This window comes from Kribbella sp. NPDC003557 (assembly GCF_040610805.1).
GTDB lineage: Bacteria > Actinomycetota > Actinomycetes > Propionibacteriales > Kribbellaceae > Kribbella.
This window is the reverse complement of sequence record NZ_JBEXMY010000005.1, coordinates 1-56,041: the sequence shown is the minus strand read 5'-3', so window position 1 is coordinate 56,041 and position 56,041 is coordinate 1. Positions and strand designations below refer to the sequence as shown.

Sequence of the window (56,041 nt, the reverse complement as noted above, 5' to 3'; positions counted from 1 at the left end):
CCACCGGGACGGTGCTGGACTTCAACGGCGGCTCGTACCTGCGGATGTAAATCCGCTCGCCGTTCGGGCGGGGGACTGGCTAAGGTCCTTGCTCGTGCATCGCATCATCACACCGCCGACCGCCGCCTAGGCGGACGGCTTCCTTCCCGGCTCAGGCTTTCTTGGTCCTGAGCTCCTCCGGGCTGTTCGCAGACGCCCCCATCCTTCGTTGCGAACACCTTCCCGGAGCCTTCGATGCACCACCGTCCCTCGACGAGGCATGCCCTCGTCTCTGTTGTCATCGCCGCCATCGCCTGGGGCACAGGCGGCCCCACCGGAGCCTTGCTGTCGCACCAGGGCCTCACCCCACTAGCCACCTCCTTCTGGCGCCTGGCATCAGCCGCAGCCTGGCTGGCTCTCGCCCGTCTACTAACCACCCACACCGCACGCCGCGCAACAGTTGCCGGAAGTCGTGCGGCCGCGAGGCCGTGCTGTTGGCCTCTTGGCCCCCGTCGTGGGGGTGCAGCCTCGCGCCTTGGTGTGCCGCGGGGTGCGTCGATGCGGTCGCTGCTCGCGGCCCGCCCGTCGCGGCACGTGGCGAGTGGCTTGGGGCTGGCTGTCTGTCAGCTTGGCTACTTCATGGCGATTCCACGCGTGGGCGTCGGCATAGCTACCGTGATCGCGCTCGGCGCTGCGCCCATCCTCATCAGCGTCGCCGCCCGCGAACGGTTAACCCCAGCACTCTTCACAGCCGTCGCCGGCCTGACCCTGCTGTCGGTCACCAGCGGCACAGCAAGCCTCCCGGGCGTAGCAGCCGCCGTCCTCTCCGCAGCCGGCTACTCCCTGACAACCCTCCTGAACCGCAACACCCCAGACCCGCTCACCGCCGCCCTCCTGGGCTTCACCAGCGGCGCGCTGTTCCTGGCCCCGTTCGCAGCCCTTCCCACGACGCTCACAGGCTGGCTACTGATCGCGTACTTCGGCCTGATCCCCACAGCTCTCGCCTACACCCTGTTCTACGCAGGCTTGAGAACCCTCAGAGCATCAACAGCCGCCGTGATCGCCCTGCTGGAACCCGTAGTAGCCACAGCAATCGGAATCCTCGCGTTCCAGGAACACCTCACCGCACCAGCCGCACTGGGCGCCGCAGTCCTCCTGCTGGCCATCGCGGCCCAGACGCGGGCCCTGAAATGACAACAGGCGGTGTGTGCATTCCGCACACACCGCCTGTTTCGCGTGGACGATACTGGGATCGAACCAGTGACCTCTTCCGTGTCAGGGAAGCGCGCTACCGCTGCGCCAATCGTCCAGTGGAACCTGATTGAGGTTCTCGAGGTGGAGACGGGATTCGAACCCGTGTACACGGCTTTGCAGGCCGTTGCCTCGCCTCTCGGCCACTCCACCACTGAGGCCTTTTCCCTTGTGAGGACGGTGGCCTGCCGAACCCTCTCCGAGCGGACGACCGGGTTCGAACCGGCGACCTCAACCTTGGCAAGGTTGCGCTCTACCAACTGAGCTACGTCCGCGCTTCGCTCCGGGGCGTTTCCGCTCGGTGCGAGAGCAGAACAGTAGCGCACTTTCCGCCCGGACAAAAACCGGATTCCACTACCTCGCGACGAGCGTGATCAGCACCCCATCCGTCACACGAGTCCCACCTGTTCTGTCCACTCGCCACGCCGCCGAACTAGCCCTTCACTGTCACCAGATCGACGTTTTCCAGGTACTCGGTGTCGCCCCGGAGATCGATCGCCGCGACACGCCCGTCGACCACGGTGAAAGAGAACACAATCAGCGGTTCGCCGCGACGCATCCACACCAGCCCGGGCATTCCGTCGACGAGAACCAGCTTCGCCGCGGCCGCGCGCCCGGAGAAGACCTGCGCAACGCGTGCCGCGCCCTCGAGCACCTCCGCCGCCGGGCCGCCGTACGCCGCGGCTCCCGCGTCCGCCCGGACGACGACTTCCGGATCCAGCACCTCGAGCAACGCCGAGAAGTCCGCCTCCCGAGCCGCGGTGAGGAACGCGGTCACGACCTGCTTCTGGCGCGCCACGTCGACGCCGGCCGGTTCCGGCGTACCGCGGATCCGCCGTCGCGCCCGGCTGGCGATCTGCCGGGCCGCGGCCGGGGACTTGCCGATGATCGGCGCGATGTCCTCGAACGGCACCGCGAACAGGTCGTGCAGCACGAACGCGAGCCGCTCCGCCGGCGACAGGGTCTCGAGGACGACGAGCAACGCCAGCCCGACGGAATCCGCTTGGATCGCTTCGAGTTCAGGATCCGGTACGACGTCGTCGGCGAGCACCGGCGAATGGTCCGCGACCGGGAGCTCGGGCCGCCCGCGCCGCGCCCGCAACATGTCGAGACAGATCCGCCCGACCACGGTGGTCAGCCATCCGCCCAGGTTGTCGATCGTGGCCGTGTCGCTGCGACTGAGCCGGATCCAGGTCTCCTGGACCGCGTCCTCGGCCTCCGGTTCGGATCCCAGGATCCGGTACGCGACGGCCCGCAGCCGGTCCCGGTTCTGCTCGAACCGCGTCGCGAGCCAGTCGTCCCCGCCCATCACGACCACATCCTTCACCTGTCACACTGACCGGCCGAGCGCCGTCAGATGATTGACGGACCACGCGGAGCACATGTGACAGAGGAGTGAGCGATGACGGCAGCAGCCCGCCCGTTGGACGTGCGCAAGAAGGACACCCTGACCCGTCTCGCGCAGGACGTCGACGCCTGGGTGTCCACGGCCTCGCCGGACGGTACGCCGTACCTGATGCCGCTCTCGTTCCTGTGGACCGACGGGACACTGCTGCTGTCGACCGCGCGAACCAACCCGACCGGTCGCAACCTGCTGGCGAATCCGGTCGTCCAGTTGACGCTCGGCGAGGTACGCGACGTGATCCATGTGGCCGGCACGGTCGAGGTCGTCGAGCCGACCGACACCGAGGGCGAGGCGTTCGCAGCCAAGGCCGGCTTCGACCCACGCCCCCTGGCCAACTACCCGTTCTTCCGCGTCACCCCGACGAAGATCCAGGCCTGGCGCGAGGTCAACGAACTCAAGAACCGCGTGCTGTTCGAGAACGGCCGCTGGCTGGACTGACGCTTGACGTCGCCGTCCCGCGGCAGCTGATCGAGCAGCCGCCCCGCCTGACCACCCGGCGCGACCACCGCGCCTGAGTCGTCCAGCAACCCCAACCACCACAGGTGAGTCGACTGCTCAACCCAGCCACCGGAGCCGAGCTGACTGCCCTACCCAGCCACGGCAGGTGAGCCGACTGCCCAACCCAACCACCGCAGGTGAGCTGACTGCCCAACCCAACCACCGGAGCCGAGCGAAGCGATGGCGCAGGGGGTGCGGGTGGCGGAGCCCCCGCCGGCGGCAAGCGAAGCGCAGCCGCACAAAATGACGAAGGCGACGCGGCTCGCGCTTTCCGCGAGCACACGCCGCCTATCGACTTCGTGGGCGATACTGGGTTCGAACCAGTGACCTCTTCGGTGTGAACGAAGCGCGCTACCACTGCGCCAATCGCCCGGGGTGGTGCTGATGTTTCCTGTGTGGTGTTGCGGGTGAAACCATAGCGCATGATGAAGCGACGATCTAATCGGGCCGGGCTACTCTTGCTGCAGGACGGAGATCCCGTCGCGTTGGAGACGTGATTGTGACTTTCTCGCACGACACCGAGCAGGCGCTCGGGACGCTGGTCCGGCTCGTCAACACCATGCCCGGACCGAACAGTCAGGTCGACTCACTGGAGACCCTGGAGGAACTGGAGAAGTTCGTCCAGGAACGGGAGTTCAGCGCGGTCGACATGCTGACGGACAAGGACCTGACCGAGGTCCGGGACCTGCGCCCGTTGTTCGCGCCGGTGTTCACCACGGACTCCGACGCGTCCGCGGCGTCGATGATCAACGCGATCATCGCCCGCGGTACGTCGACTCCGCGGCTGACCAACCACGACGGGCACCCGTGGCACATCCACTACTCCCGCGACGGCGCGTCGCTGGCCTGCCGGATCACCGTGGAGTGCGGGATCGCGCTCGCCCAGGTGATCTCCGCCGGCGAACGAGAACGGCTGCGCCGGTGCGAGGCGCCGGACTGTGACGACGCCTTGATCGATCTGTCGCGGAACCGTTCCAAGCGGTACTGCGATGCGCGGACGTGTGGCAATCGCTTGCATGTCGCGGCGTACCGGGAGCGTCGCAAGGCGTCCGGAGAGTAGGACCGATTTCCAGCCCGCGGGACCACAGGTTCCGCGGGCTGTCCGGTTCTGCGACCGACCGACCGACCCGGTTCCGGCGGTTCAGGGGTTGGGGTTCTCGGCGGAGCGTTCCGCGAAGATCTTCGCGACCTGGCCGGTGATCGTGCCGGGCACCGGCAGGTCGCGGTCGTCGACACGCTGGATGCCCTGCACGTCACGGGTTGTCGATGTGAGGAAGATCTCCTCCGCCTCGAACAGCCGCTCCAGCGGTACGTCGCGCTCGACGCCGCCGAACCACTTTAGGACGAGCGCACGCGTCACCCCGGCCAGCGCGCCCGACGCGAGCGTCGGCGTGACCAGCTCCCCGTCGTACACGCAGAAGATGTTCGAGCCGGTGCCCTCGCTGAGGTTGCCGATCGTGTTCGCGAAGATCGCCTCGCTGCCGCCGCGCTCCTTCGCGTAGGCGAGCGCACGGACGTTCTCGGCGTACGACGTCGTCTTGAGGCCGGCGACCGCGCTGCGTTCGTTGCGTACCCACGGCACGGTGACGATCGCCGACACCGGCGCCGGGCGCTTGATCTCCTGCGTCGCGACCAGGACCGTCGGGCCCGACGTACCGCGGTCCGACGACAGCGGCGAGACCCCGCCGGTGTACGTGATCCGCAGCCGGCCGAACGGGATCCCCGGATCCGCCTCGACCACCGCGTCGATCCCCGCCTCGATCGCGGCGACGTCCGGCGCCGGGAGGCCGAGCCCGACCGCCGAACGGACCAGCCGGTCGAGATGCCGCCGGACCGCGAACGGGCGGCCGCTCTCGATCTTGATCGTCTCGAAGACGCCGTCACCGGTGGTCAGCCCGTGGTCCAGCGGCGAGACCGTCGCCTCGTCGTCCAGCAGGGCGCCGTTGAGCCAGATACGCATGTGGTGCTCCTTCCGGGAATCACCTTAGTAGGCAGGTGATCCGGGGTTGCGCGGCAGTCCGAAGGTGAGCAGCCGATGACGGTACGTCGACCGGCAGGGGACCCCGGTTTTTGAACTGGGGCGGAGATGGGCTAGTGTTCTTCTCGCGCCGGGGACACCGAAACCGGGCGCGATGCGGACGTAGCTCAGTTGGTAGAGCGCAACCTTGCCAAGGTTGAGGTCGCCGGTTCGAACCCGGTCGTCCGCTCGGAGAGGGTTCGGCAGGCCAGCTTTCTCAGTGGTGGAGTGGCCGAGAGGCGAGGCAACGGCCTGCAAAGCCGTGTACACGGGTTCGAATCCCGTCTCCACCTCGAGAACCTCAATCAGGTTCCACTGGACGATTGGCGCAGCGGTAGCGCGCTTCCCTGACACGGAAGAGGTCACTGGTTCGATCCCAGTATCGTCCACCAAGTCGACAGGCGACTCGTGTCCGCGCAGACCGCGGACCGGGTCGCCTTCGTCGTGTTACACGGCGGTGGCGGTGGTTGGCTTGGCGCGGTCAGGTCAGCCACGGGGGTTGGGTAGGCGGGGTGCTCGGTAGCGGTGGCTGCCTTGGGTGGAGCAGCTCACCTGCGGGAATCACCTGCTGAGGTTGGCATTCGCCGCGCGCGTGTTGGGTTGGGCGGCTGGTGAGCGTCCCCCGTGGGTTGGGTGGGCGGTTAGCACGGTGCGTGGGTCTCAGTGGGCGGTTAGTTCGCCCGCGGGCCTTCGGCGGGCGGTTCGTTCACCCGCGGGTCTTGGGGTGGCTTGTGAACTGATGTGCCCGGGTCTGCCTGAGGCTACTGTCCCCGCGCGCGGACACCAATCACCCCGCCCGAGCCAGCCCACCCGCCCAGCCTCAGCACGCAAGCCGGCCACAAACCTCGGGCGCCACGGCTGACCTGACAGCAGGCGCCGCCAGGCGATCTAGTCGCGCCCCGCCCGGGACATGAGGTAACCGCTCAAGCCCAACCTGGGTCTGCAGGTGGACAGTACGTATGCGTCCACTGCGGGTGGCTTCGGGGTTTGCTGAGCGTGGGATCGGCTGATGGTGGGGGACTTGTCCTGTCGAGGTGCTGATGTGGCCGCTGCGGGCGGGATCAGTTTGATGTGGGGCGAACAGATGTACGATCTTGGTCAAACAGATCGAGATGGGGTGGGGCGTGCGGGCGTTGGTGCAGCCGTCGGTGGGTGGGCCTGGGGTTATGGGGGTCGGGGATGTGGCGGTGCCCGTGGCCGGGGTGGGGGAGGTGCTGGTCAAGGTTGGTGCTGCGGGGGTGAACTTTGCTGATGTGATGCAGACGCGGGGCACGTACGACGGTGGGCCCACGCCGCCGTACGTCGCGGGGTTCGAGGCGGCTGGTGAAGTGGTTGCGCTGGGGGAGGGCGTGACGGGCGTGGCCGTGGGGGAGCATGTGATCGGCACGGGGGCCGGGGCGTTCGCGGAGTATGTGGTGATGCCCGCCGATGCTGCCGTACCTGTGCCGGCCGGCTGGAGTGACGAGGAAGCGCTCGGGCTGGTGCTCAACTGGGCCACCGCGCTCGTCTCCCTCCGGCCCCTCGGGCAACTCAAGGCGGGCGACGCGGTGCTGATCCACGCGGCCGCGGGTGGTGTCGGGCAGGCCGCGGTGCAGATCGCCAAGCATTACGGCGCGACCGTCATCGGGACCGCGTCCGCCGCCAAGCACGACGTGGTACGGCGACTTGGCGCGGACCACGTCGTCGACTACCGAACCGCCGATCTGGTCGCCGAGGTGCGCCGGTTGACGAACGGCCGTGGCGCAGACATCGTGCTCGAATCCGTCGGCGGCGACACGTTCCGCCGGAGCGTGGAGGTCGCGCGCCGGGTGACCGGCAAGGTCGTCGTGATCGGCGCCGCGGCCGGCGAGGCGTCCATCACCAACTGGGAGCTCAACTTCAAGCACCCGGTGCACGTGATCGGCCAGCACCTGACGACCACGATCCAGCAGGCACCGGAGCTGTTCGCGCAAGTACTCGCGGAGCTGAACGAACTCATCACGGCCGGCGTCTACCCGCCCGGGCGTCCGACCGTCTACGACCTCGCCGACGGCCCCAAGGCCCTCCAGGAACTCGAGGCCCGCGCCACCGTCGGCAAGATCGCGCTCAAGCCCTAGCCGACGATCGACTGCGCGACCCGGAACCCCAGATCCTCGATCGCGAACGTCGGATGCGACCGCCGCCGCACAGTGGACCCCACCGAGCGCTCCTCATCGGCGAACCCACCCCCGCGAAAGATCCTGTACGACCCGTAGGTCTCCGGGTCGTACAGGTCCCAGCACCACTCCCACACGTTGCCGAGCATGTCGTGGAACCCCCACGCATTAGGCGCCCGCAGGCCGACCGGATGTGCACGCCCGCCGGAGTTCCCGACGTACCAGGCGATCTCGTCCAGTGGCCCGTAGCGATACCCGGCCGACCCGGCGGTGCACGCGTACTGCCACTCAGCCTCGGTCGGTAGCCGGTACCCGGGCGAAGACCGGTCCCAGCTCACCTCCGGGCCGTCGATCGAATAGGCGACCGGCAGCCCCGCCGACACCGACATCTCGTTGCACAAGGCAACAGCGTCGTACCAGCTGACGCCACACAGCGGCAGCCCGTCCCGCGCGACCGGGTACTGCGCCAGCCGGAACGCGGGCAGGTCCACGTGCCACCGCCTGCCCACCCGGTCGTCACGCAGGAACAGCAATCCGGCCGGTACGTCGAGCATCGTCCAACCGTACGGCGATCAGTAGAACTGCCGGACCTTCGGCCACAGCGTGGACCACGCCTCGCTCGGCCCGGCGCACAGGACGAGCGCCGTCCCGTCCTCGTCGTTGGAGACGATGCTGTCGATCGTGCCGACCTGCTCACAGTCGCGGAAGTACGACTCGAAGATCGGCGTCCGTTCGAGCTCGACGAGGAGGACCGGGCCGGTGTTGGTGTCGGGTGGCCGCGCCCAGTCCCAGAAGCTCATGTGCGCGGAGTACGGCGCGGGCAGGCCGTGCGCGGGCCCGTACCGGACGAGTGCGCCGGCTTCGCCGTAGTTCCCGGTGAAGAGCGTCGCGGTCGATCGCTCGTCGGCCGGAATCCGGTCCCACGCAGCGGCGACGGACGCGGTGAAAGCCGGCCAGCCGATCTGCTCGCCCTGCTCCTTGTTCACGGGGATGACGAAGTCCGCGGCCGACGCCGGTAGCACGGGGAGTGTGAAGACGGCGGACGTCAGCGCGGTCAGGACCAGACCGACGACAGCCGCTGCGCGATGCCGGTCGATCCATCGCAGCGTCGGCTCACAACCAGCCGCGACAAGGACGAGCAGCAGCGGCAGTGCGTAGTACGACTTGCCGCCGGCCGCGAGGACGATGACGCACAGCACCGGGTAGGCGAGTGCGACGGCTCGCGCCCACGGCAGCCCGACCCAGATCCGGCGGAACCCGGCGATCCAGACCGGCACCAGGAACGGGGACAGTTGCAGGATCTGGAGTGGGACGAACATGATCCGGTTCTCGGTGCCGTCGTCCTCGCTGATGCCGCCCGCGACCTTCAGCTGGGGCCAGTCGTGCTGGAACTGCCACAGCACGTTCGGCAGGGCGATCAGGCCCGCGACGGCCACGCCGGCCAGCAGCCACCAGGACCTGAGTACGCCGCGCGGACCGACGATCAGCAGCGCCACGAGCAGGGCGCCGATCGGCAGTACGACGAGGTACTTGTTCTCCAGCGCGATCCCGGCCGTCAGGCCGAGCGCGAGCCACCAGCGGCCGTCGCCGGTCCGCAGCAGCTTCACGGCGAACAGACCGATCAGCATCCAGGCGAGCAGGTCGTACGTCGCTGTGGAGACGAGATGCCCGACGCCGAGGACGAACCCGGACACCGCGGCGCAGATCGCGGCCAGGATCTGCCCGCGTCGCTCGCTGCCGAACTCGCGGGCGATCAGCGCGACGACGACGATCGTCGCGACCGTGCTCAGCGTGGACAGCACCCGCAGTCCCATCACGGTGTCGCCGAAGACCGCGGTCGAGACGCGCGCGATGAACGGGGTCAGCGGCGGCTGGTCGACGTACCCCCAGCTGAGGTGCCGGCCGGCGACCATGAAGTACAGCTCGTCCCGGTGGTAGCCGTAGCGCCCGGACAGCGCGGTCAGCACCGCACCGACGACGAGCGCGACAGTCATGACCGGTCGGACCGCGAAGGCGGCCACCGCTGGGCGCGTCATGACGGAATGGTGCCAGCCGCCGGGGTCTGCCACCACCTAGTTCAGCCAGCGCGGTTCCGCCTCGCGTTCCAGCAGTACGACGCGCCCGGTGAGCGACTCGTCGGTGAGGAAACCGACCACCGCGTCGGTGACCGCTTCCAGCGGGACCAGGGCCGGCCCGCGCTCGGCCGGTGGGAGTGCCGCGCGCTCGCGGATCCCGCGCGGCGTGGCGACCCAGTCGGGGACCACGCAGTTCACCCGGACGCCGTCGAGGTCGCGCAACGTCGTGGTGAAGCGGATCAGGGCCGCCTTCGCCGCGCTGTACTCCGGGGACACGTGCGACCCGGAGCCGACCCCGGCCGTGGAGCCGATGTTCACGACGGCACCACCGCCCGCGGCCCGCATCCCCGGGATCGCCAGGTGGGTGGCGAGCATCGGGGCGCGCAGATTCACCTCCAGGGACGCCGTCCAGCGCTCGACCGAGGCATCCGGGAAGCAGGGGCGCAGCACCGCGCCGCCGCCGGCGTTGTTGACCAGGATCTGTGGCTGACATGCCATCAGCGCGCGCACCGCCTCGTCGTCGCGCATGTCGACCCGGACGAAGCGCGCCGTCGGCCCGATCAGCCTGCGGGTCTGCTCGCCTCCGGCCGCGTCGAGGTCGGCGACGACCACCATCGCGCCGGCGGCGCCCAGGCGGACGGCGATCGCCCGGCCGATGCCGACGGCCGCTCCGGTGACCACTGCGGTCTTGCCTGCGATGTCCATGGTCAGCACGCTCCCACCGTCCGCCGACAATTGCGGTGGATGATTGGATATGTCAACCGGACAAGTCATGAGGGGTAGGCGCTGTGGCACTGCTGTACGAGCGGATCTGTGCTCACGTGCTGGAGCAGCTCCGCCGCGGCACACTGCGGCCGGGGGACCGGGTGCCGTCGGAGATGGAGCTGGCCACGCAGTTCGCGGTCAGCCGGATCACCTCCAAGCGCGCCCTGGAGGTGCTGCGGGAGGCCGGTCTGGTCGAGCGTGTCCGGGGCAAGGGCACGTTCGTCGTCCCCCGCCTGCCCGACCTCACCGAGCTGACCGTCCCGCTCCGGTCGAACCCGCGGCGCGAGACGCTCTCGATCGCCTACATCGTGCCGTCGATGTCGGAGGCGTTCGGACTGGACCTCCTCAACACCATCGAGGAGCGCTGCGCGGAGCACGGCGCTCATCTGGTGGTCCGGCGCACCCACGGGCGTCAGACCGACGAGGAGAAGGCTGTCGACTCGCTGGTGTCCACCGTGGACGGCCTGATCGTGTTCCCGGTGTACGGCGACTTCTACAACGCCAGCCTGCTGCGACAGGTGCTGGACGGCTTCCCGGTGGTGCTGGTCGACCGCCAGCTGTCCGGTATCCCGGTGTCCGCCGTACTGACCGACAATGTGGCCGCCGCCCGGGCCCTGACGCAGCGGCTGCTGGTGCAGGGGCATGAGCACATCGCCTTCGTCTCGCCGCCGCCGGTGAACACGTCCTCGATCGAGGAGCGGCTGGAAGGCTTCCGGTCTGCCTTCGTCGACCTCGGCCGGCCGTACGAGCTGACCGACCTGCGCAGCACGCTGCCCGGTTCGACGACCACGGAGAGTGTCCGGGCGGACATGGACACCATCCGCGCGTTCCGCGAGCAGCGGCCGGAGGTCACGGCGTATTTCGCCTGTGAGTACAACCTGGCTCGCATGGTCGACAGGGCGCTGGGCGGCGAGCGCGGCGATCGCGTGGTCGCCTGCTTCGACTCGCCGGGCGACTCCATCGGCGGACCGCCGTACCTGCATGTCCGCCAGAACCAGACGGAGATGGGCCGGCTCGCCGTCGACCTCCTGCTCGCGCAGCTGCGCGGCGAACCCGTGCCGAACCTGTCCTACGTACCGTTCGAGCTGATCGACGCGGAGACCTGACTTTCGGCAGTACGGCGGACGTGCTGCGACTGTGTAGCGTCTACGCCATGAAGTGGCGGCGCCTGGGGGACGCGGGTCTGTGGGCCGCGCTGAGCCTTCTCGTGCTCGCGGAAAGCGGTGCACGTCACGACCCGTACTGGTTTCGCGCCGTCTGCCTCGCCGTACTGGCGTTCGCCGTCCTCGGCCGCCGGAGGTGGCCGCTGGTCGCCCTGTGTGTCGTGGCGTGGACGGAGATCGTCGTTCTCGCCTTCGCGCTTGGTACGACGAACGGCGTGCAGATCGCGCTGGTACCGGCGATCAGCCTGTTGAGCTACCTGGCCGGCCGGCGGGAGACGCAGCTCAAGCACTTCGTCCTGCTCTGCAGTTGGTCGCTGATCGGGATGCTGGGCCTCGCCCTGACCATGCGCAGGGGAGCACAGGCAACAGAGGCCGTCCTGACGTGGCTCATGCTGCTCCTGCTCGCACTGCTCCTGGTCGTGCTGCCCTGGTTGATGGGCCGCTACCGAGCGCAACAGGCGCTGCTGGCCTCGGCCGGCTGGGAGCGGGCCGAGCGGATCGAGCGCGAACAGCAGATGGAGATCGACCAGGAGCGCCTGCGCGAGCGGTCCCGGATCGCCGAGGACATGCACGACTCGGTCGGTCACGAGCTCAGCCTGATCGCACTGCGCGCGGCAGCCCTCGAGCTCGACCCGTCGCTGCCGGAGCAGCATCGGCGGGCCGCCGGTGAGCTCCGGGAGTCGGCGGCGACCGCCACGGAGCGGCTGGGCGAGATCGTCGGCGTACTGCGGGACCAGGACGCACCGACCGTGCCGCACGACGAAACGGTGCGCGCGCTGGTGGACCGGGCCGCAGCGTCCGGTCTGGCGGTGCAACTGACGGAGGAGGTCGACGGCGTACTGGCGCCGATGGTGGATCGCGCCGTGCACCGCGTGGTGCAGGAGTCGCTGACGAACGCCAGCAAGCACGCACCCGGCGCGACCGTGACCGTCAGCGTCACGACGCACGAGGACGACGTACGGGTGAAGGTTCTGGACACTGGCGCGACCCAAGCTGTGGCTGCGCCGTCAGGCGGACGCGGGCTCGACGGGCTGCGTGAGCGAGTCCGGCTGGCCGGGGGCTCGCTCATCGCGGGTCCGCGTCCGGGTGGTGGGTTCGAGGTCAGTGCCACGATGCCCCGCGCCGGCGGCCGACCAGAGCCACCCACGGCGGCGGTGGAGCGTGCCACGGTACGACGCAGCGCCCGGCGCGGTCTCATCACGGCCATTGCCGCTCCCGTACTGCTGGGTGCCGTTGTCGGCGCGGTTGCCCTTGGCTACTACCTCGTCGCGGGCTACAGCGCGATCCTGCGCCCAGCGCAGTACGACGCACTCGCCATCGGCCAGTCCGAGGGGGACGTCGCGAAGGTGCTGCCACGGATGCAGATGATCGACCCGCCGGGAGAGGGCTACCGCCCGCCGGCCGGGTGGAGCTGCAGGTACTACCGTCCGGCGGCCCCGTTCTCCTCCAACTACGTCTACCGCCTGTGCTTCGCCGGCGGCGCACTCGTCGCCAAGGCCGTCGTCCAGAGCGGGTCCGTTCCACCGACACCGGAAGGCAACCGATGATCAGGGTGATGCTCGCCGACGACGAGGCGATGGTGCGGGCCGGGGTCCGCGCGATCCTCGGCACCGACGACGAGATCGAGGTCGTGGCCGAAGCGGCCGACGGCGTCGAGGCCGTCGAAGCGGTCCGGCGGCACCGGCCGGACGTCGCCGTGCTGGACATCCGGATGCCGAGGATGGACGGACTCGCCGCCGGGGCGGAGATCCGGCGGACCGTGCCGGAGACGGCGGTCGTCGTCCTCACCACCTTCTCGGAGGACGCCTACATCGCCCGGGCGCTCGGCGACGGCGCGAGCGGCTTCCTGCTCAAGTCGGGCGATCCGCGGGAGCTCATCGCCGGGCTGAAAGCCGTCGCCGACGGCGCGGCGTATCTGTCTCCCAAGGTCGCGCAGCGGGTGATCGCCGAGCTGGGCGCCGGCTCCGGCGGCGGCGCGATGGCGCGGGCGGCCGCCGCCAAGGAGCAGGTCGGCGCACTGACCCCGCGCGAGCTAGAGGTGCTCGGACTGGTCGGAGCCGGACTGTCCAACGCCGAGATCGCGGCCCGGCTGTTTCTGGTCGAAGGGACCGTGAAGGCGTACGTCAGCGCGATCCTGCTGCGGCTCCGGGTCAAGAACCGGGTCCAGGCGGCGATCGTGGCGTACGAAGCCGGGCTGGTCACGGGCTGACGCATCGGTGACGCACCGGTGGGGCACTGGTGCGGAACCGTCACCGGACGCTCCGGGTGGTGACGTGGTGAGGACACCCGGTCATGGGATAGTGGACCCTCCTGGGGGCCTCACTTCCCCCCGGGGCACCCAGCAAGCCTCAGGGGCCACCCGCCCCCTCTCACAGAATCGGGGATCCAGGTCGTGACCGACTCGCACAACTCCGGACAGCACAAGGACCGGGAAGCGGCGGCGGCCGAGGTCCGGAGAATGTGGCAGCCGACCCCCTCCTGGACCCAGCCGGACCCGAACCAGTCGCCCGACGCCGAGCCCGTCGAGGAGACCGACGAGCAGGAGGACGCCCTCTCGCGGACCGACTCGTGGGGAGTGGCCCCGAAGCCTGTCGACCAGCCGGCGCCGTGGACGCAGCCGCAGAGCCAGCCGGCGCCGTCCTGGACGCAGCCGGCCGCGGAGTCGAGCTCCGCGTCGTGGAGCCAGCCTGAGGAGCAGGACGACGAGCTCGGCGCGGACACTGAGGCCGCCGCGTCCGCCGACAGCACTACGCCGGACGCGGGTCCGAGTACGCCGGTTTTCGGCGGCTCCTCGTTCCACGGCTCCGGACACGACCAGGGCGGCCAGCCGCAGGGCGCTCAGTCGCAGGGCGGTCAGCCGCAGGGTGGTCAGTTCCCGCAGGGCCAGTCCGGTGCCGCGCCGCAGGCTGCCGGTCAGCCTGCGCAGCCCGGGCCTGCTGGTCAGAGCGGTCAGCCGCTGTCGCAGGCCGCTCAGCACTTCTTCCCGCAGGGCGTTCCGGGGCAGCAGGGTCAGCAGCCGCCGCAGAACCTGTCGTACCGTGCCGACGAGCTGATCCAGGCGCTGCCGCTGCCGCGGGAGGCTCCGGCCGAGCGCGGTGTGCGGAGCGTGCTGAAGCTGCGTCCGGGGAGCTCGGAGCGTTCCGAGCGGATCGCGCGCGCGACCGCGGCGACGGCCTTCCGGCGTCCGGTGACGATCGTCGTGGCGAACCCGAAGGGCGGCTCGGGCAAGACCCCGACCACGCTGCTGCTGTCCGGCGCGCTCGGGCAGGCCCGCGGCGGCGGGGTCGTGGCCTGGGACAACAACGAGCTGCGCGGCAACATGCACCTGCGCACCCACGACACGAACTCGCGGTCCACCGTCACGGACATGCTGCAGGCCATGCCGATGCTGACCCAGCCGGACGCGCGGCTCGGTGACGTCGCGGCGTACCTGCGCCACCAGGTCGCCGGTCAGTACGACGTGCTCACGTCCGCGACCACGACGTACGCACAGATCGAGGCCAAGGACTTCGACCAGATCCACCGCCTGCTGAGCCGGTTCTACAAGGTGCTGGTGATCGACACCGGCAACAACGAGGGCTCCAGCAACTGGCGCGAGGCGATGAAGGCGGCCGACGCCCTCGTCATCCCGATCAAGTGGAAGAGCCTGTCCTGCGCGGCCGCCGTGCAGATGCTGGAGGAGCTCGACAACCAGGGCCCGGAGGCGCAGCGGCTGATCCGCCGCGCGATCATCGCGGTCTCGAACGGCCCCGGCGACGTGAACAAGGAGGTCGAGAAGCAGCTCCGCCCGTACTTCGAGTCCCGCGCGGCCGCCGTCGTCGACATCCCGACCGACATGCACATCGCCGCCGAGGGTCCCCTCGACCACTCAGCACTGCAGCCCGCCACCCGCCGCGCAGCCCTGGATCTGGCCGCCAAGGTCGCCGAACAGATCACCGTCGCTCTCAACACCCCGCGCTGAGCGCGATCAGCAACTGCTGGACGTGGTCGTCGGTCAACTGTCGATCAGTTCGGGTTCACGGTCGACCTGAGGTTGAGGTTTGCGGAGGCGGTGGCGGATGAGTTCGACGATCAGGGTGACTGCCAGGGCGAGGCCGATGCCGAGGATGACGCCCTTGAGGGGGTTGTCCTCGAAGGCCTTGCCGCCGATGTAGCCGACGAGGGTGCAGTACAGGCCCCAGCTGACGGCGGCCAGGGCCGCGTACGGGGTGAAGCTGCGCAGTGGGTAGCGCACGGAGCCCATGGTCAGGGTGACCGCGGTACGGCCGCCGGGAACGTAGCGGGCGACCACCAGGACCAGTCCGCCGCGCTCGGCCAGTGCGCGGCGGGCCCACAGGACGGCCGCTTCCCGTTTGGTGCCTGGCTTGACCCGGTCGAGCAACCGCCCGCCGGCGCCGCGCCCGAGGGCGTACGACACGTGGTCGCCCACGAAGGCGCCGATCGCGGAGACCACGATCACGGCGTACAGGTTCGGCTCGCCGGTGGCCGCGGCGAACACGCCGGCGGTGACGACCAGGGTCTCGCTCGGGATCGCCGGGAAGAACCCGTCGAGCGCGGCGAAACCCCACAGCGCGAGGTAGATCCACCACGAGGACATCAGTTGATCGGCGAAGTGCAGGAGGGCGTCACTCATAGGTACGAACCTAGAAATCCGCGCGCCGCGGCACATCTGACTACCGGCTGGTCCGACCCCCTACTTTCGTTGTCGATACCATCTGCTCGTGAACGAAGGAGTGAACGTGTCGGAAGTCAAGGTCCATCTGATCGGCGTCGAGGGCGAGGCTGAGCGGAGTGTGACCGAGACGACGACGATCGGGGAGCTGTTCGCCGGGATCTTCGGCCAGGACCGCTCCGCCATCGCCGCCCGGGTCAACGGTGAGCTGCGGGACCTGTCCCGGGTGGTCGCCGACGGCGACGAGATCGAGCCGGTGAAGGCATCGTCCGAGGACGGCCGGGCGATCATCCGGCACTCGACCGCGCACGTCCTCGCGCAGGCGGTCCAGGACCTGTTCCCGGAGGCCAAGCTCGGCATCGGCCCGCCGGTGGAGAACGGGTTCTACTACGACTTCGACGTGCCGACGCCGTTCACGCCGGAGGACCTGACCAAGCTCGAGAAGAAGATGCAGCAGATCATCAAGGAGCGGCAGCGGTTCAGCCGCCGGGTGGTCAGCGACGACGACGCGCGCGCCGAGCTGGCCGCGGAGCCGTACAAGCTCGAGCTGATCGGCATCAAGGGCTCCGCGGCGGACGCGGCCGAGGGCGCGAGCGTCGAGGTCGGCGGCGGCGAGCTGACGATCTACGACAACGTCCGGCGTGACGACAGCGTCGCCTGGAAGGACCTGTGCCGCGGGCCGCACGTCCCGGCCACGGGGTACCTCGGCAACTTCAAGCTGATGCGCACCGCGGCGGCGTACTGGCGGGGGAGCGAGAAGAACCCGCAGCTGCAGCGGATCTACGGCACCGCCTGGGAGTCCCGCGACGAGCTGAAGGCGCACCTGACCCGGCTCGAGGAGGCCGCCAAGCGCGACCACCGCAAGCTGGGCACCGAGCTGGACCTGTTCAGCTTCCCGGACGAGATCGGCTCCGGCCTGGCCGTCTTCCACCCGAAGGGCGGTGTGCTGCGCAAGGTGATGGAGGACTACTCCCGCCAGCGGCACGTCGAGGACGACTACGAGTTCGTCTACTCGCCGCACATCACCAAGGGCCAGCTGTTCGAGACCTCCGGGCACCTCGACTGGTACGCCGACGGCATGTACCCGCCCATGCACCTGGACGAGGAGCGCGGCGCGGACGGGCAGATCCGCAAGCAGGGCCAGGACTACTACCTGAAGCCGATGAACTGCCCGATGCACAACCTGATCTTCGCCGCCCGCGGCCGGTCGTACCGGGAGCTGCCGCTGCGGCTGTTCGAGTTCGGCACGGTGTACCGGCTGGAGAAGTCCGGCGTCGTGCACGGCATGACCCGGGCCCGCGGCTTCACCCAGGACGACGCCCACATCTACTGCACCCGGGAGCAGATGCGCGACGAGCTGCGCAACCTGCTCACCTTCGTGCTCGGCCTGCTCGCCGACTACGGCCTGGACGACTTCTACCTGGAGCTGTCCACCAAGAACCCGGACAAGTTCGTCGGCTCCGACGAGGTCTGGGAGGAGGCCACCGCGACGCTGCGCGAGGTCGCCGAGGGCTCCGGTCTGGAGCTGGTCCCGGACCCGGGCGGCGCCGCGTTCTACGGCCCGAAGATCTCCGTCCAGGCCAAGGACGCGATCGGCCGGACCTGGCAGATGTCGACGATCCAGCTGGACTTCAACCTGCCGGAGCGGTTCGAGCTGGAGTACACCGCGCCGGACGGCTCCCGGCAGCGGCCGGTGATGATCCACCGCGCGCTGTTCGGCTCGATCGAGCGGTTCGTCGCGGTGCTGACCGAGCACTACGCGGGCGCCTTCCCGCCCTGGCTGGCCCCGATCCAGGTGGTCGGCATCCCGGTGACCGACGGGCACGTGGACTACCTGTTCGACGTCGCGAAGCAGCTGAAGGCGGAGGGGATCCGGGTCGAGGTCGACGCCTCCGACGACCGGATGCAGAAGAAGATCCGGAACGCCCAGAAGGCGAAGACGCCGTACATGCTGATCGCCGGTGACGAGGACATGGCGGCCGGCTCGGTCTCCTTCCGGTACCGCGACGGCACGCAGAAGAACGGCGTACCGATCGCGGACGCGGTCGCGGAGATCGTCGAGTCGGTCAAGAACCGCGTGCAGGTATGACGGGGCAGGTATGACCGGGCACCCCGAATCGCCGTACGAGCCGGAGGAGCTGGTGCGGCAGGACGGCGTCGGGGTGCCGGACCCGTTCATGCGGCTGTGGACGCCGCACCGGATGGCCTACATCGAGGGCGAGAACAAGCCGACCAGCTCGGAGGCCGGCTCGGGCTGCCCGTTCTGCCGGCTCCCGGGCCTGCCGGACACGGACGCGCTGATCGTGCACCGCGGCGAGGCGGCGTACGCCGTCCTCAACCTGTACCCGTACAACCCGGGTCACCTGATGGTCGTGCCCTACCGGCACGTCGCGGACTACACCGAGCTGACCGACGCCGAGGTCGCGGACGTCGCAACGCTGACCCGGCAGGCGATGCAGGCGGTTCGCACGGTGTCGGCGGCGCACGGCTTCAACATCGGCATGAACCAGGGCGAGATCGCCGGCGCCGGCATCGCCGGGCACCTGCACCAGCACGTCGTACCGCGCTGGTCGGGGGACACCAACTTCATGCCCGCGATCGCGCACACGAAGGTCCTGCCGCAACTATTGGCCGACACCCGCGCCCTGCTCGCGAAGTCCTGGCCATGAAGTCCTGGCCATAAGGAAACGCCCCACCCGCGGGCCGCGGGTGGGGCGCTGTCACAGGGTCACTCGCCGGCGAGGTCCTGGCCGGTGAAGTTCTTCCAGAGGAAGTAGACCGGGTCGTTGAAGGTGCCCGCGGCCTTGCCGAGCGACTCGATCGTCGTGGCGGTGCCGTTGGCGTGACCCACGCGGTACAGGTAGCCGGAGCCGCTGTCCTTGTCGATGCCCAGCAGCAGCGTGCCGTTACCGCACGGCGCCGCGACCAGCGACTCGAAGCCCTGCCAGGTCGAGCTCCGGACCTCCTTCACCACCCCCGGGATGACCTGCCCGCCGGCGAGCGGCAGGTGCGCGGTGTAGAGCTTGCCGCTGGTCAGCGTCATCAGGAACGTGTCGTACGTCGCGGTCTGGCTGATCAGCGTCATCGCCTTCACGCCGCTGTAGCCGGACTGGTAGCCGGTGACCTGCCGGCTCGGTACGCCATTGATGTACGCCACGTTGCGGCGGTACAGCGTGCCGTCGTTGTGCAGCGAGTACTCCGTGTCCCGCTGCGAGGTCGCGGTGACGACGGTCGAACGGTCGAGCGACCGGTACACGTCCCAGCCGCCACCCACGCGGGTGACCTGCTTCTGCGAGACGGTGCCCCCACCGGCCGGCGTCAGGTACGACGTGTCGTACAGACTCGACCCCATGATGACCGGGCCGGTGTGCGCGTCACCGCCGACCTCGGTCGCGCCGAACCGCATCGTCGCGCTCAGCCGGACCTGCCCGTCCGGGTAGATGTCCTTGGCAACGATCTTGTCCTCGATCAACGCGGCGTCGGTCCCGAAGGTCTGCAGCCGGTGGTCGCCCCCCGCGGTCACCGAACCGACCTTGATGCTGCACGTGGCGCCCGTCGTGCTCGCGCCACCGGTGGGCTGCGCCGCGGCGAAACCGCTGGTCAGCAAGCCCATCCCGACCGCCCCGGCAGCAACGACTCCGGCGTACCTGGCCCACTTGATCATTTCTTTCCCCCTGCTTCTCGGTATCGGACGGCAGGTTGGATGCGGCCATGACCGGAAAAGTTCGGCCGGCTGTGAAAAGCCGGACGGTCAGCGCAGGAACAGCGGCAGCATCGGGTCGACCAGGTTGGTCAGGGTGTCGAGGGTGACCTCGCGCGGCGGGTTGGTGAGGGCGGTGACACGGACGACGCGGCGGCCCTGGCGGAAGACGAGTTCGCCGGCCTCGGGAAGGTAGTAGCCGGGCTGGCCGATCGGCGCGAACCGGGGCGGCGGCACCTGCTGCGCCTCCGGGATCGACGCCTGGTCGAACGCCTCGACGATCGACACGGTCGCGTCGTACGTCCCCCAGATGCACGTCAGCGCACCCTTCACCCGGTAGTCCCGGCGCAGCTGCACCCGCAGCTGGATGAACCGCTCCGCGGCCGAGGTCGACAGCTGACAGGTCTCGTCCGCCTGCCGGGCCGGCCGCAGGGTCCGCGGTACGGCGTCCCGTGCGGCCGTCGCGATCGCGACCGCGCGCGCCTTCTCGATCCCGTCGGCGGGGTCGCGGTCGATGCCGCCGGCCGGCGTGATCCGCACCGCGCGGTCGCCGGCCCGGAAGACGATCCGGGACTCACTGATGGTGGCCTCCGGGCCGAGCTCCGGCAGCGGGTCGACCGAGCCGGGGTTCTCCACGAGCCGGCTGAGCGTGTCCGGCTGGATCGGCAGCGCGCTGACGCCGATCGTGACCGGCAGGTCCCCGAGCAGCAGGGTGCACAGATCCATCGCCGGGAGTCCGCCGTCGTTCCAGGCGTTCGGCTTCGCCGTGACCGGGCCGCGGAACCTGGCCGTCAGTGTGCGCGTGATCGCCGTACAGACCTGCGGCCCGGGCGCGCCCGACGTACCGTCCAGGCCCTCGGCCTGCGGGGGAGCGATCACGGTCGGGACGACTACCGTGGGTGGCACCGGGTTCGGCGCGGTGCCGTTCGCCCGCTGGGCGACCGTGCACCCGGCGGCGCCACCACTCGCGACGAGCAGGAGGACGAGCGCGCCCACGAGCTGCCTGCGACCCATGGCGCTCACCTCCTCACCCCCCAGCATCCCCTGCCCCAAGGCTCCGCGCAGGCCGAAACCCGTGCCGAGGCCCTGTCTGGTGACCCATCGCCTACTGCGGGGCACTCGGCACGGCACCTCGCCGCACGGGTGCAAAGGCCACGATGCTCCGCATCGAGACCTTCGCCCCCGCACGCCGATGCACCGCACCGAGCACCTCCTCGCGACGGCGCTGGATCACCAGACAGGGCCTTGTCACCCGATGGTGACCCCGGTGAACTACGATCGCGTCGCCATGCTTAACAGATTCCGGCAGTTCTGGACCAAGGTGATCACGCCGATCGCCACCCTCCTGCTCAAGCTCGGCGTGAGCGCCGACATGGTCACGCTGGTGGGCACCATCGGTGTGTCCGCGGGGGCGCTGATCTTCTTCCCGCGCGGCCAGCTGTGGATCGGTGTCCTGGTGATCACGGCGTTCGTGTTCTCGGACCTGATCGACGGCTACATGGCCCGGACGTCGGGAACGTCGTCGAAGTGGGGCTCGTTCCTCGACTCGACACTGGACCGGATCGCCGACGGCGCCGTCTACGGCGGCCTGGTGATGTTCTACGCGAACTCGCGGGCCGGCGACTCGACGCTGATGGCGGCTGTGACGCTGTGGGCGCTGGTGATGGGCGCGGTCACCTCGTACGCGCGGGCCAAGGCGGAGAGCCTCGGGCTGAAGGCGAGCGGCGGTCTCGCCGAGCGCGCCGACCGGCTGGTGTTCACGCTGGTCCTGGCGTTCTTCTCCGACCTCTTCGACCTGCCGATCCTGCTCGAGATCGTGATCTGGTACGTCGCCGCGGCCAGCACCATCACTGTCATCCAGCGCTCGCTCTCGGTCCGTCAGCAGGTGCTGGCCGACCCGTCCAACTCGGGCCTCGACACCCCGCCGCCGGACCCCAAGGCCTGATGGAGGGCGTCCGGCAGCGGGCCGTCGACCTGGCCTTCGCGCTCGCCTGGACCCTGGTCCGGCGCCTGCCCGAGCGGACCGTCACCTGGCTGTTCCGGCAGGCCGCCGACCGCACCTTCCGCCGGAACGGCCGCGGTGTACGGCGGTTGCGCGGCAACCTGGCCGCAGTACGCCCGGAGGCCACCGAGGCCGAGCTCGACGAACTGACCCGCGCCGGCCTGCGCTCGTACCTGCGCTACTGGCAGGAGGCGTTCCGCCTGCCCGAGTGGAGCCGCGACGAGATCGTCGGCCGGGTGCGGACGGTCAACGAGAAGCTGCTGCGGGACGCGTACGCCGCCGGGCAGGGCGTGATCTGCGCGCTGCCGCACCTGGCGAACTACGACCACGCGGGCGCCTGGGCCGGACTGACCGGCATGCCGGTGTCGACCGTGGCCGAACGCCTGCAGCCGGAGTCGCTGTTCGACCGCTTCATCGCGTACCGCAAGAAGCTCGGCATGGAGGTGCTCCCGCTGACGGGCGGTGACGAGGACGTCACCGGCGTGCTCGCGGACCGGCTCCGGGCCGGGGGATTCGTCTGCCTGGTCGCCGACCGGGACCTGTCCGAGCGGGGTGTGCCGGTCACGTTCTTCGGCCGCCCGTCCCGGATGCCCGTCGGGCCTGCCGCGCTGAGCCTGAAGACAGGCGCGCCGTTGATCCCGGCGACGCTGCACTACGAAGGCCGCGACCTGGTGATCACGTTCCACGACACCGTCGACACGGAAGGCGGTGTGGCGGCGATGACCCAACGGTGTGCGGACGCGTTCGCCGTCGGGATCGCCGAACACCCGCAGGACTGGCACATGCTGCAGCGGATTTTCCTGGAGGAGTAACAATCCTGCTGTGAGGATCGGCGTGGTGTGCCCGTACTCGCTGGGCACGCCCGGCGGGGTACAGAACCACGTCCGCGACCTGGCCGAGGCGCTGCTGGCGCTCGGCCACGAGGTCTCGGTCCTCGCCCCGGTGGACGCCGCGGACGCGGTCCCGCCGTACGTCGTCTCGTCCGGCCGGGCCGTCGGCGTGCCGTACAACGGGTCCGTGGCCCGGGTGACGTTCGGTCCGCGGACGGCGGCCCGGGTGAAGAGCTGGCTTGCCGAGGGGAACTTCGACGTCGTCCATGTCCACGAGCCGACCACGCCGAGTGCGTCGATCATCGCGCTGTGGTCGGCCGACGGGCCGTTCGTCGCCACGTTCCACACCTGGCAGGTGCGGTCCCGCGCGATGAGTGTGGCCGCGGGCCTGCTCCGGCCGGCGCTGGAGAAGATCGACGCCCGGATCGCGGTGTCCGAGAACGCCCGCTCGATGATGGTCCAGCACATCGGCGGCGAGGCCGTGGTGATCCCGAACGGGCTGTACACCGCCCGGTTCAAGGGCAGTCCACGGCCGGAGTGGATGGGCGCGGACGGCACGATCAGCTTCCTCGGCCGGCTGGACGAGCCGCGCAAGGGCCTCGGCGTGCTGCTGGCCGCCGTCCCCGCATTGCTCGCCGAGCGGCCGCGGCTGAAGATCCTCGTCGCCGGCTCGGGACAGGCCGAGGAGACGCTGCCGCCGCGGTACCGCGAGAACGTGTTGTTCCTGGGCGCGGTCGACGACGAGGCCCGCGCCGACATGCTGGCCGGCTCGGACGTGTACGTCGCCCCGCATCTCGGCGGCGAGAGCTTCGGCATCGTCCTGCTGGAGGCGATGGCCGCGGGCGCCCCGGTGCTGGCGAGTGACCTGCCCGCGTTCCGTCAGGTGCTGGAAGGCGGACATCTGGGGGAGCTGTTCGAGCCGGGGAACTCCGGCGAACTCGCCGCCCGCGCCCTCCGGCTCCTGCGCAGACCCGAGGAGCGCGAGCAACTGCGCGCCGTCGGGCTGGCCACCGTGCCGAAGTACGACTGGTCCGTCCTGCTCCCGGAGCTGCTCTCCGTCTACGAGCTCGTCGCCCGGCGATAGCGCTCGGCCAGCCGGTCGAGGTACGCCGTCAGCTCGGGCGGGCCGTCCTGGATCACGAAATCCGCATCCAGCAGGGCGAGGTGTACGGCGAGGCTCTGCACCGTGTCGGAGCCCGTCTGCAGCAGGCAGCTGTCGTCGTCGAGCGGCTCGATCGTCCCGACGGCAGGCGTCAACTGCTCAGCAAGGACCGCCGCTGGTACGGCGACCACCACCGAAGCTCGATAGCGCCACGCGGCGGCCGACACGCGGCGCGACACGTACGCCGCCACGTCGCCGCCCTCGGGCAGCTCCCGCGGACCGAAGCGCGGGCCGGTCGGGATCCGCGGCCGCACCCGGTCCACCCTGAAGGTCCGCCAGTCCTGCTTCTCGAGGTCGAAGGCGACCAGGTACCAGCGTCGCCCCCAGTTGACCAGCCGATGCGGCTCCGCCCGCCGAAGCGTCGCGGTGCCGGAGTGCGACAGGTAGTCGAAGCGCAGCTGCTCACGGTCGCGGCACAGCGCCGCCAGCTGGGTCAGCAGTTCAGGGTCGAGCTGCGGTCCGGGCTCGTCCGGCGGGACCTGCACACTGAAGCTCGCGAGCGTGTTGACCCGGCGCCGCAGCCGCGAGGGCAGGACTTGTTCCAGCTTGGTCAGCGCCCGCAGCGACATCTCCTCGACGCCGGCGACAGCAGCCGCCTTCCGTAGACCGATGACCACCGCCACGGCCTCGTCGTCGTCCAGCAGCAACGGCGGCAACGCGGCGCCGGCCCCCAGCCGGTAACCGCCCACGGACCCACGGGTGGCGTCCACGGGGTAACCGAGCGACCGGAGCCGCTCGACGTCGCTGCGCACGGTCCGGGGGCTGACCTGCAGTTTCTCGGCCAGCTCGGCACCGGTCCAGTCGCGCGGCGACTGCAACAACGTGAGCAGCTTCAGCAGCCGCGCCGAGGTCTCGATCATGTCCGAAAGTCTCTCAGGTCATTAGGAAGCTATCTCGCCTAATGGCCTCCTAGTTTGACGACATGACGAACGAAACCGAGATCAGGCCCTTCCGCATCGACATCCCGCAGGCCGACCTGGACGACCTGCGCGACCGCCTCGCCCGCACCCGGTGGGCGAACGAGCTCGACATCGACTACACCGGCGCGGTGCAGACCGGGCCGCTGCCGCCCGAGTGGGAGTACGGCGTACCGCTGTCCTACGTGCGGCGCCTGACCGAGCAGTGGCTCACGTCGTACGACTGGCGGAAGTGGGAGGAGCGGCTGAACTCCTACCCGCAGTTCGTCACCGAGATCGACGGTCAGAACGTGCACTTCTTCCACGTCCGCTCGGCCGACCCGGACGCGATCCCGCTGGTCCTGACGCACGGCTGGCCGAACACGTCGCTGGAGTACGTCGACCTGATCGAGCCGCTGACCAACCCGCGGAACGGCGAGCAGGCGTTCCACCTGGTCATCCCGTCCGTCCCCGGCTTCGGCTTCTCCGGCCCCACCAAGGACCGCGGCTGGAACAGGTACCGCGTGGCCGCCGCTTGGGCCGAGCTGATGCGCCGGCTCGGCTACGAGCGGTACGGCGCCCACGGCAACGACGGCGGGTCCTACGTGTCCCCGGAGGTCGGACGGGTCGACCCGGAGCACGTGATCGGCGTTCACGTGACGCAGCTGTTCTCGTTCCCGAGCGGGGACCCGGCGGAGCTGGAGAACCTCACCGACGAGGAGCAGGGCTATCTGCAGTTCCTGCAGTACTTCAACGAGAACCTGGGCGCCTACGCGAAGCTGCAGGAGCAGGCGCCGCAGAACATCGCGCACGCGCTGGCGGACTCCCCGACCGGGCAGCTCTCGTGGATCGCCCAGTTGCTCAGCTCCTGCTCCGAGGAGCACGTGCTGACCAACGCGACCATCTACTGGCTGACGAACACCGGCGCGTCGTCAGCGCGGTTCTACTTCGAGGACAAGCACGCCGAGCACCCGAAGGAGCCGACCACCGCCCCGACCGGGCTGGCCGGCTTCGCGTTCGACTTCCGCCCGCTCCGCCGGTTCGCCGAGCGGGACCACGCGAACATCGTGTCCTGGCGCGAGTTCGACCGCGGCAGCCACTGGGCGACCCAGGACGCGCCGGACCTGCTGCTCCAGGACCTCCGCGAGTTCTTCTCCGAGCTGTCCAGGCTCAGCTGAGCTTGGCGGCCGTCGCGTTGATCTCTTCCAGGTCTCCCGGGGTCGGGTGCCACGGGAGCTGGAGCGGGTCGTCCTTGTAGCGGGGGATCACGTGCAGGTGGGTGTGGAACACCGACTGCCACGCAACGGCGCCGATGCAGCTGAGCAGGTTGGCGCCGTCGGCGTCCAGGCGGTCGATGACCCGGGAGACGAGCGACTGGGCGAGCAGGGTCGCGGCGGTGAGGTCCTCGGGGGCGGCCTCACGCAGATCCGTCGAGTGCGCCCGCGGCACCACCAGCAGGTGACCGCGGGTGCCGGGGTTGATGTCCATGAAGGCGATCGCCCGGTCGGTCTCGGCGACCTGCGTGGAGGGGATGCGGCCGGCCACGATCCCGCAGAAGATGCAGTTCTCGCTCATCCGGACAGGCTATACACTGCGCGAGCCGAACCCCTGCCCATCTGTGCCGTACTAGGAGCCCGATGCCGGACGAACTCCTGCGCCCGACCGTCGGTGCCGGCGTGGACATGTCCGCGCGCCCGTGGCGGCTGATGTCCCAGACGTACGTCGCGTTCTTCGGCGGTGTGCTGGCGTCCACGGCGGTGGCCTTCCTGAACGCCGGCCGGCTCGGCGTCGACGCCACGAAGCGCCGGCTGATCCTGCTCAGCGGCCTGGTCGGCCTGCTGGCCGTGATCGGCGTGTTCCTGCTGCTGTACGGCGACACCGGCGTCACGTCCGGTCTCCGGGTCGGCACCCGCGTCGTCGCCGTCCTGTGCTGCCTGGCCCAGCTCCGGCTCCAGCGTCCGATGGACCGCGCGTTCCAGCTGCGCGGCCAGGACTACGGATCGCTGTGGGGCGTGGGGATCGCGGTGACGATCGGAGGCGCGATCGCCGAGGCCTTGATCCTCTACCTGGTGACGGTGGTGCTGTGAACGACCCGAGTGAGGCCCGCCTGCGGATGGCCGCGCACTGGCTGCAGATCGGCCGGCCCGAGCGCGTGCTCGACGAGCTGCAGGGGCTGTCCGGCGACGCCGCGGTGGACTACCGCGCGTACCTGTTCCGTGGTGCGGCCCTGCATGCGCTCGACCGGAACGCCGAGGCGATCGACGTACTGCGCGACGGCCTCACCCTGCACGGCCCGTTTCCGGCGATGCTGCACATCCTCGGGTCGTCGCTGCGGTCCGAGGGACGCCTGCCCGAGGCGGAGGCCGCGTTCCTGCAGGGTCTGAGCCTCGACCCGAACGACCCCGACCTCCTGATCGGTTACGCGCACGTCTGTCTCACGGCCGGACAGGCCGAGAAGGCGAGCGCCCTGGTCGAGCGGGCCGCGTCCCACGCACCGGAGAGCGTCGCGGTCTCGGCGGCGCGTGCCCAGGTGGCGTTCGCGCTCGGCAAGGACCGGGACATGCACCGGCACAGCACCGAGGCGTTGTCGTACGACCCGGAGGACCCGAACGCCCGGGCCCTGCACGGCACGGCGTCGATGCTCACCGGCGACGCCCGGTCCGGGTACAACTCGCTCGCCTCCGCCGCCGCGGCGCAGCCCGGTGACGCCGACCTGCGTGCCGCGGCCCGCGAGGCGAGGATGTTCAACCACCCGCTGATGCTGCCGCTGCGGCCCTTCGCCCGGTTCAACCCGCTGGTCGTCTGGGTGGCCGCGGTCGCGGTCATCTACGGCCTCCGCGCCGCCGGTCTGGCCCCGCTGTCGTTCGCGTTCGCGATGTTCTGGCTGGGCTTCTGCGTCTACTCCTGGGTGGTCCCGCCGCTGGTCCGCCGCTGGATCAACCGAAAGTGGGGTTCATGAGCAACGACCGGATCGACGCGCTGCGCAAGGCCGTCGACGCCAACCCGGACGACGTCCTGCTGCGGCTCGTGCTCGCGGAGTCGCTGGTTGCCTCCGGCGACACCGAGGAGGCCCTCGACCAGTACGTCGTCCTCCTGGACCAGCACGGGCTGCCGGACGACCAGTTCGTACCGGTCGGCGAGCTGGCCGCGGCGAACGGGCGGCTGGCCCTGCTGCGGAACCTGCTCGAAGCCGCTCGCCAGCAGGGCGTGGTTGAAGGGACGGGCCGCCTCCAGCAGCTCGTCGACGGGATGATCTCCGAGCGCAGCGGCGTCCGGATCAAGGTCGGCCCGGAGGACGAGCAGGACCCGCTGGTCCTGGACACGCCGAAGGAGACCACCACCTTCGACCAGGTCGGCGGGATGGAGGAGATCAAGCGGGTCATCCACCGGATGGTGATCCTCCCGCTGAGCCGCCCGGAGCTGTACGAGAAGTACGGGCGGAAGTCCGGCGGCGGCGTGATGCTCTACGGACCGCCCGGCTGCGGCAAGACGCTGCTGGCCCGGGCGACCGCCGGGGAGTGCGGGCTGCCGTTCGTCAACGTCCGCATCGAGGACGTGATGGACCCGTACCTCGGCGTGTCCGAGCGAAACCTGCACGCCGCGTTCGAGCGTGCCCGCGCCAACGCACCGTGTGTGCTGTTCCTCGACGAGCTGGACGCGCTCGCGTTCGCGCGGCACAAGCACGGCGGGTCCGAGGCGCGCCGGCTGGTCGACGTCCTGCTGCAGGAGCTCGACGCCATCGGCTCGGAGAACGAGGGCCTCCTGGTGCTCGCCGCCACCAACGCGCCGTGGGACGTCGACGAGGCGATGCTCCGCCCCGGCCGGTTCGACCGGGTGATCTTCGTGCCGCCGCCGGACGAGCCGGCCCGCGCCGACATCCTGTCCGTGCTGACCAAGGAGGTCCCGGCCGACGGCCTCGACCTGAAGGCGCTCGCCGGGCACACGGCGATGTTCAGCGGCGCGGACCTGCGCGCGCTGATCGAGCGCGGCGTCGACAAGGTGATCGACGAGGCGCTCTCGACCGGTGGCGAGCCGCCGCTGGCGATGCGGCACCTCACCGACGCGCTGACCGCGGTGAAGCCGTCGACCCTCGACTGGCTGCACCGCGTCCGCTCGTACATCGAGTTCGCCAACCAGAGCGAGCGGTACGACGACGTGGCGGCGTACCTCAAGTCCCGCGACGTACGCCGCCGCCTCAGCTAGCTCTTCAGTTTCGCCGCCGCCGACTCGGGCATCGCCTCGTAACGGGAGAACTCCCGGGTGAACGTCGCCGACCCGTGGGACAGCGAACGGAGGTCGATGGTGTAGCGGGTGATCTCCACCTGCGGCACCTCGGCCTTCACCAGCGTCCTGTTCTCGCCGATCTTGTCGGTGCCGAGCAGCCGCCCGCGGCGCCCGGACAGGTCGCTCATCACGGTGCCGACCAGTTCGTCCGGCACCAGCACCGAGACCAGGTCCACGGGCTCGAGCATCGCGACCCGGGACGCGGCCGCCGCCTCCCGCAGCGCGAGTCCGCCGGCCATCTGGAACGCCATGTCCGACGAGTCGACGCTGTGCGCCTTGCCGTCGAGCAGCGTGACCCGGATGTCGACCATCGGGTACCCGGCCGCGACGCCCTTCTCCATCTGTGCCCGGACGCCCTTCTCCACGCTCGGGATGAACTGCCGCGGCACCGCCCCGCCGACCACCTTGTCGACGAACTCGAACCCGCTGCCCTCCGGCATCGGCTCGACCTCGATGTCGCAGACGGCGTACTGACCGTGGCCGCCGGACTGCTTCACGTGCCGGCCGTGGCCCTTCGCGGACCCGCCGAACGTCTCCCGGAGCGGGACCCGCAGCTCCACGGTGTCCACGGTCACGCCGTACCGGTTCGCGAGCGCGTCCAGGACGACGTCCGCGTGCGCCTCGCCCATGCACCACAGCACGATCTGGTGGGTCTCCGGGTTCTGCTCGATCCGGAGCGTCGGATCCTCGGCGGCCAGCCGCTGCAACCCGACCCCGAGCTTGTCCTCGTCGGTCTTCGCGTGCGCCTGGACGGCGATCGGCAGCAGCGGTTCGGGCATCGTCCACGGTTTCAGCAGCAGCGGGTCCGCCTTGTCGGACAGCGTGTCACCGGTCTCGGCCCGGGTGAGCCGGCCGATCGCGCACATGTCCCCGGCGATCACCTGTCCCGCGGGCCGCTGGGTCTTGCCGAGCGGGAACGACAGCGAGCCGATCCGCTCGTCCTCGTCGTGGTCCTCGTGCCCGTGCGACGAACCGTTCTGCGCGCTCTTCCGGCTACCGCTCGGGGCACCGAAGAACGACGTGAAATGGCCCGACACGTGAACCGTCGCGTCGGGCCTGATGGTGCCGGAGAACACCCGGACCAGGCTGACCCTCCCGACGTACGGGTCCGACGTCGTCTTCACCACCTCGGCCAGCAGCGGACCGGCGGGGTCGCAGGTGAGGCCCGGGCGGGCGACGCCGTGCGGCGTGAAGACGTCCGGGATCGTGTGCTCGGGCGGCGACGGGAAGCCGCTGGTGATCACCTCGAGCAGCTCGAGCGTGCCGACACCCGAGGCGCTGCAGACCGGGACGACCGGGAAGAACGAGCCGCGCGCGACGGCGCGCTCGAGATCCTCGATCAGGACCTTCTGGTCGATCTCCTCGCCGCCGAGGTAGCGGTCCATCAGCGACTCGTCCTCGGACTCCTCGATGATGCCCTCGATCAGCGAGCCGCGCAGTTCCTCGATCTGGTCGCCGTACGACGCGTCGGGCGCGGACGTCGAGCGCTTGCCGCCGGCGTACTCGTAGTACGTCTGGGACAGCAGCCCGATCAGCCCGTCACCAGCGGGCAGGTAGAGCGGCAGCACCTTGTCGCCGAACGCGTCCTGCGCGGTGCCGAGCGCGTTCTGGTAGTTCGCCCGGGCGTGGTCGAGCTTGGTGATCACGACCGCGCGCGGCATCCCGACCTGGTCGCACTCCTGCCAGACCGTCCGGGTCGGCTCGTCGACGCCCTCGCTCGCCGAGACCACGAACAGCGCACAGTCCGCCGCGCGCAGGCCGGCCCGCAGCTCGCCGACGAAATCGGCGTACCCGGGCGTGTCGATCAGGTTCACCTTCACGCCGTCGTGGGGGAGCGAGGCGAGCGACAGGCCGACCGAGCGCTGCTGCCGGATCTCGGCGTCGTCGAAGTCGCACACCGTGGTTCCGTCCAGGACGGTGCCGGGTCTGTTCAGGACTCCGGAGGCCACCAGCAGGGCCTCGACGAGGGTGGTCTTGCCGGCGCCCGACGGGCCGACCAGGACCACGTTGCGGATGGCGGCCGGGCTGTCCACAGCGGGCGCGGCTCCGGTGCCTTGGGAAGTGTTCGTCTTGTCTGCCATGACGTTCCTCCTGGTCCACCCACGATTCCGCTAACCGTCACTTCGCACAAGGCCCATCAGGTCCCGGATTCGTGACCGCCCGCGCCGCCCGGACCCCGGCCGTCGATAGGGTCACGGACATGCGTAGGGCACTCGGGGTAGTCGTCAGCACGTTGTTCGCCGTTCTCGCGCTGGCCGGTTCCGCCGTGCCGGCGAGTGCGGCGACCGCGGAGGCCGGCGACGAGATCACGAACTTCAGGATCGAGTACGAGGTGTCCGCCGACGGCGTACTGCACGTCACCGAGACGATCGACTACCACTTCGCCGACAGCGGCCGGCACGGCATCTACCGCGACCTGGTGACCCGTGAGCCCTACAAGGACGACGACTCCAAGGACCAGGAGTACCAGGTCTCCGGCATCAAGGTGACCTCACCCACCGGCGCCTCGGCGAAGTTCACCGAGGACACGTACACGGGGAACCAGGGCCGGTACGAGGAGCTGCAGATCAAGATCGGTTCGGCCGACGAGACCATCTCCGGCACCGAGGCGACGTACGTCATCAAGTACGACGTGCGCGGTGCGCTGCGGCACTTCGACGACCACAGCGAGCTGTACTGGGACGCGACCGGTACCGCCTGGAGCGCCGACATCAAGAACGTCGACATCGGCGTGACCGTGCCGGGCGGCGTGCAGAAGACGTCGTGCTTCCAGGGCCAGATCGGCTCGACCGAGGAGTGCACGAGCAGCGTCAGCGGTGAGCAGGGCGTCTTCGGCGCGACCGGCCTCACCCGCGGCGAGGGCGTCACGATCGTCGCCGGGATCCCCGCGGGCGCCGTCCAGAACGACGCCCCGATCCTGGTCGACCCGCCGAGCTGGCTGGAGCGCAACGGGTTGTCCTGGCTCTCGCTGATCGGCTCCGGCATCGTGACCGCGGCCGCGATCGTGCTCGCCGCGCTCTACTCCAAGTTCGGCAACAAGGACCAGCGGTACGCCGGGATGCCGCCGGGCACGTTCCCGCCGGACGGTGTGACCGCGCAGCCGGTGAAGGACGACCTGAGCGAGGACCAGATCCCGGTGGCGTTCGCGCCGCCGAGGATCCCGGTCGCCGAGGGCGGCCTGCTGATCGACGCGAAGGCGACCACGGTCGAGACCGCCGCGACGCTGATCGACATGGCGGTCCGCGGCGGCGTCCGGATCGACAACGACGGCGACTCGCAGAAGGCGGTGCTGCTCAACCCGGCGGCCGCGACCGCGCCGCACGAGCAGGCGCTGATGCTCGGCCTGTTCCCGGGCCTGCAGCCGGGCACCGAGGTGCTGCTGCGCCGCGGTGCGGTCGGTGACAACACCATGCGGAACGCCCACAACGCGATGATCAAGGCGCTCCGCGACCAGGTGAAGGCCCGCGAGTGGTACCTGCGGATGCCGCGGGCCGGCGGTGGCTCGGCGTTCAAGAACGGCTTCGGCTGCGCGTGTATGGCGATGATCGGCATCTGGGTGGTCGGCGGCGGGATCTTCGGGACCATCGCCAGCGCCGCGACCGGCGGACTCGGCCGCGCGGTCGTGGTGGCGGTCCCGGTGCTCGCCGTGATCGTTGCCATCGGCATCTGGATCGCGATCCGGGGCCGCGGGCAACGGAACCCGGCCGGCCGGGCGGTCGCCGACCAGCTGATCGGCTTCCGGAAGTACCTGGCCACCGCCGAAGCGGACCAGCTGCGCTTCGAGGAGGGCGAGGACATCTTCTCCAAATACCTGCCCTGGGCGATCGCCTTCGGCCTCGCCGACCGCTGGCAGAAGGTGTGCGAGCAGCTCGTCGCCGCCGGCCGCATCCCGCAGGACCCGTACTGGTACTCGGGCCCGTCCTACTACACCTCCGGCTGGACCGCCGGCGCCGTCGGGGCCAGCGTCGCCAGCAGCTTCGACCCGCCGCCCACGCCGTCCAGCTCCGGCGGTGGCGGCGGTAGCTCGTCAGGCTTCAGCGGCGGGTCGTCCGGCGGCGGTGGCGGCGGCGGAGGCGGCGGCAGCTGGTAGCCCAGCCGCTGCTCCGACCGAGCCACGGCCGGCTCAGGCCGGCTCAGGCCGGCTCAGCCTGTGCTCAGCCTGTGCTCAGCCTGTGCTCAGACGGTGCCGCCGGCGGCGGCCGGGGCGGTCGGGTCCGGGGCGGCCTCGCCGACGGCCTCGCGGGCCAGGAAGTCCTCGAGGTGGAAGAGGTTGTCGCCGGCCCGCTTGGCGACGTTCACCAGCGTCTTCATCGCGGACACCTCCTCGACCTGCTCCTTGAGGAACCACTGCATGAACTGCTCACCGATGTAGTCGCTCTCGTCACGCGCGGTCCGCGCCAGCGTCTCGATCTGCTTGGTGACGGTGATCTCCTGCGCGAGCGCGAGCTCGAGCGGTGCGAGCGCGTCCTTGAACTCGGACTCGACCTCGCCGACCGACGGGATCTGCGGCCGGATGTCCTTGTCCAGCAGGTACTGCACCATCATCATCGCGTGGTTGCGCTCTTCCAGGGACTGCTTGTAGAAGTGCGCGGCCAGCCGGGGCAGATCCTGCTCGTCGTACCAGACAGCGACCGCCACGTACTGCTGGGAGGCGGTGAATTCGTTCCGGATCTGTTCCTGCAGGAGTTTCTCGTACGTGCTCATGCCGTCAATCTAACGGCCATCCGGCGAATACACACGCTTGGCGAGCCTGACCTAACCGGCTCGGTGGCGTCCCAGCTCGACCACCTCGACGTCACCGCCGGGCAGGCCGATCCGCACCGTCGTACCGTCCACGCTCACGTCGATGCCCTCGGCAAGCGCTTCCGGCCGTAGCGCGTCCCGGGTGAGCAGCACGGCGTTCACCAGCACCAACGGCTCGCCCTGATGCGGTGCGGTCAGGTACGGCGTCGCGGAGTGCGCGCCGAACGGGTTGACCCCGAGACCGCGGTGCACGCCCGCCTCGTCGTACCCGTGCAGGCCGACCACCGCCGACACCAGGCCGTCCGCGTTCCGCGCGGCCGCGGCCACCTCGCCGACCGTTGCTGCAGGCAAAGATTCGCCGGCCACCGCGAAGCCGCCGCTGCGGACGAGCGCCCCGGCCGGGCCCTCGACCAGCGCGCACCGGATCTCCCAGCCGCTGCGCACCACCGAGGTGATCTCGATCGCCCACGGTCCCTCGGACCCGAGCCAGGCGTTGTGCCACGACGACGCCGTCCGACCGTCGACGCCGAGCCGGCGGATCCGGCCGCGCCCGCTGGCCGGTCCGTCGGGGGAGACGAGCGAGATCAGGTTGTCGACGTGCGGCTCGTGGTCGGACAGGTCCGGCCCGGCGTGGTTCGCGTACGCCAGCCGGTTGTAGTGCGGATCGCCCGCCGGCTCCACGCCTTCAGGCTCGGCCACGGGCGCGTGGTCGGCGCCGTGGTTGACCAGCTGGACGACCTGGTCGTGACGGCTGCCGTGCAGGATCCATCCCGGCTCCGGCATCGCCTTCAGCTGGTCCGCGTCGTCGAGCGGGATCGAGTCCTCCGGGTCCGACCAGACCGGGTGCTCGGGCGGCAGGATCAGCCCCACGAACCCCTTCGAGGCCCAGTACGGCGATCCCGGCCCGGAGTACTGCTGCGTGGTCGGCAGGAACGTGTCGTACCACCCGAGGGTCAGCACGCCGCGCTCGTCCGGCACACCGTGCTGGACGAAGTGCCGGGCGATCCCCGAGCACAGCCGGCGCGTCTCGCCCGGCGTCAACGGCGTCGAGTCGAGCAGCGCGCCCATCCAGTACGGCGCCGCAGCCGCCATCCGGTAGGTCAGCGACCGGCCCTGGTAGAGCGGGGCGCCGTCGTTCCCGACGAGGTGGACGGCGTCCTCGAGGAAGCGCCTGATCCGCTCCTTGTACAGCTTCAGCCGGTCCTCGTACTGCGCTCCCGGCGTCGCGGCGGCCATCCGCGCCCACAGGCCCGGGTACAGGTGCATCGCCCAGCCGATGTAGTTGTCGAAGTTCTGCCCGTCGCCGTCGGAGTACCACCCGTTGCCGACGTACCAGTCCTCGATCCGGTCGAGGCCTCCGTCGATGTCCTCCTGCGAGTACGGCGCGCCGACCGAGGCGAGGAACTGCTCGCTGACGACCTGGAACAGCCGCCAGTTGTTGTCGTGCGTCGTCGAGCCGATGAAGCCGCCGAGCCACTCCGCGACGTGTTCCTGCGCCCGGGTGTCGAGCCGGTCCCAGATCCACTCGCGGGTCTCGTGCAGCGACACCGCGATCGCCGCCGCCTCGACCATCTGCTGCGACCGCGGGGTCAGCCGCAGCCACGCCTCGGGGTGGTCCGGGTTCGCGCCGTTGGCGACGCCGCGCGCGTACCGCTCGATCAGGTCCTCGCAGCCCTTGCCCTGGACGCCGGCGATCCGGAACGCGGCGAGCATGAACGACCTCGCGAAGCCCTCCAGCGCGTCCGACGCCGTCCCCGAGCGGCTCGGCCGGCCCGGCAGCTCGACCAGCGAGGCGCCGGGGGAGAAGTACGGGACGAGCGAGTCGAGCAGGTGGTCGGCGAGCGCCTCCCAGTGCGCCCGCACCCACCCGGTCTGGCGGGACAGCTCGCGGTCGGTGTCCGGCAGGATCAGGCGGGTCATGCGAGTCTCCCGAGTTCGGAGGGGCTGATGGCGTGGTCGAGGGGCCGGCCGGCCGCGAGGCGTTCGAGTTCGCTGACCGCGAGCTCGCCGAGCCGGGCGATCTCGTTGCCGACGGCACCGGCGACGTGCGGGGTGACGAAGACGTTCGGGAGGTCGAGCAGCGGCGAGTCCGGCGGCAGCGGCTCGGGGTCGGTGACGTCGAGGATCGCGTCGATCCGGCCGGTCACGCACTCGCGGATCAGCGCGTCGGAGTCGATGATCTTGCCGCGCGCGGTGTTGATCAGCGAGGAGCCGTCCTTCAGCAGGCCGAGCAGCCGCGCGTCCACCAGGCCCTCGGTCTCGGGGAGCAGCGGCGCGTGCACGCTGAGGATGTCGCTGCGCCGGAAGAGCGTGTCGTTGTCGACCAGTTCCGCGCCCAGCGCCGCGGCCTCGGCGGCGGTCAGGTACGGGTCGCTGATCAGCACCTCCAGGTCGAACCCGCGCAGCCGCTCCGCGACCATCCTCGCGATCCGGGACGCGCCGAGCAGGCCGACCGTCGTCCCGTAGCTGCCCGGCATCCCGTGCGGGTCGGCCTTGCGCCGCTCCAGCCGGTACTGCGCCGCGAGCCGGAACGCCCGCTTCCCGGCCAGCACGATCGCCGCGACGGTGAACTCGGCGACCGGCTGCGCGTTCGCGGTGGCCGCCGACGAGACCTGGACGCCGCGCTCGAACGCGACCGGGTCGACGATCGCCTTGACCGAGCCGGCCGCGTGCAGGATGGCCTGCAGCTTCGGCGCCGCGTCGAGCACCTCCGGGCCGATCCGCGGGCAGCCCCAGCCGGTGAGCAGCACGTCGACGTCCGGGAGCGCCGCCCGGACGTCGGGGTCGGCGAGGAAGCTGGTCCCGGGGCCGACCGGCAGCACGGTGGCGATCGCGTCGAGGCGCTGCCGGACCCGCGGCACGAGGACGCGGTCCCGGCTGGCGTCGTTCATCGCCAGCATGACGGTCAGGGCGGAATCTGGTTCGCGGCTCACGACGACCAACCTAGCAAGCGCTTTCCGCAACTGTCTCGCCGACCGCCGAGTCTTGGAACATCCTGAAACTTTTCCCCGAGTTCCGCCGAGCAGGAATTACCGCGCGACGTCGCGGCGTTGGTCACGGTAGAACTACCTCTCGGCCATCACGAAGGAGACGACGATGCTGCGACCGGACGACCTCTACGAGATCGTCGACGAGTCGGTGGCGACCGGCCCGGCGGCGGCGCCGAAGGTGCTGGTGCACTCGCTGGACGGGTTCATGGACGCGGGCCAGGCCGGCCGCGTGACCGCGGACCACCTGCTCGAGGTGCTGGACCACCGGTTGCTGGCGCGGTTCGACGTCGACCTCCTGCACGACTACCGGGCCCGGCGGCCCGAGGTGACGTTCGCCGAGGACCGGTTCACCGACTACGATCCGCCGCACCTCTCGCTGCACCTGGTGACGGACGACGCGGGGGTCGACTTCCTGCTGCTCGAGGGCGTCGAGCCGGACAATCACTGGGACCGGTTCGCCGGCGCGATGCGCCAGCTCATCGAGCGGTACAACGTGACGCTCACGATCGGTGTCCACGGCATCCCGATGGGCGTGCCGCACACCCGGCCGCTGGGCCTGACCGCGCACGCGACGCGGCCCGAGCTGGTCACCCGGTCGAACATCTGGGACGGCGAGATGCGGCTGCCCGCGAGCGCCGGGACGATGCTGCAGGTCCGCCTCGGCGAGGCCGGCAAGGACGCGATGGGCTTCGCGGTGCACGTGCCGCACTACCTCGCGGAGAACCGCTTCCCGGGCGCCGCGCTGGCGCTCGTGCACGCGATCTCGGCCGCGACCGGCCTGCTGCTCCCCAGCAAGGCCCTGCTCGACGAGGCCGCCGTCACCGGCCGGCTGGTCGACGAGCAGGTCGAGGCCTCCGAGGACGCCAGCTCGGTCGTCAAGGCGCTCGAGACGCAGTACGACGCGGCCGAGGGCTCGGTCAGCCGGAAGAGCCTGCTCGCCGACTCCACGCCGTCGGCCGACGAGCTCGGCGCCGAGGTCGAGCAGTTCCTCGCCGAGCTGAACCGCGAGGACAACGACTGACGGCGCAACCTGAGACCGCTTGTCGCAACCGGGGACCTGGTATATCAGGTCCCCGGTTGCCATTTGCCGTCTCAGGCTCTGTCAGGATGAGGCATGCCTGAGTCGCTGGAGGACTTGGTCGAGCTGCTCGACCTGGAGAAGATCGACGTCGACCTGTTCCGTGGTCGTCAGCCGCAGACCTCGATGCAACGGGTGTTCGGCGGTCAGGTGCTCGGCCAGGCGCTCGCGGCGGCCGGGCGCTCAGTCGACCCCGAGCGCGTCGTGCACTCGCTGCACGGATACTTCCTGCGCGCCGGTGACACATCGGTACCTATCGTGTACCGAGCGGAGCCGACGCGCGACGGCGGGTCGTTCAGCAGCCGCCGGGTGGTGGCGTCGCAGCACGGGAAGCCGATCTTCTACATGTCCGCGTCGTTCCAGCGTCCGGAGCCCGGCCTGGATCACCAGGACCCGATGCCCGACGACGCCGTGCCGCCGGACGAAGCGCCGCGGCTGGCGACGGTGCTGGAAGCCCAGTCCGGGCGACCGGCCGCGGACTGGGATCGCGAGTGGGCGGCGCTCGACGTACGGCTGGCAGGTGTCACCGGACGGCAGTTCTGGATCCGTGCCGCCGGCAAGCTTCCCGACGATCCGGCGCTGCACGCGTGCGTGCTGGCCTACGCCAGTGACCTGACCCTGCTCGGGGCCAGCCTGCTCCCGCACGGCATCGTGATCGGCGACCGCCGCATCCAGCCCGCGTCGCTGGATCATGCGCTCTGGTTCCACCGGGCGTTCCGCGCGGACGAGTGGCTTTTGTACGACCAGGCGTCGCCGTCAGCCTCCGGGGCCCGCGGCTTCGCGACCGGCCGGCTCTACACCGAGCACGGCAACCTCGTCGCCTCCGTCGCGCAGGAGGGACTCATTCGTCCCGTCGGACTCGACTCCGATCTGCTAACGTAGACACGTGATCAAGCGCGCAGTAGTGACGACGACGCCGGAGTTTGTCCCGGCGCGCTGACACCTGACTGTCGATCGAAGCCCCGGGGCGAGTGCCCCGGGGCTTCGACGTTCCCGTGGTTCCTCGCCCCCTCTCACCGAGGAGCCACACCATGTACGACCACCGCAAAGTCGGCCGTGAACTCGGCCTGTTCGACTCCGACCCGCTGATCGGTGCGGGCCTGCCCTACTGGTTGCCCGCGGGCGCCGCGGTCCGCCGCGCGCTCGAGAGCTACATCGCCGAGGTCGAGCGAAGAGCCGGCTACCAGCAGGTGTACTCGCCCGTGCTCGCCAAGAAGGAGCTGTACGAGATCTCCGGGCACTGGGCGAAGTACCACGACGACATGTACCCGCCGATGGAGATCGGCGGCGAGGAGCTCGTCCTGCGGCCGAGCATCTGCCCGCACCACGCCCTGATGTTCCGCTCCCGCTCGCACAGCTATCGCGAACTCCCGCTGCGCATCTCGGAGCTGGGCGGTCAGTACCGCGCCGAGCTGTCGGGCGCGATCGGCGGCCTCAGCCGGGTCCGCGCGATGCAGCTGAACGATGCGCACATCTTCTGCCGTCTCGACCAGGTCGCCGCCGAGGCGGCTGATGCGTTGCGGCTGATCAACCAGGCGTACGCCGACATGGGGATCGCCGCCTCCCGCTACGTCCTGGCGCTGCCGTCTCCCGATGCGGAGTTCAACAGCCCGTCGAGCAAGTACGTCGGTGATGCGGCGAGCTGGGCGCAGGCCGCGGACATCCTTCGGGAGGTGCTGAAGGACGCGGGGGTCGACTTCGAGGACGCGCCGGGCGACGCGGCGTTCTACGGGCCGAAGATCGACGTCCAGATGGAGGATTCGGCCGGCCGCGAGTTCAGCCTGTCGACCGTCCAGATCGACTTCCACCAGCCGGCCGCGTTCGGGCTCGAGTACATCGGTGCCGACGGCAACAAGCACCGGCCGGTGATGGTGCACCGGGCGATCGTCGGGAGCATCGAGCGCGCGATGGCACAGCTGATCGAGGTGCACGGCGGCGCCTTCCCGGCCTGGCTGGCGCCGGTGCAGCTCGTCGTCCTGCCGATCTCCGACGACGAGGAGAAGCTCGCCGTCGAGGTCGCCCGCCGGGCGTCGGACCGGGGACTGCGGGTCGAGGTCGCGCACGCGGACGAGGGCAGTCTCGGCGCCCGCATCCGGGAGAACCGGCTCGCGCCGTACGCCGCGGTCATCGGCGCCCGCGAAGCCGCGGCGGGCGAACTCGCGGTCCGCGAACGCGACGGGAAGCGCTGGGACCCGGCGCCGATCGGCGAGGTGCTCGACCGGATCGCCGGGCTCAGTGTCCCTGCAGCTGTCCGATCAGGTGGGTGAGGTCGTGTGACTCGTCGTACAGCGCGAAGTCGACCGTCTTCCCGCTCTGCTGGTGGCCGAAGCCGACGCGGGACGGGAGCAGCAACGGCTTACGGAAGTCCACGCGGACCGTGAAGGCGTCCGGCAGGTCGCCGGCCCGCTGGAGCGATGCCAGCGCGGCAGCCTTGGCCCACATCCCGTGCGCGATCTGGCGCGGGAACCCGAACGCCTGAGCGGTCAGCTTGAACAGGTGGATCGGGTTCCGGTCGCCGGACGCCGCGGCGTACCGGCGGCCGAGGTTGCCGCGCAGGTCCCACCACGCGGTCGGGCTGAGCACCGGGTCGGGCAGCAGGTCGGCGCGCGCGTCGGGCGTCCCGGAGGAGCGGCTGAGCAGGGTGGTGAGATCGGTCCACACCAGCTCCTTGCCGACGAAGACCTCGCTGATCACGTCGAAGACGGTGCCCTTCGGGTGCGGGCGTTCCGGCGTACTGTGCACGCGGATCGCCGGCTCGGCGTGCAGTGGGATCGGCTGCTTCTGCGTGATCGTGTTGGACAGGTGCACGATCCCCATCGGCTTGTACGGGAACGAGGGGTCGGACATCAGGTCCAGGTGCAGCGGGAACGCGAGCACGTGCGGGTACGTCGGGGGCAACGCCGGCCCCGCCTGGAAGCCCGTGACCTCCCGGTAGGCCTGCAGGTGGTCCTGGTCGATCGCCGACCGGGGCAGCTCGAGCGTCAGCCCGTCCTCGTCGGGCTCGTAGTCGGCGCGGCGCAGGGTGGCTTTGACGGTCCGCGCGTACAGCGAGCCGAGGCCGGGGGAGTCGTCGTACCGTCGGGTCGGCATGTCAGGCGCCCAGCATGCTCTGGCCGCAGACCCGGACGACGTTGCCGGTCACGCCGGCCGAGGCCGGATCCGCGAACCAGGCGATCGTCTCGGCCACGTCGATCGGCAGGCCCGCCTGCTGCAGCGAGTTGATCCGCCGCCCGACCTCGCGGATCGCGAACGGGATCTTCGCGGTCATCTCGGTCTCGATGAACCCGGGCGCTACCGCGTTGATCCGGATCTGCCGCTCCGCGAGCACCGGCGCCAGCGCCTGGACGAGACCGATCACGCCGGCCTTGGAGGTCGCGTAGTTGGTCTGGCCGTTGTTGCCGGCGATGCCGGCCATCGACGAGACCCCGATGATCGAGCCGCCGTCACGGAGCGCGCCGGAGTCCACGAGGTGCTTGGTGATCCGCTCCGGCGCCCGGAGGTTGACGTCGAGGACGGCGTCCCAGGCGTCGGTGCGCATGTTGACGAGCCGCCGGTCACGGGTGATACCGGCGTTGTGGACGACGATGTCGAGGCCGCCGTGCTGCTCCTGCGCGTGCGCCGCGATCCGCTGCGCCGCGTCGACCGCGGTGACGTCGAGCAGCAGCTCGGTGCCGCCGATGCGGGAGATCACCTTGCGCAGCGGGTCCGCGTTCTGCGGGACGTCGACGCCGATCACGGTGGCGCCGTCGCGGGCCAGGGTGTCGGCGATACTCGCACCGATGCCCCGAGCCGCGCCGGTGACGAGGGCGATCTTGCCGCTCAGCGGCCGGTCCGGGTCGTTGCTGACCAGGGGACCGGTGCCGATCCGCGCGACCTGGCCGTCGACGTACGCCGACTTGGGGGAGAGGAAGAAGCGGAGCGTCGAGTCGAGCTGCTCGTGCGCGTCCGGGGCGACGTACACGAGGTTGACCGTGGCGCCGCGCTTCACCTCCTTGCCCAGACTCCGCGTGAAGCCTTCCAGCGCGCGCTGCGCGACGTGCTGGTCTGGGGAGCCGGCGAGTTCCGGCGTACGGCCGACGACGATCACGCGCCCGGCCGGGGCCAGTTGGCGCACGAGCGGGGAGAAGAAGCGCTGCAGGCTGGTCAGGTCCGCGGTCGACGTGGCGCCGGTCGCGTCGAAGACGATCGCCTTCGGCCGGATCGTGCTCGACGCGACTCCTTCGGTCACGGTGCTGAACGCGGCGCCGATGTCGCGCAGCAGCGCCTGGACCGCCTTGCCGGCGTCGGTCTCGCCGATCGCGCCGAACACGACCGGCCCGTCGATCACCGGTGCACCCTCGGTCCAGCGGGGCAGCGGCGCCGGGTCGGGCAGACCCAGGTTCTTCACCAGCGTCTTGCCGAGCGGCGTCGTGGTGAAGGTCTGGTAGCGATCCGTCATCTCAGCTCCTACTTCTCGAGGATGGCGACGACACCCTGGCCGCCCGCGGCGCAGATCGAGATCAACCCCCGGCCGCCACCGTTCTCGTCCAGTTGCTTGGCCAGCGCGGCGACGATCCGCCCGCCGGTCGCCGCGAACGGGTGGCCCGCGGCGAGCGAGCTGCCGTTCACGTTCAGCTTGTCCCGGTCGATCTCCCCGAGCGGCGCGTCCAGGCCGAGCCGCTCCTTGCAGAAGATCGGATCCTCCCACGCCTTCAGGGTGGACAGCACCTGTGACGCGAACGCCTCGTGGATCTCGTAGTAGTCGAAGTCCTGGAGGCTCAGTCCCGCTCTGGCCAGCATCCGCGGCACGGCGTACGCGGGGGCCATGAGCAGGCCCTCGGCACCCTTCACGTAGTCGACCGCGGCGGTCTGGGAGTGAGTCAGGTACGCGAGGGGCCTGAGCCCGTGCTGCTCGGCCCACTCGTCGGTGCTCAGCAGGACCGTCGACGCGCCGTCGGTCAGCGGGGTCGAGTTGCCGGCCGTCATCGTCGCGGTCTCGCCCTTGCCGAAGACCGGCTTCAGCTTGGCCAGCTTCTCCAGCGTCGTGTCGGGCCGCAGGTTCTGGTCCTTCTCGAGGCCCAGGTACGGCGTGATCAGGTCGTCCTGGAAGCCGCGGTCGTACGACTTCGCCAGATTGACGTGGGAGCGGTAGGCCAGCTCGTCCTGCGCCTCGCGGGTGATGCCCCACTCCAGCGCGGTCAGCGCGGCGTGCTCGCCCATCGACTTGCGCGTGCGCGGCTCGGCGTTGCGGGGGATCTCCGGTACGACGTCCTTCGGGCGGACGCGGGCGAGCACCTTCAGGCGGTCCGGGTACGTCTTGGCGCGGTTCAGGTCGAGCAGGATGTTCCGCAGCCGGTCGTTGACCGCGATCGGCGCGTCGGACGCGGTGTCGACACCGCCCGCGATCCCCGCGTCGATCTGGCCGAGCGCGATCTTGTTGCCGACCAGGATCGCCGCCTCCAGCCCGGTGCCGCAGGCCTGCTGGATGTCGTACGCCGGGGTGGTCGGCGCGAGCTTGGACCCCAGCACCACCTCGCGCACCATGTTCCAGTCGCGGGCGTGCTTGAGGACCGCGCCGGCGACGACCTCACCCACTTCCTGGCCGCCGAGGCCGGCGCGGTCGACGAGACCGTTCAGCGCGGCGGTGAGCATGTCGGAGTTGGAGGCGTGCCGGTAGGTCTTGTCCTGCCGGGCGAAGGGGATCCGGTTGCCGGCGACCACGGCCACCTTGCGCGGTTCGGTCACGATGTCTCTCCTGCTCTAGCGGAGCGGGTGGTTGTCCTGGTGCTCGTCGTACTGCTTGTCGTCCTGGCCGCGGTCTTCTGGTGCACGGTCTTCTGGTTCACGGTCTTCGAGTTGACGGTCTTCTGGTTCACGGTCTTCGAGTTGACGGTCTTCTGGTTTCCGGTCTTCTGGCTGACGGTCTTCTGGCTGACGGTCTTCTGGTTGCCGGTCTTGTGGTTCAGGGCCTTGCGGCCGACCGCGGTGGCGAGCGTGGCGGTGATCGCCGTCGACCGGACGGTGCCGACATCGGCATGATGCACCACCGGGTGCCCCGGTCGGCTGCCCGACACGATCAGCCCGACCCTTGCCATGTGCAACGATCCGAGCGTCTGGGTGTAGAGGTGGTTCGCCAGGTAGGCGGTGTCGACCTCGTCGAAGACCCCGGCACGCTGGCCGGCCTCCAGGACCTTCGCGATCCGGTCGAGCGCGGCCGCCATCGCCGTACCGAGCTTGATCATCACCGGCTCGGTGATCTCGCCGAAGAGCTCCTCGCCGGTTCTCCGCAGCAGGCTCATCGCGCAGTCGGTGAACGCCGGGTACTGCAGGCAGAAGTCGACGAACGTCTCGCTCAGCGCCTTCAGCCGGTTGAGCGGGGCGCGGCGTGAATTGTCGGCCGCTTCGAGCCGCGTGTCGAGCTCGCCGAGGTAGTCGATCAGCGTGAGCGCGAACAGCTCTTCCTTGCCCGCGAAGTGCCGGTAGATGAGGGCCTTGTTGATCCCGACCCGCTTGGCGATATCGTCGATCTGGGCGTCGATCGTGCCGCGCTCGTCGAACAGCTCGCGGGTCGCGCGGATGATGTCCCGCTCCCGGTCGCGTCGACGCTCCGCCGTGGTCCGGCGGCGTCCGATCGCGAGCAGCGCGGAGCTCATACGTCGATCTTAGCCACAGTGGTACCCCCTGGTGCAAACGACAGTTACACTCGTCGGTAACTTCCCGGATTCGTGAGGATGGTTGATGAGCGACCCTGTGGTGTCCGCAGACGTGATGACGCTGGCCGGCGAGCTCGGCGCCGAGCGCTCCAAGCCGGAGTGGAACACGTTCTCGCTGGCGATCAACGACGAGCAGCGTGAGATCCGCGACTGGGCCCACACCTTCGCCGCCGAGGTCATCCGGCCCGCGGCGGCCGAGTGGGACGAGCGCGAGGAGACGCCGTGGCCGATCATCCAGGAGGCCGCCAAGGTCGGCATCTACGGCCTGGACATGAACGTCAACCTCTTCGTCGACCCGAGCGGCCTGCTGATGCCGCTCGTCCACGAGGAGCTGTTCTGGGGCGACGCCGGTATCGCGATGTCGCTGAAGGGCACCGGCCTGGCGTCGTCCGCGATCTTCTCCAACGGCACCCCGGAGCAGTGGAGCCAGTGGATGGGCCGCTGCTACGGCACGCCGGACGACGTCCGCGTCGCCGCGTTCTGCTCCTCGGAGCCGGGTGCGGGGTCGGACGTGTCCGCGATCCGTACGCGGGCCGTCTTCGACGCCGTGACCAATGAGTGGGTCATCAACGGGCAGAAGGCGTGGGCGACGAACGGCGGGATCGCCGACATCCATGTCGTGGTCGCCACCGTCGACCCGTCGCTGGGGACCAAGGGCCAGGCCGCGTTCGTCGTACCGCGGAGCGAGGTGCGCGGGTTGGAGCAGGGGACCAAGTTGCGCAAGCACGGCCTCCGCGCTTCACACACCGCCGACGTCTTCTTCGACAACGTCCGCATCCCCGCCGAGAACGTCCTCGGCGGCAAGCAAAAACTCGACGAACGCATCGCCCGAGCCCATGAGGCCCGCGCCGCCGCCGGCTCAGGCTCCTCCGCCGCGGCCGGCCGCAACGCCTCGATGGCCACGTTCGAGATCACCCGCCACATCGTCGGCGCTCAGGCCGTCGGCATCGCGCGCGCCGCGTACGAGGTTGCCCTCGACTACGCCAAGACCCGCGAACAGTTCGGCCGCCCCATCGTCGACAACCAGGGCATCGCCTTCAAACTCGCCGACATGGCCATGGAAATCGACGCCGCCAGGCTGCTGGTCTGGCGCGCCGCCAACATGTCCGCCGCCCTGATGCGAGGCGAAACCCCCGACTACCGCCACGGCGAAGGCTCCATGGCCAAACTCAAAGCCGGCGAGGTAGCCGTCCACGTCACCGAACAGGCTATCCAGATCCTCGGCGGAAACGGCTACACCCGCGAATACCCAGTAGAACGCATGCACCGAGACGCCAAGATCTACACCATCTTCGAAGGCACCTCCGAGATCCAGCGCCTGGTAATCGCGCGCGCCATCTCCGGCATGCGCATCCGGTAGGCGTTTCCGCAGGTCAGAGCCCGATTCCAGGGTCTTCTAGGTACAGGCCGCCGCCCGGCTCCCAAGAAGTGGTGGGGGAGCGTACGGCGGCCTGCTCCGTGGCTGCTCCGTGAGATTTCAGAGAGAAGAGACGGGAGAGTCTGGAGTCCACCGCCTTCCGTGCCCGCTCATGCGACGACGGCAGCATGTGGGTGTAGAGCCTCAGCGTGAACCCCGGGTTGCTGTGACCTAGGTACTCGGCCAGCTCCTTGATGTTGACCCCATCCGCGAGGGTGATACTCGCGAAGTAGTGCCGCAGAGCGTGCATCCCGTTCTCCCGGCTCGACACGTACTGCCGCCGACCCCGCCGGTCTGTGTTCGGCTCCGCGATCACGCCCGCGTAGGACAGCGCTGGCTTCCAGACCAGCTCGTCGTATGTCCGCGCCCGGATGTGCTTGTCGTCCGTCCACCTGAACATGAGCTTGACGGTCCGCGGCTCTCCGTCCGTCTTCTCCCAAGGCAAGCTGTACAGGCGTGGCTCGCGAGCCTCGATGTGGTCCTTGAGTATCAACGCCGTCCCGTCGGACATCGGCACGGTCCGCTCGGTGTCATTCTTCGGCAACGCGAACACGAACTCCCTACCGAGCTTCTTCACCTGCCGCCGAACGTGGATGACCATCTCCTCGAAGTCGACGTCCTCCTCAGCGAGCCCAAACACCTCACCCTGCCGTAACCCACACGCCGCGCCCACAGACGCGATCGGCCGGTACTCCGGCGCATGCCCTTCAACGATCCGGAGCACTACGTCGTCGCTCCACGCAACGGTCCGGCCGCTCTTCTCGGCCGGCACTTTGACCGCTCGCCCCTTGGCCGGGTTCTTCTTGATCGCCTCGTCGTCGACCGCAATCTCCAACGTCCCATGCAACACGAGGTACGCCGTACGCGCGGTCGACGGCCCGAACCGCGCATCCAGATCAGCAACCCAAGCCGCGATCTCCGACGGCTTGATCGTCCGCAACTGCCGCCGCCCAAACACCGGCTCCACATGCAGCCGCAACGACGACTCATACCTGATCAACGACGCCGGATCCACCACCCGCGAACCCAGCCACCGCTCCGCAACCTCCCCAAACCGAACCTTCCCAGCCTCCGGATCGATGTACTCCCCACGCTCCCGATCCGTCTCCATAGCATTCGCATGCCGCTCAGCCGTCCCCTTCGTACCGAACGCCTTAGTCCGCTCCCGCCCCTCCGGATCCACCCACCCCGCCAACCACCGCTTCCCCTTCCCCCACCGCTCATTCCGAACCCGCACCACACTCCTGTCAGTCTGCTCCACAGGCCGAGTCCACAGATCCTTCACATAAGCCACCAGACCGCACCCTCCGTCGTAGTCGATGTGCGGAAGCTCAACGTGTGAAGTCGAACGACTTATCTGAATCGGCAAGCATGGTCCACCTGGGTCAGACGATGACCTGCAGACTTCCTCCGCGGTCGCGGGAGGTCTGCATTCGCCAGTCCGCACTGATCGCCTGCCAAGACATCGAGGCACGCAGAAGCGCGTTTCGCAGCTTGTCGCGATGACAGCGGATGTCGCGCGACTGCAGAGTCGCACGCGGTTGCGCGTCCACAGTGGACCGGTTGTCCCTGAAATGGATCAGGCTAGTTGTGGGCGGCGCACCTCGCGGCCAATGAGCCTAGCTAGAAGGGCTGCAGATCGTCGAGTGGCGCTGAGTGGCGAGAGTTTAGGCAGGCCGGATCGCCATCCTGGGGGTATGCCACCGTCTGAGATTCGGCGGCCTTGAGAGCGGCTTCCAGACGGGACAAACATGTGGACATAGACGCTGTCGTGCCTGCTCTAGGTCGAGGAAGGCAAACGGCCTCGGCCAACCGGCCATCTCTAGCCATAACGAGTTTTGCCCTAGGAGCGGAGGAAAAGCAACGACCCGCATCATCAGAGGCATCTCCATCTGTGAAGATCGCGACGACTATGCGAGGTTAGGGGTAGCCGACTGCCCCCATGCGCAGACGTCACGCATGGGGGCAATATGTCCAGATGTCGGGTCCCTATTCCGGGTTCGGCGGCGATAGGGTCCGCCAGGTCCCCCGAATCGCGCCGAAATCACAGGTCGAATGTCGTTTGATGGTGGCCGGCGCCCTGACAGCCTGAGTTGCTGGAAACGAGGCTACACCGCACCTCGACTACGACCAATACTTTGTCCCGCGAACGGGCATTTCGATTGACAGCTACGACGCAAGATTCGCTACGACTCGATCCATTGCGTCCATCCCCAAGTGTCCACCGTGTCGTGGATCACGCCTTGAACTTGCAGTTGATCCCCCACCGCTGGACACTGTGTCGCCTCGTTTATCGCAAAGCTGAAGAGGCCATTCGCATCTGAATTTGCCCGTCCATAGTATAGCCAGGTTTCCGACGGAAAACAGCGGTACTGTAAGGTCACTCCGATGTTCGGATGCGTCACGTCGGCATTCAGCGTGACGGAGTATTTCACTACCTTTACCTGATACTTCCAAGGAACGACTGCATGATTCCTCGATATGACATCTAAGTCCGTTTTCAACCTTACGTCGATCGACTGCGGCGAAGTGAACAGGATATTCGCGTCCGGTGGATTAGAGGTTCCCTTCCAGGTGCGAAGTCCAAGGGGATCCGTTGATGCGAAGACTGCCTCATCGGTGGTCGAATTGAGGAACCACAGGTTGTCGAGATGCTTATCCCCGTTCCAGGTCTCCCAGCTAAGGTCGAGCGGATCCCCTCCAATGCACGTCTTCTTGGCTGGAAGAATCGCATACGGCGTCGAAATGTGCGCATGCAGGATCTCCGCAGCCGCACCTCGCGTTGACGCTCCTGATCCTCGAATGAGGAGTCGGTTCGACCTTGTGATCGACTGCTTAGCAGCGGGGTCAGTGATGTCCCAGCTGATACCGCACTGAATTGCTGCGGATTTCGCAGCGGGAGCGACGACGTCCTTACTTACGGCGTGAACTCCGGCAAACCCGCCCAGTATGCTCGCGGTCAGCGCCAGACCGAGCGAAACGCGCCTAATCATTGCCACTCTCCCGATCTGGGAAAACCCATTCCATTCTATGAGCTGAGAACACTGCTTCAAACTCAACATGCTCGCCAGCAAGGGCTTGGCGAGTCGCGTTGACCATCCCAAGCATCGTGCCGTCGGGCCAAGCCGCCGCGACCCCGTCGTAGGCCGCCTCCAACAACACATCCTGCGACCCACTCTGAACCACAAGGAACTGTCCGGCGGGGTCTCTCGCTACGGGGAACCCTGCGACGCCGATGGCGCGACACCAGGCCAGTGGCCCTTCGGACTCCTTCTCCACCCACGAGAGCGGCATGTACTGCCAGTAAGGCGGGAAGAGAAATAGCTCCCGCCCTCCCGGCTCGGGAACTGCGCCATCGCGCCACCGGTACATGGTTCGGACGATTTCAGGAATCTCAATCCTCAGCTTGGCTGCCGTCGCCTCAAGGGCTTGCATAGAGGCCGGCGGATGCAACTGACGGACCGCGAACGGCTGTGCAGCCAGGAAGTGGTCGATAGCTTCAAGTCCGTCGAGGAGTTCGCTCGTACTCAATTCTTCCTCATTCCACTGGGCAATCGCCAGGCACGGGATCCTCCTGCGTGACGACCGGGCCGTCGAAGATGTGCACGGTGAACTTGTCGCCGGGCAGGAGTCGATCCTTCGTGTACCACTTTCCCAGCCAGCAACCAGAGCGTTGGTTATCCCTCGACGTGATGTACCTTACTGAATAGTCATAATTCGGGAGCGGCAGGGCAAGTGAGCCCTCCATCGTCGTTGCAAATGGAAACTCATCACAGTCCGTACCGGTCGGTCGGGGACCAATCTTGTTCAAACATGTAGCAACCGACTTGTTTCGCTGGTCCTTCTTGAGATCCTCATCCCAATGACGGGTAAGCAGATTTGGAATCGTCTTGGTACTGCCGTCCTCCGGTTGCGGAATCATCGCCGCAGGATTGTTCTGAGCGTCGCGGATATGCTGCGCAGACTCGTCGATGCTCTCGTCATTGATGTTAAAATTGAGGACGGGCTGCGCATCGGGGAATATGCAGGCTGGCGTATGCATTTGCTTTGTGCCGACCGGATCCAAATTTGCCGAGTCGCATCGGATTACTTGACTATATCTTTGCGGGGCAATCGGCAGAGTGTCAGGAATGGTGGTTGTTACGAATTGACCGAGGCTGAGTGTCCCCTGCATGATCGCGTACGGGTTGTCGCCCTTCACCGTCTGCTCCGAGTACAACTCATAGGTCAGCACGTTTCCCGAAAGTGATGACAACGGCATCGGCCCACTAGGTGCAGGTCTGAATGCACAATTGCCACCTTTGTCATTCAGGAAGCATTGCGGAGTGAACTTGAGGAAGATCGTGTCCGGATTGAAGTTCGTCCCGTAACGCCACGAGACGTCATCGAAATAGAGATGCACCGTCACACTTCGGTCCGTCTCCTGCCCGCTACCGAGAACCGTGACGCGATAGTACAGGCGATTGATTTCTTCACCCTTGAGATTCTTCAGTTTTACTCTAACGTCACTCCAGGCACACCATTGAAAATGGTTGACTGTATAGCCGCGCAGCTCCTCACCTGTGTAGACGACACCCGCGAGCTGTTTCCGGCACTCGTCGACAGTCAGGAACTTGAAGTCATCGTACGGCCGCGGTTGCGAATCACTTGCGGGCGCCACACGGTCCGAGCTCGCCCGGGCCGGTGTGGGCGTCGGCGCCCCGGTTGGTGTTGGACTTGCTCCGATCACTGTTATGAAGCTGATCGCTGCTGCACTCACAGTCGTCGCGACTCGCGCTTGCCAGCGTCTCATGTAGCCCCCAGGTCGTCATCGATGAGATACGCCTGAGCAGCGCTCGCCAAGCGAGCGAGGCACGCGGGGCGGAGCGCGACTCAGCTCTCCTCAGGCCCCCACCTGAGGGAAGGACACTGACAGTAGTTTGTGAGTCACTGACCGATCAAGCCAGATCGTGGTGAATCGATTGCAACTTAGTGCAATCTGCTAGCAGGTGCCGTCCGGCGGAGTTAGATCATCCGCGTGGCCACCCGCGTCGGACGTCGCGCTGCTTGGCTCATCTGCCCAGAGCGCTGGATGCAGAGAATGTCATGACATATCACGCTCGGTGATCCTTTCTCTGGCGCGCAGAAAGGGGCGTTCCTTTCGACGCACGCTGTGCCGGTGACCAGCATCGGCGTCGTCTCGGTGATGGCTCCGTGCGTAAGCCAGACTGCCGTGGGATCTTCGAGGTTGCGTCGAAATCCCAGCGCCTGGTCAACGCCTAGCCGTCTCCAGCTTGGCGCATCAGCTTGGTCGTGATGTGGGAAAGTGAAGCAGACCCACGAGTGCTGCACAGGCCGCTCCGGTTCTGCGCTCCCACCCGCCTCCGCTGAGCACGGAGCATCGTTGCCGGCGCCGCTGCCGAGTTGCGGGCTACCGCCCGCTTGCTGCGTGTGATAATGCGGCTGCGACCGCATCTTGGTCAAAACTGGTAAGAGCATTCGGACCTGACCTGCGGCTGCCGCGCTGCGTGCGCTCAGGAGCCGAAACGCTGAGCGGACGCAGCTTCAGGGCGGGACCATCGGCCAGATGTTGCGACGTGGACGAGCGATGCTCCTGGTGGATGGTGTGGCGGAACGGACGCGGGGTGCAGGGGACTTGAGGAGAACGAGGGATGTCCCCTCAGCACGTCCGCTCCGCCGGCTTGGTGGCGATCAGGACCTCGTGGGTGCAGTGGCGGAGGTGGTCTCTGATCTGTGCTGGGTGCCCGAGTGCGGCGAGGTGGTGCAACGTCGGCACGACGAGCGGCTGCCCGACGGATTCCAGAAGCGAATCGAGTAGGTCCAAGGCAGCATGGGGCGGCCCGGGCTCTTCGACGTACACCTTGGTGAGCCGTAGCCCATGCTCGGTAGCAAAGGCCTTCAGTTGCCGGCGGATCGCTTGGAGTTCGCCGGTGTTGCGCACGAAGGACATCGAGATGAACCCGAGGGCTGGGGTAGCCGGCATGTGCACCGCTCGCTCTTACGACCGCGGCGCCTAGTCGGCGACCACGACTGTGATGCCGTTCGACTCAAGTCGGTGTCGTACCGACGACGGGTCGCCGGCGACCTCGAGGTGCAGCACGTCGGGCGTGATGATCATTCGCCGCGCCTCCTGCATCACGACTGCGAGTAGATCGTGGAAGGCCTCAGGCGATGTCTCGATCTGCTCGACGTGAATCGCCACAATCTCCGCACCGCGAGCCCGAGCGGCGTCGACAATGAGCTTCCGAGCGTTGGCCAACTCGGTTTCGTTCATGAGGAAGTGCCTCCGGATGTAGCCGTACGCCCGCATGGCGTCGCCTCGCTCGTCGTGATTCGTACCTGAAAGAGTGCTAGTCATCTGTCCGACCGCCGTGTCATTCGTCGCGGCCGGCTAGGTCTCGCACGAGGTCCGTGATCATTGCGACAGTCAGGCCCGCGGTCAGGCAGATCACGATGAGCAGTGGCGTCGTCATGGTGGGCGTCCTTTGTCGGTCGTTGTAGCGCTCTGTGTCCACACCGTTGCGCTGCCAGGGTGCCCACCACTACAGGCTGTGCTCATCGAGCCGACCTATCGGCGCTGCCGATAGACGCGCCGGATGCGCTCGGGCTAACTTCACATAGCCGCCTGGGGACAAGGAGTGACGATGCCGGCAACGCAACCGATGCTCGACCCCTCCTGGTGGGATCGCCTGGAGCTGCGTCCTGTCTTGGCATCGCGCGACGTGGCAGGCATCTTCCGCTGGTTGCAGCGGCACGGCTGGAGCCAGACCCAGATCGGTGCCCGAACGTGTCAGTCCCAGGGGGAGGTGTCAGAGATCCTCAACGGCCGCCATGTCAAGGCGTACGACGTCCTTGAACGCATAGCCGACGCGTTCGAGATTCCCCGAGGACGGATGGGGCTCGCATACAGCTCATCTGGTCCTGGAGAGAGAGAAGCATCGCGCGAACTGACCAACGACGATCGCAGGAACTTCGCCGGCGCCGTGGCGAGTGTGGCGTTCGGCTCGGTCAACGAGCAAGCTCGAAAGTGGCTGCCCGACGTACCCAGCGGCGTTGCTTCTGTGCCCTCGGTGCTCTCCGAGACCGACGTGGAACAAGTGGTGTCGATGACCGCCGAGTTCCGGAAACTCGATCAACGCTACGGCGGGGGAGCAGCGGTCGACGCCGCCCGTGGTTTCTACGGCTATGCACGGCGGATGATCCACTCCACCGCCGATCAGCGCACGCACCGGGACCTCAAAGTGTCCCTGGCCGACTTCAGCAGCATGCTGGGTTGGTCGTTCCATGACATCGGCGATCAAGCTGCGGCTCGACGCTTCCTGATGAACGCACTCGTGCTCGCGAAGGACGCCGACGAGCCCTCGCTCGCGGCATCGATCCTGTACCGCCTCGGCCGTGTGAGCATGCAAGAAGCCCAGCCTGTGGAGGCCTTGAAGATGCTGCAACTTGGCCAACTCGCTGCGCAGGACGCCGGTGATCCGGCCGAAGTCGCCAGACTGCACGCCAACGAAGCCCTGGCCTACGCGATGCTCGGCAAGCACGATCACGTCGTCGACGCTCTCGCCCGCGCAGAACACGAGATGGGCCGCGCTGATAAGCGCCGAGTATCCCCATGGACCACGCTGTACTTCACTCCTGGGGACTACACGGGGCATCAGGCACTGGTGTACAACTCCCTGTCGGGCTACGCGAAAGACGATGCACAAGCCCGCGAGTACGCCGTACGCGCGGTCGCATTCGCACAGCAAGCAATCACCGAATCCGGACCCGACAGATCGCGCCGAAGCCGAACCTTCGATCGGATCATCTTGTCGACGAACCTCCTGCGTACGAACGAGCTGGACGCCGGCATCGACGTCGCTCGTGACGTAATCAGCGAAACGCAGCATCTCCGCAGCGGCCGCGGTATGAGCCGCCTTGCCGAGATCGGCGCCGCGGCCTCACAGCACACCGACAACTCGGATGCTGTGGACCTGGTACACCATCTCGAATCCGTCCGCACAACCGCGCCGAAGGCACTCACCGCATGACCAACCTGTCCCCAGAGCTCGACGAGCGGCTCAAGCACGCTCTCAAGGGCATCTGCCAAGAAGCTGGCCTACTCCCGGACGAAGCCGAACTCATCAAGTACACGAACAACGCCGTCTACCGCCTTCCCAGCCAAGGTGTTGTCGTCCGATTCGGAGCTGGCGACCTCGCCAGCCAACGCGCCGACCACGTCGCCCGAATCGCCACCTGGCTGGAACGCCACGACGCGCCCGCTTCAAGGCTCGCGCCTGGTCTGACACAGCCTGTCCTGTTCGAGAACTACTCAGCCACGATCTGGAAACTCCTCGAAAGCAGCAACCCAGCGTGGACCGGAGCCGAGCTGGCTGCTCCACTACTCGGCTGGCACAAGCTCGAACCAATGCCGAGCCTAAAACCCTGGGACCCGTTCAGCAGTGCCCGCAGCCGTCTCGCCATGGCCGACGGCCTCACCGTGGACGATCACGCCTGGCTCACCGACCAGTGGGCCAACATCGAAGCCGACTACCGCGCCCTCATGCCGGACCTCCAGATGGGCCTACTTCACGGCGACGCCTACATCGGCAACCTGCTGCGAGAGCCCACGGGCCGCTTCGTCCTCTGCGACTTCGACGGCACCAGCATCGGCCCTCTCGCCTACGACCTAGTGGTGGCCGCCGTCAGCGCCCTCCGCTTCGGCGCCACCCAAGACCACGAGGCCTTGGCCACCACCTACGGCCTAGATGTCACCACTCTTGCTTCATGGCCAACGCTCCGCCGCATCCGAGAACTGGTCCTAGTCACCAGCGTCATCACCGACCTCCGCAACCGCCCCGACATCGCGAAGGTCCACGCGCACCGGCTGGCCACCCTCAGATCAGGCGCCAACGAACTGTGGCACCGCTACAAGTAGCGGTTGTGGCGGCTCAGAACAGGGTCGCGGCTGCCTCATCCGCCGAGCGGCTCGTTGCGTCCTTGCTGACTGTGACATCGAGCAGCTCAGCGAGTGCAAGCGGCTCGCGGCTTGGAGGCGTCGCGAGATGTGAGAGGAGCCGTGCGCAGACGAGCGCGTCGTAGGTTGCGCGATGCGGCACCAGATCAGTCGAAAGGCCTGTGGCCAGCCCAAACGCTTGGACGAGCGCCCCGAGCTGGTACGCCTTGCGGCCGGGACGCAGCCGTCGAGCGACCTTGAGAGTGTCCACAACGCGAGCAGGTCGGAAGCCCAGCAACTCACGGCCGAGCACCCCGAGATCGACGCAGGCGTTGTGGGCAACGAACACCTTGTCGTGCAGAGCCTCGCGCAGCTCGGCTTCGATGTCGGCAACAACCGGAGCGTCTGTGACCTGGTCGTCGGAGATCTTGTGGAACCGTCGTACCATCGGAGTGATCGGCCGAGGCGGTCGAACCAACCAGCTCCTGGGTGGACCGATCAAGCCGCTGTTGACCGCGACAATCGAGATCTCGACCAGATCCGCTGGCCGCTGTCCGTTGCCTTCGACGTCGACAACTGCGTAGTCGAATGCCGTCCACGGGTCGGTAGGTTGCGCCATTCCTCGTCGCCTACCTCCGCTGATCGTCCCGCCGGGGCGGTCACTTGGGTGCCGTGCAGTGCCGCGAACGTGTCACGCCACACCAAGTCTGCCGCTATCTGTTGCTCCTGCTCTGCATCCGAACCGGCGCGCGTCGCAACAACTGGTGCGCCACGCGCTCGCAGCATCCGGCTGAACCCGAACTGCGTCACGCTCAGAGTCAGGACGGAATCGGTGCTCGTAGCTCGGCCGCACCGGGCCATCTCATCTCCAAGATCCGTACGGCCGCCGAGGCCACGGCATCGCCGTGACCAAGCGCTTCTGCGCGCGGGAAAGTGCCCCCCCCCCGGAGCGTCGCGTTGGCTTGTTGGAGTTCGGTGACCTGGTGCTGCAATCGGTCGACTTCGGCGAGGAGGACAGAGACGTGTTCGGCCTCGATTGCCTCTGCCGAGCGGACCCGCCGGCGGCTTCGCCAGTTGCGGAGGCGGCAGCGATCCGAGCAGAAGCGCTGGTCGGATCTGGCCGCGGCGTAGGTGTCACCGCAGTGCTCACAGACGTGTTGGCGGGCAGTCAGATCGTGTCCGAACGGGGGTGGCAAGTCGTCCACGCTTGCTCAACGTGCGACACGCGAGGCGACCAGATACCCGTTGCAAGTTGGTGTGAACCACCCCGGGTTTGATGCACACCTCCTTCGTTGGGAAGGTGGCATCTATGCCGAGGAAGTACGACGCGCAGACCCGGGCCAAGGCGGTTC

Annotated in this window: 51 protein-coding genes and 7 tRNA genes (1 of these 58 cut by a window edge); 28 read left to right on the top strand and 30 right to left on the bottom strand. The window is 68.6% G+C overall.

The genetic code is table 11. The features are described from left to right. Both ABZW60_RS20925 and ABZW60_RS20920 read left to right on the top strand, forming a co-directional pair. Positions 1-50, top strand: partial view of an SDR family oxidoreductase gene (locus ABZW60_RS20925; protein ID WP_355479160.1) — the end only. 694 nt of this gene lie to the left of the window's left edge; 50 of the gene's 744 nt are visible here — the last part of the coding sequence; the start codon falls outside the window, past its left edge; its stop codon occupies positions 48-50. A gap of 487 nt (positions 51-537) precedes the next feature. Then, positions 538-1,173, top strand: coding sequence for an EamA family transporter (locus ABZW60_RS20920; protein WP_355479158.1), 636 nt, complete (start codon positions 538-540; stop codon positions 1,171-1,173). A gap of 43 nt (positions 1,174-1,216) precedes the next feature. Here the strand turns inward: ABZW60_RS20920 and ABZW60_RS20915 are convergent. The 4 genes from ABZW60_RS20915 to ABZW60_RS20900 all read right to left on the bottom strand — a co-directional run bounded on the left by ABZW60_RS20915 (position 1,217) and on the right by ABZW60_RS20900 (position 2,557). Further along, positions 1,217-1,288: transfer RNA gene (locus ABZW60_RS20915), tRNA-Val, on the bottom strand. 24 nt (positions 1,289-1,312) lie between these two features. Further along, positions 1,313-1,383 (bottom strand) — tRNA-Cys (locus tag ABZW60_RS20910). A gap of 49 nt (positions 1,384-1,432) precedes the next feature. Beyond that, positions 1,433-1,505, bottom strand: a tRNA-Gly gene (locus tag ABZW60_RS20905). Positions 1,506-1,663: 158 nt separating this feature from the next. Further along, the gene (locus ABZW60_RS20900) at positions 1,664-2,557 is read right to left on the bottom strand and encodes a sigma-70 family RNA polymerase sigma factor (RefSeq protein ID WP_355479157.1); all 894 of its coding nucleotides are present in this window, start codon (positions 2,555-2,557) and stop codon (positions 1,664-1,666) included. Positions 2,558-2,632: 75 nt separating this feature from the next. On the opposite strand from ABZW60_RS20900, the gene ABZW60_RS20895 reads away from it, so the two are divergent. Next, positions 2,633-3,073 (top strand): pyridoxamine 5'-phosphate oxidase family protein, encoded by a 441-nt coding sequence (locus ABZW60_RS20895; protein ID WP_355479155.1) that lies wholly within the window; start codon positions 2,633-2,635, stop codon positions 3,071-3,073. Positions 3,074-3,433: 360 nt separating this feature from the next. Here the strand turns inward: ABZW60_RS20895 and ABZW60_RS20890 are convergent. Further along, a tRNA-Val gene (locus tag ABZW60_RS20890) sits at positions 3,434-3,505 on the bottom strand. Between the two features lie 121 nt (positions 3,506-3,626). Between ABZW60_RS20890 and ABZW60_RS20885 the strand changes: the two genes are divergently transcribed. Then, positions 3,627-4,193: a CGNR zinc finger domain-containing protein gene (locus tag ABZW60_RS20885; RefSeq protein ID WP_355479153.1), complete on the top strand. Its 567-nt coding sequence runs from the start codon at positions 3,627-3,629 to the stop codon at positions 4,191-4,193. 81 nt (positions 4,194-4,274) lie between these two features. On the opposite strand, the gene ABZW60_RS20880 is transcribed toward ABZW60_RS20885, so the two are convergent. Next, a complete protein-coding gene (locus tag ABZW60_RS20880; RefSeq protein WP_355479151.1) occupies positions 4,275-5,093 on the bottom strand; it encodes an aminotransferase class IV in 819 nt (272 codons plus the stop codon). A gap of 174 nt (positions 5,094-5,267) precedes the next feature. Between ABZW60_RS20880 and ABZW60_RS20875 the strand changes: the two genes are divergently transcribed. The 4 genes from ABZW60_RS20875 (at position 5,268) to ABZW60_RS20860 (ending at position 7,246) form a co-directional block, all read left to right on the top strand. Beyond that, positions 5,268-5,340: transfer RNA gene (locus ABZW60_RS20875), tRNA-Gly, on the top strand. A gap of 32 nt (positions 5,341-5,372) precedes the next feature. Further along, a tRNA-Cys gene (locus tag ABZW60_RS20870) sits at positions 5,373-5,443 on the top strand. A 24-nt stretch (positions 5,444-5,467) separates the two neighbouring features. After that, positions 5,468-5,542 (top strand) — tRNA-Val (locus tag ABZW60_RS20865). Positions 5,543-6,262: 720 nt separating this feature from the next. After that, the gene (locus ABZW60_RS20860; protein ID WP_355480479.1) at positions 6,263-7,246 is read left to right on the top strand and encodes an NADPH:quinone oxidoreductase family protein; all 984 of its coding nucleotides are present in this window, start codon (positions 6,263-6,265) and stop codon (positions 7,244-7,246) included. Here the strand turns inward: ABZW60_RS20860 and ABZW60_RS20855 are convergent. From ABZW60_RS20855 to ABZW60_RS20845, 3 genes are read right to left on the bottom strand one after another with little or no spacing between them, the layout of a single operon-like run. After that, entirely contained in the window at positions 7,243-7,839 is a 597-nt protein-coding gene (locus ABZW60_RS20855; protein WP_355479149.1) for an SUMF1/EgtB/PvdO family nonheme iron enzyme, read from the bottom strand. The genes ABZW60_RS20860 and ABZW60_RS20855 overlap by 4 nt on opposite strands. A gap of 18 nt (positions 7,840-7,857) precedes the next feature. Then, the gene (locus ABZW60_RS20850; RefSeq protein ID WP_355479147.1) at positions 7,858-9,321 is read right to left on the bottom strand and encodes a glycosyltransferase family 39 protein; all 1,464 of its coding nucleotides are present in this window, start codon (positions 9,319-9,321) and stop codon (positions 7,858-7,860) included. Positions 9,322-9,357: 36 nt separating this feature from the next. Next, complete coding sequence (locus ABZW60_RS20845; RefSeq protein WP_355479145.1) at positions 9,358-10,065, bottom strand: SDR family NAD(P)-dependent oxidoreductase; 708 nt, start codon at positions 10,063-10,065, stop codon at positions 9,358-9,360. 83 nt (positions 10,066-10,148) lie between these two features. On the opposite strand from ABZW60_RS20845, the gene ABZW60_RS20840 reads away from it, so the two are divergent. The 4 genes from ABZW60_RS20840 (at position 10,149) to ABZW60_RS20825 (ending at position 15,249) form a co-directional block, all read left to right on the top strand. Next, the gene (locus ABZW60_RS20840; protein ID WP_355479144.1) at positions 10,149-11,231 is read left to right on the top strand and encodes a GntR family transcriptional regulator; all 1,083 of its coding nucleotides are present in this window, start codon (positions 10,149-10,151) and stop codon (positions 11,229-11,231) included. Between the two features lie 47 nt (positions 11,232-11,278). Continuing rightward, on the top strand, positions 11,279-12,835 hold the full coding sequence (locus ABZW60_RS20835; protein ID WP_355479142.1) for a histidine kinase: 1,557 nt from the start codon (positions 11,279-11,281) through the stop codon (positions 12,833-12,835). Then, the gene (locus tag ABZW60_RS20830; protein WP_355479140.1) at positions 12,832-13,497 is read left to right on the top strand and encodes a response regulator transcription factor; all 666 of its coding nucleotides are present in this window, start codon (positions 12,832-12,834) and stop codon (positions 13,495-13,497) included. The genes ABZW60_RS20835 and ABZW60_RS20830 overlap by 4 nt, the downstream gene beginning before the upstream one ends. A gap of 183 nt (positions 13,498-13,680) precedes the next feature. Next, entirely contained in the window at positions 13,681-15,249 is a 1,569-nt protein-coding gene (locus ABZW60_RS20825; RefSeq protein WP_355479138.1) for an AAA family ATPase, read from the top strand. 33 nt (positions 15,250-15,282) lie between these two features. On the opposite strand, the gene ABZW60_RS20820 is transcribed toward ABZW60_RS20825, so the two are convergent. Continuing rightward, positions 15,283-15,921 (bottom strand): DedA family protein, encoded by a 639-nt coding sequence (locus tag ABZW60_RS20820; protein ID WP_355479136.1) that lies wholly within the window; start codon positions 15,919-15,921, stop codon positions 15,283-15,285. A gap of 106 nt (positions 15,922-16,027) precedes the next feature. On the opposite strand from ABZW60_RS20820, the gene thrS (ABZW60_RS20815) reads away from it, so the two are divergent. Continuing rightward, positions 16,028-18,049, top strand: coding sequence for a threonine--tRNA ligase (gene thrS / locus ABZW60_RS20815; RefSeq protein WP_355480477.1), 2,022 nt, complete (start codon positions 16,028-16,030; stop codon positions 18,047-18,049). Positions 18,050-18,059: 10 nt separating this feature from the next. Continuing rightward, entirely contained in the window at positions 18,060-18,629 is a 570-nt protein-coding gene (locus ABZW60_RS20810) for an HIT domain-containing protein (protein WP_355479134.1), read from the top strand. Positions 18,630-18,688: 59 nt separating this feature from the next. Here ABZW60_RS20810 and ABZW60_RS20805 read toward each other — a convergent pair whose 3' ends face one another. After that, complete coding sequence (locus tag ABZW60_RS20805) at positions 18,689-19,624, bottom strand: hypothetical protein (RefSeq protein ID WP_355479132.1); 936 nt, start codon at positions 19,622-19,624, stop codon at positions 18,689-18,691. Positions 19,625-19,711: 87 nt separating this feature from the next. Next, the gene (locus ABZW60_RS20800; RefSeq protein WP_355479130.1) at positions 19,712-20,674 is read right to left on the bottom strand and encodes a hypothetical protein; all 963 of its coding nucleotides are present in this window, start codon (positions 20,672-20,674) and stop codon (positions 19,712-19,714) included. Positions 20,675-20,948: 274 nt separating this feature from the next. Here ABZW60_RS20800 and pgsA point away from each other — a divergent pair, with 274 nt between their 5' ends. From pgsA to ABZW60_RS20785, 3 genes are read left to right on the top strand one after another with little or no spacing between them, the layout of a single operon-like run. After that, a complete protein-coding gene (pgsA, locus tag ABZW60_RS20795; RefSeq protein WP_355479128.1) occupies positions 20,949-21,605 on the top strand; it encodes a phosphatidylinositol phosphate synthase in 657 nt (218 codons plus the stop codon). Further along, positions 21,605-22,474, top strand: a complete 870-nt coding sequence (locus ABZW60_RS20790) for a phosphatidylinositol mannoside acyltransferase (RefSeq protein WP_355479126.1) — start codon at positions 21,605-21,607, stop codon at positions 22,472-22,474. The genes pgsA and ABZW60_RS20790 overlap by 1 nt, the downstream gene beginning before the upstream one ends. A gap of 10 nt (positions 22,475-22,484) precedes the next feature. Then, positions 22,485-23,576, top strand: coding sequence for a glycosyltransferase family 4 protein (locus tag ABZW60_RS20785; RefSeq protein WP_355479124.1), 1,092 nt, complete (start codon positions 22,485-22,487; stop codon positions 23,574-23,576). Here the strand turns inward: ABZW60_RS20785 and ABZW60_RS20780 are convergent. Further along, complete coding sequence (locus ABZW60_RS20780) at positions 23,552-24,514, bottom strand: transcriptional regulator (protein ID WP_355479122.1); 963 nt, start codon at positions 24,512-24,514, stop codon at positions 23,552-23,554. The genes ABZW60_RS20785 and ABZW60_RS20780 overlap by 25 nt on opposite strands. A 62-nt stretch (positions 24,515-24,576) precedes the next feature. On the opposite strand from ABZW60_RS20780, the gene ABZW60_RS20775 reads away from it, so the two are divergent. Continuing rightward, positions 24,577-25,728: an epoxide hydrolase family protein gene (locus ABZW60_RS20775; protein ID WP_355479120.1), complete on the top strand. Its 1,152-nt coding sequence runs from the start codon at positions 24,577-24,579 to the stop codon at positions 25,726-25,728. On the opposite strand, the gene ABZW60_RS20770 is transcribed toward ABZW60_RS20775, so the two are convergent. Continuing rightward, positions 25,721-26,125 (bottom strand): HIT domain-containing protein, encoded by a 405-nt coding sequence (locus ABZW60_RS20770; protein WP_355479118.1) that lies wholly within the window; start codon positions 26,123-26,125, stop codon positions 25,721-25,723. The two genes, ABZW60_RS20775 and ABZW60_RS20770, sit on opposite strands and share 8 nt — an antisense overlap. 62 nt (positions 26,126-26,187) lie before the next feature. Here ABZW60_RS20770 and ABZW60_RS20765 point away from each other — a divergent pair, with 62 nt between their 5' ends. Genes ABZW60_RS20765 through ABZW60_RS20755 form a run of 3 tightly spaced genes read left to right on the top strand, consistent with a single transcriptional unit; the run spans position 26,188 to position 28,753 of the window. After that, entirely contained in the window at positions 26,188-26,637 is a 450-nt protein-coding gene (locus ABZW60_RS20765) for a hypothetical protein (protein ID WP_355479117.1), read from the top strand. Further along, a complete protein-coding gene (locus ABZW60_RS20760; RefSeq protein WP_355479115.1) occupies positions 26,634-27,509 on the top strand; it encodes a tetratricopeptide repeat protein in 876 nt (291 codons plus the stop codon). The genes ABZW60_RS20765 and ABZW60_RS20760 overlap by 4 nt, the downstream gene beginning before the upstream one ends. Next, on the top strand, positions 27,506-28,753 hold the full coding sequence (locus ABZW60_RS20755) for a tetratricopeptide repeat protein (protein WP_355479113.1): 1,248 nt from the start codon (positions 27,506-27,508) through the stop codon (positions 28,751-28,753). Before ABZW60_RS20760 ends, ABZW60_RS20755 begins: the two co-directional genes overlap by 4 nt. On the opposite strand, the gene ABZW60_RS20750 is transcribed toward ABZW60_RS20755, so the two are convergent. Beyond that, entirely contained in the window at positions 28,750-30,915 is a 2,166-nt protein-coding gene (locus tag ABZW60_RS20750; RefSeq protein WP_355479111.1) for an elongation factor G-like protein EF-G2, read from the bottom strand. The genes ABZW60_RS20755 and ABZW60_RS20750 overlap by 4 nt on opposite strands. A gap of 119 nt (positions 30,916-31,034) precedes the next feature. On the opposite strand from ABZW60_RS20750, the gene ABZW60_RS20745 reads away from it, so the two are divergent. Continuing rightward, positions 31,035-32,924: a DUF2207 domain-containing protein gene (locus ABZW60_RS20745; RefSeq protein WP_355479109.1), complete on the top strand. Its 1,890-nt coding sequence runs from the start codon at positions 31,035-31,037 to the stop codon at positions 32,922-32,924. A gap of 86 nt (positions 32,925-33,010) precedes the next feature. Here the strand turns inward: ABZW60_RS20745 and ABZW60_RS20740 are convergent, their stop codons facing one another. Genes ABZW60_RS20740 through ABZW60_RS20730 form a run of 3 tightly spaced genes read right to left on the bottom strand, consistent with a single transcriptional unit; the run spans position 33,011 to position 36,510 of the window. Then, entirely contained in the window at positions 33,011-33,538 is a 528-nt protein-coding gene (locus ABZW60_RS20740) for a ferritin (protein ID WP_355479107.1), read from the bottom strand. A gap of 51 nt (positions 33,539-33,589) precedes the next feature. Beyond that, positions 33,590-35,497, bottom strand: a complete 1,908-nt coding sequence (locus tag ABZW60_RS20735; RefSeq protein WP_355479106.1) for a DUF2264 domain-containing protein — start codon at positions 35,495-35,497, stop codon at positions 33,590-33,592. Continuing rightward, positions 35,494-36,510, bottom strand: coding sequence for a hydroxyacid dehydrogenase (locus tag ABZW60_RS20730; protein WP_355479104.1), 1,017 nt, complete (start codon positions 36,508-36,510; stop codon positions 35,494-35,496). The genes ABZW60_RS20735 and ABZW60_RS20730 overlap by 4 nt, the downstream gene beginning before the upstream one ends. Before the next feature lie 163 nt (positions 36,511-36,673). Between ABZW60_RS20730 and ABZW60_RS20725 the strand changes: the two genes are divergently transcribed. The 3 genes from ABZW60_RS20725 (at position 36,674) to thrS (ABZW60_RS20715) (ending at position 39,912) form a co-directional block, all read left to right on the top strand. Then, positions 36,674-37,588, top strand: a complete 915-nt coding sequence (locus tag ABZW60_RS20725) for a PAC2 family protein (RefSeq protein ID WP_355479102.1) — start codon at positions 36,674-36,676, stop codon at positions 37,586-37,588. 93 nt (positions 37,589-37,681) lie between these two features. Beyond that, positions 37,682-38,527: an acyl-CoA thioesterase II gene (locus ABZW60_RS20720; protein ID WP_355479100.1), complete on the top strand. Its 846-nt coding sequence runs from the start codon at positions 37,682-37,684 to the stop codon at positions 38,525-38,527. Positions 38,528-38,676: 149 nt separating this feature from the next. Beyond that, entirely contained in the window at positions 38,677-39,912 is a 1,236-nt protein-coding gene (thrS, locus tag ABZW60_RS20715; RefSeq protein ID WP_355479098.1) for a threonine--tRNA ligase, read from the top strand. Here the strand turns inward: thrS (ABZW60_RS20715) and ABZW60_RS20710 are convergent. From ABZW60_RS20710 to ABZW60_RS20695, 4 genes are read right to left on the bottom strand one after another with little or no spacing between them, the layout of a single operon-like run. Then, positions 39,878-40,735, bottom strand: a complete 858-nt coding sequence (locus ABZW60_RS20710; RefSeq protein ID WP_355479097.1) for a MaoC/PaaZ C-terminal domain-containing protein — start codon at positions 40,733-40,735, stop codon at positions 39,878-39,880. The genes thrS (ABZW60_RS20715) and ABZW60_RS20710 overlap by 35 nt on opposite strands. Before the next feature lies 1 nt (position 40,736). Then, complete coding sequence (locus ABZW60_RS20705) at positions 40,737-42,083, bottom strand: 3-oxoacyl-ACP reductase (RefSeq protein ID WP_355479095.1); 1,347 nt, start codon at positions 42,081-42,083, stop codon at positions 40,737-40,739. Positions 42,084-42,091: 8 nt separating this feature from the next. After that, positions 42,092-43,369 (bottom strand): acetyl-CoA C-acetyltransferase, encoded by a 1,278-nt coding sequence (locus tag ABZW60_RS20700; protein ID WP_355479093.1) that lies wholly within the window; start codon positions 43,367-43,369, stop codon positions 42,092-42,094. Beyond that, complete coding sequence (locus ABZW60_RS20695; protein ID WP_355479092.1) at positions 43,366-44,277, bottom strand: TetR family transcriptional regulator; 912 nt, start codon at positions 44,275-44,277, stop codon at positions 43,366-43,368. Before ABZW60_RS20695 ends, ABZW60_RS20700 begins: the two co-directional genes overlap by 4 nt. Before the next feature lie 85 nt (positions 44,278-44,362). Here ABZW60_RS20695 and ABZW60_RS20690 point away from each other — a divergent pair, with 85 nt between their 5' ends. Continuing rightward, entirely contained in the window at positions 44,363-45,697 is a 1,335-nt protein-coding gene (locus ABZW60_RS20690) for an acyl-CoA dehydrogenase family protein (protein ID WP_355479090.1), read from the top strand. Between the two features lie 13 nt (positions 45,698-45,710). On the opposite strand, the gene ABZW60_RS20685 is transcribed toward ABZW60_RS20690, so the two are convergent. The 6 genes from ABZW60_RS20685 to ABZW60_RS20660 form a co-directional block, all read right to left on the bottom strand. Beyond that, on the bottom strand, positions 45,711-47,015 hold the full coding sequence (locus ABZW60_RS20685; RefSeq protein ID WP_355479088.1) for a tyrosine-type recombinase/integrase: 1,305 nt from the start codon (positions 47,013-47,015) through the stop codon (positions 45,711-45,713). Positions 47,016-47,940: 925 nt separating this feature from the next. Beyond that, positions 47,941-48,747 carry a hypothetical protein gene (locus tag ABZW60_RS20680; RefSeq protein WP_355479086.1) on the bottom strand — a complete coding sequence of 269 codons (807 nt, stop codon included), beginning with the start codon at positions 48,745-48,747 and terminating at the stop codon, positions 47,941-47,943. Beyond that, positions 48,740-49,285: a hypothetical protein gene (locus ABZW60_RS20675; protein ID WP_355479084.1), complete on the bottom strand. Its 546-nt coding sequence runs from the start codon at positions 49,283-49,285 to the stop codon at positions 48,740-48,742. The genes ABZW60_RS20680 and ABZW60_RS20675 overlap by 8 nt, the downstream gene beginning before the upstream one ends. A 7-nt stretch (positions 49,286-49,292) precedes the next feature. Further along, the gene (locus ABZW60_RS20670; protein ID WP_355479082.1) at positions 49,293-50,513 is read right to left on the bottom strand and encodes a NucA/NucB deoxyribonuclease domain-containing protein; all 1,221 of its coding nucleotides are present in this window, start codon (positions 50,511-50,513) and stop codon (positions 49,293-49,295) included. A 900-nt stretch (positions 50,514-51,413) separates the two neighbouring features. After that, complete coding sequence (locus tag ABZW60_RS20665) at positions 51,414-51,737, bottom strand: hypothetical protein (protein WP_355479080.1); 324 nt, start codon at positions 51,735-51,737, stop codon at positions 51,414-51,416. Between the two features lie 30 nt (positions 51,738-51,767). After that, positions 51,768-52,112, bottom strand: coding sequence for a hypothetical protein (locus tag ABZW60_RS20660; protein ID WP_355479078.1), 345 nt, complete (start codon positions 52,110-52,112; stop codon positions 51,768-51,770). Positions 52,113-52,398: 286 nt separating this feature from the next. Here ABZW60_RS20660 and ABZW60_RS20655 point away from each other — a divergent pair, with 286 nt between their 5' ends. Then, on the top strand, positions 52,399-53,784 hold the full coding sequence (locus tag ABZW60_RS20655) for a helix-turn-helix transcriptional regulator (RefSeq protein ID WP_355479076.1): 1,386 nt from the start codon (positions 52,399-52,401) through the stop codon (positions 53,782-53,784). Then, positions 53,781-54,671 (top strand): aminoglycoside phosphotransferase family protein, encoded by an 891-nt coding sequence (locus tag ABZW60_RS20650; protein WP_355479075.1) that lies wholly within the window; start codon positions 53,781-53,783, stop codon positions 54,669-54,671. Before ABZW60_RS20655 ends, ABZW60_RS20650 begins: the two co-directional genes overlap by 4 nt. A 13-nt stretch (positions 54,672-54,684) precedes the next feature. On the opposite strand, the gene ABZW60_RS20645 is transcribed toward ABZW60_RS20650, so the two are convergent. Beyond that, positions 54,685-55,308 (bottom strand): 3'-5' exonuclease, encoded by a 624-nt coding sequence (locus tag ABZW60_RS20645; protein WP_355479073.1) that lies wholly within the window; start codon positions 55,306-55,308, stop codon positions 54,685-54,687. Positions 55,309-55,507: 199 nt separating this feature from the next. Further along, positions 55,508-55,894: a DUF2116 family Zn-ribbon domain-containing protein gene (locus tag ABZW60_RS20640; protein WP_355479071.1), complete on the bottom strand. Its 387-nt coding sequence runs from the start codon at positions 55,892-55,894 to the stop codon at positions 55,508-55,510. Positions 55,895-56,041 lie beyond the last annotated feature (147 nt).

Bases quoted from the DNA above. Each gene is read 5' to 3' on its own strand.
- ABZW60_RS20920 (WP_355479158.1), top strand. From the start codon at position 538: ATGCGGTCGCTGCTCGCGGCCCGCCCGTCGCGGCACGTGGCGAGTGGC.
- ABZW60_RS20895 (WP_355479155.1), top strand. From the start codon at position 2,633: ATGACGGCAGCAGCCCGCCCGTTGGACGTGCGCAAGAAGGACACCCTG.
- ABZW60_RS20880 (WP_355479151.1), bottom strand. From the start codon at position 5,093: ATGCGTATCTGGCTCAACGGCGCCCTGCTGGACGACGAGGCGACGGTC.
- ABZW60_RS20860 (WP_355480479.1), top strand. From the start codon at position 6,263: ATGGGGTGGGGCGTGCGGGCGTTGGTGCAGCCGTCGGTGGGTGGGCCT.
- ABZW60_RS20855 (WP_355479149.1), bottom strand. From the start codon at position 7,839: ATGCTCGACGTACCGGCCGGATTGCTGTTCCTGCGTGACGACCGGGTG.
- ABZW60_RS20850 (WP_355479147.1), bottom strand. From the start codon at position 9,321: ATGACGCGCCCAGCGGTGGCCGCCTTCGCGGTCCGACCGGTCATGACT.
- ABZW60_RS20845 (WP_355479145.1), bottom strand. From the start codon at position 10,065: ATGGACATCGCAGGCAAGACCGCAGTGGTCACCGGAGCGGCCGTCGGC.
- ABZW60_RS20835 (WP_355479142.1), top strand. From the start codon at position 11,279: ATGAAGTGGCGGCGCCTGGGGGACGCGGGTCTGTGGGCCGCGCTGAGC.
- ABZW60_RS20830 (WP_355479140.1), top strand. From the start codon at position 12,832: ATGATCAGGGTGATGCTCGCCGACGACGAGGCGATGGTGCGGGCCGGG.
- ABZW60_RS20820 (WP_355479136.1), bottom strand. From the start codon at position 15,921: ATGAGTGACGCCCTCCTGCACTTCGCCGATCAACTGATGTCCTCGTGG.
- ABZW60_RS20810 (WP_355479134.1), top strand. From the start codon at position 18,060: ATGACCGGGCACCCCGAATCGCCGTACGAGCCGGAGGAGCTGGTGCGG.
- ABZW60_RS20805 (WP_355479132.1), bottom strand. From the start codon at position 19,624: ATGATCAAGTGGGCCAGGTACGCCGGAGTCGTTGCTGCCGGGGCGGTC.
- ABZW60_RS20800 (WP_355479130.1), bottom strand. From the start codon at position 20,674: ATGGGTCGCAGGCAGCTCGTGGGCGCGCTCGTCCTCCTGCTCGTCGCG.
- pgsA (WP_355479128.1), top strand. From the start codon at position 20,949: ATGCTTAACAGATTCCGGCAGTTCTGGACCAAGGTGATCACGCCGATC.
- ABZW60_RS20790 (WP_355479126.1), top strand. From the start codon at position 21,605: ATGGAGGGCGTCCGGCAGCGGGCCGTCGACCTGGCCTTCGCGCTCGCC.
- ABZW60_RS20780 (WP_355479122.1), bottom strand. From the start codon at position 24,514: ATGATCGAGACCTCGGCGCGGCTGCTGAAGCTGCTCACGTTGTTGCAG.
- ABZW60_RS20775 (WP_355479120.1), top strand. From the start codon at position 24,577: ATGACGAACGAAACCGAGATCAGGCCCTTCCGCATCGACATCCCGCAG.
- ABZW60_RS20770 (WP_355479118.1), bottom strand. From the start codon at position 26,125: ATGAGCGAGAACTGCATCTTCTGCGGGATCGTGGCCGGCCGCATCCCC.
- ABZW60_RS20765 (WP_355479117.1), top strand. From the start codon at position 26,188: ATGCCGGACGAACTCCTGCGCCCGACCGTCGGTGCCGGCGTGGACATG.
- ABZW60_RS20755 (WP_355479113.1), top strand. From the start codon at position 27,506: ATGAGCAACGACCGGATCGACGCGCTGCGCAAGGCCGTCGACGCCAAC.
- ABZW60_RS20750 (WP_355479111.1), bottom strand. From the start codon at position 30,915: ATGGCAGACAAGACGAACACTTCCCAAGGCACCGGAGCCGCGCCCGCT.
- ABZW60_RS20745 (WP_355479109.1), top strand. From the start codon at position 31,035: ATGCGTAGGGCACTCGGGGTAGTCGTCAGCACGTTGTTCGCCGTTCTC.
- ABZW60_RS20740 (WP_355479107.1), bottom strand. From the start codon at position 33,538: ATGAGCACGTACGAGAAACTCCTGCAGGAACAGATCCGGAACGAATTC.
- ABZW60_RS20735 (WP_355479106.1), bottom strand. From the start codon at position 35,497: ATGACCCGCCTGATCCTGCCGGACACCGACCGCGAGCTGTCCCGCCAG.
- ABZW60_RS20725 (WP_355479102.1), top strand. From the start codon at position 36,674: ATGCTGCGACCGGACGACCTCTACGAGATCGTCGACGAGTCGGTGGCG.
- ABZW60_RS20720 (WP_355479100.1), top strand. From the start codon at position 37,682: ATGCCTGAGTCGCTGGAGGACTTGGTCGAGCTGCTCGACCTGGAGAAG.
- thrS (WP_355479098.1), top strand. From the start codon at position 38,677: ATGTACGACCACCGCAAAGTCGGCCGTGAACTCGGCCTGTTCGACTCC.
- ABZW60_RS20710 (WP_355479097.1), bottom strand. From the start codon at position 40,735: ATGCCGACCCGACGGTACGACGACTCCCCCGGCCTCGGCTCGCTGTAC.
- ABZW60_RS20705 (WP_355479095.1), bottom strand. From the start codon at position 42,083: ATGACGGATCGCTACCAGACCTTCACCACGACGCCGCTCGGCAAGACG.
- ABZW60_RS20695 (WP_355479092.1), bottom strand. From the start codon at position 44,277: ATGAGCTCCGCGCTGCTCGCGATCGGACGCCGCCGGACCACGGCGGAG.
- ABZW60_RS20690 (WP_355479090.1), top strand. From the start codon at position 44,363: ATGAGCGACCCTGTGGTGTCCGCAGACGTGATGACGCTGGCCGGCGAG.
- ABZW60_RS20680 (WP_355479086.1), bottom strand. From the start codon at position 48,747: ATGATTAGGCGCGTTTCGCTCGGTCTGGCGCTGACCGCGAGCATACTG.
- ABZW60_RS20665 (WP_355479080.1), bottom strand. From the start codon at position 51,737: ATGCCGGCTACCCCAGCCCTCGGGTTCATCTCGATGTCCTTCGTGCGC.
- ABZW60_RS20660 (WP_355479078.1), bottom strand. From the start codon at position 52,112: ATGACTAGCACTCTTTCAGGTACGAATCACGACGAGCGAGGCGACGCC.
- ABZW60_RS20655 (WP_355479076.1), top strand. From the start codon at position 52,399: ATGCCGGCAACGCAACCGATGCTCGACCCCTCCTGGTGGGATCGCCTG.
- ABZW60_RS20650 (WP_355479075.1), top strand. From the start codon at position 53,781: ATGACCAACCTGTCCCCAGAGCTCGACGAGCGGCTCAAGCACGCTCTC.
- ABZW60_RS20645 (WP_355479073.1), bottom strand. From the start codon at position 55,308: ATGGCGCAACCTACCGACCCGTGGACGGCATTCGACTACGCAGTTGTC.